The sequence below is a fragment of the Liquorilactobacillus capillatus DSM 19910 genome (assembly GCF_001434915.1).
GTDB lineage: Bacteria > Bacillota > Bacilli > Lactobacillales > Lactobacillaceae > Liquorilactobacillus > Liquorilactobacillus capillatus.
Window position 1 is genome coordinate 1 of the sequence record NZ_AZEF01000010.1, and the last position, 56,983, is coordinate 56,983.

The window sequence follows — 56,983 nt, forward strand, 5'->3', positions numbered from 1 at the left end:
AACGCCGATAGTAGTTGGGGGATCGCCCCCTGCGAGGGTAGGACGTTGCCGTGCACTTATTCCGGCATAGCTCAGTTGGTAGAGCACCTGACTGTTAATCAGGTTGTCGACGGTTCGAGCCCGCCTGCCGGAGTTTATGATGGAGAGTTGTCCGAGTTGGCCGAAGGAGCATGATTGGAAATCATGTAAACGGGTATTAACCTGTTTCAAGGGTTCGAATCCCTTACTCTCCGTTAGCAAAACGACCCGTTGGTCAAGTGGTTAAGACACCGCCCTTTCACGGCGGTAACATGGGTTCAAATCCCGTACGGGTCATGTTGGAGGATTAGCTCAGTTGGGAGAGCGTCTGCCTTACAAGCAGAGGGTCACAGGTTCGAGCCCTGTATCCTCCATACACATTTCGGTCCTATGGTGTAGGGGTTTATCACGCCTGCCTGTCACGCAGGAGATCGCCGGTTCAAATCCGGCTAGGACCGTTGTATTATATTTTTGATGGCTCGGTAGCTCAGTCGGTAGAGCAATGGATTGAAGCTCCATGTGTCGGCAGTTCGATTCTGTCCCGCGCCACCATGGAAGGGTAGCGAAGTCTGGCTAAACGCGGCGGACTGTAAATCCGCTCCTTCGGGTTCGGTGGTTCGAATCCACTCCCTTCCATTTTTATTATAATAGGGGTATAGTTTAAAGGTAGAACTACGGTCTCCAAAACCGTCAGTGTGGGTTCAATTCCTACTACCCCTGCCATTGATGGCGATAGTGGCGAAGTGGTTAACGCACCGGATTGTGGCTCCGGCACGCGTGGGTTCGATTCCCACCTATCGCCCTTAGTATTGGGTTATAGCCAAGCGGTAAGGCAAGGGACTTTGACTCCCTCATGCGCTGGTTCGAATCCAGCTAACCCAGTAGTGAGGATTTGTTCCTTTAGTATGGCGGTATAGCCAAGTGGTAAGGCAGAGGTCTGCAAAACCTTTATCACCGGTTCAAATCCGGTTACCGCCTTTAGTTGCTTTGAGGCGCTAACTAAACTAACTAAGTTATTTTATGCCGGTGTGGCGGAATTGGCAGACGCGCTGGACTCAAAATCCAGTGCCCGTTGAGGGCGTATCGGTTCGACCCCGATCACCGGTATTACTAATTATTCGATATATTTAAGCACTAACACATTTTGTGTTAGTGTTTTTTTATATTTTAAGTAAGGAAATGTTATCTTTTATAACTTTAAATAGATATTAAGCATGTTTTATAAATATATTGGTACTTATTTTTATTAATACCATGTTATCGTTAATTAAGATAGACGTAATTTATAATGTGATGTTATAATTTATGACATTAGCAATAGGAGGGATAGAGATGAATGGTTCAAACATGACTTTTTTAATTGTTTCTAGTGTTCTTGTTTTTTTTATGACACCTGGATTAGCTTTTTTTTATGGAGGATTAGTCTCGAGAAAAAATGTTGTTAATACAATGTTGTCAGTTTTCTTTATTTGTGGAATTGCGGTCTTACTATATGCAGCTGTTGGTTATGAATTATCTTTCAATGGAGATATAGGCGGAATAATTGGAAAAGTTAATCATTTTTTCCTAAGTGGTTTAGATCTTACCAAAATGCAATCAAAAGAATTAGGAATCAGTGTGGGTGGTTATTTGATTTTCCAAATGATGTTTGCAATTATCACACCTGCATTATTTGTCGGAGCAATTGTTGGTCGAATGCGTTTTAATTTTTTATTAGTTTTTATTGTCTTATGGTCAATTATTATTTACTATCCAATGGTGCATATTGTATGGAGTCCAACAGGTCTGCTTGCCTCTTTGGGTGTTTTAGATTTTGCAGGGGGGACAGTTGTACATATAAATGCGGGGATAACCGCACTTATGCTTTCAATTTTTGTTGGTAAAAGATTGAATTTTGGTAAGAGGCTAAAAGTTGAACATTATAATATGCCTTGGGTACTGCTGGGTACAGCTATTCTATGGATTGGTTGGTATGGCTTTAATGCTGGGTCTGCTTTGGGGATGAATGAAATTGCAATTCAAGCCTTTTTAACGACAACTATTGCAACAGGAGCAGCTATGATTACTTGGATGGTTGTAGATATGATCGTTGTTAAAAAGCCGACTTTAGAAGGTGTTTGTACCGGAACAATTTGCGGCCTAGTTGGAATAACGCCAGCAGCAGGTTTTGTAACGACAGTTGGAGCTTTTGGGATTGGTTTTCTAAGTGCTTTGGCTAGTTACGGGTTTATCACTTACATCAAACCCAAACTAAAATATGACGATCCGTTAGATGCTTTTGGGTGTCATGGCGTTTCAGGAATAGTTGGTTCAATTCTAACAGGGGCTTTTGCCAGTAAAGCAGCTAATAGTGCGATAACTGAAAATGGTTTATTCTATGGTGGGGGGTGGCACCAATTATTTATTCAGATTATTGGAACCTTCTTTACTATCGCTTTCGTAGTAGTAATTGTAGCAATAATTGTTATAATAATGAAAAGATTTATTAAGATTAGAGTCAATGAAGATGAAGAAATTGAAGGATTGGATAAAGGTGAGCATGGGGAATATGCTGATTATACGATAGCGGCGCAAACAAGTGATATTGAAAAGTATCGAAAAGAGTTTCAAGGTCAATTAGCGCGTTTTAATAAACCCAAGGAATGATTGAGGATCTCTAGTTAATACACATAAAAAAAAGAGTGTGAATAAGTGAACTGCCTTACAAAACTTGATTTACATGTCCAAGTTTTGTAAGGCAGTACAAAGTCGGAAAAATTTGAGTAATTCGAAGTTAGACGGAGAATTTTGACTTATGGAATACGTTTATACGGAACAAAAGAGGAGCTGTGCCAAAAGTTAACTTTTGGTACAGCTCCTTTTTAGGTAAGTATAAATTATTTGTGATATTTACAATGTTAAGTTAGTAAAACTTATTTAAAAGACTTAATGAATTTACTAATATCGGCAGCACCAAACTTCTGAAGTTGATATAATAAAATGTTAGCACAAGCTAAGCTATCGTCTAGTGCATTATGGTGATTGTGCAACTGAATCTTTAATTGGTCACAGACGGTGTTTAGTTTATGGTTTTCAAAATTCTTAAAATAAGAACGGCTAGTTTTTAGTGTATCTAAGACAAGAAATGTTGGATTAACGATATCGTAAGAAGATAACGTATTTTTTAAAACACTACAGTCGAAAGTCGCATTATGTGCAACGATTAATTTGTTGGGCGCGAATAAGGGTGAAATATGTGGCCAGAGTTCTGCAAAGGTTGGCGCGTTTGCCACATCTTCAGGCGTTATACCGTGAATCTGGATATTTCGACGTTTAAAAGGGGCTTGCGGATTTATTAACGAATAAAACTCATCCACTATTCGATTTTGACGTACAACAGTTAAGGCAATGGAACAGGCACTATTTCTTTTATAATTAGCAGTTTCGAAATCTAATGAAACAAAGTCCATAATTGACCTCCTTATAAAGCAGCTTCCAAAAGAATAGGACAGTGATCTGAACCGTAAATATGTGTTAAAATAGCAGCAGTTACTATTTTATCTTGCAGTATATTTGAAGTAATAAAATAATCTATCCGCCACCCAGCATTATTATCGCGAGCATGGAAACGGTAACTCCACCAAGAATAGATCCCAGTTTCATCAGGATGAAGATAACGAAATGAGTCTGTAAAACCGGCAGCTAAGAGAGTTGACATCTTTTGGCGTTCTTCGGCTGAAAAGCCCGCATTGTGCTGGTTTGTTCTCCAGTTCTTCAAATCAATTTTTTTATGGGCGACGTTTAAGTCACCACATAAAATAACGGGCTTTTGACTATCTAAAGCCTGAAGATATGCTAGAAAGGCTGTCTCCCATTCTAATCTGAAGGAAAGCCGTTTTAATTTAGTTTGTGAATTGGGTGTGTAACAAGTTACTAAGAAAAAAGTGGGGTACTCAAGTGTAATGACGCGACCTTCATGGTCCAATGTTTCGTTGTTGATACCGTATATTGCTCGTATTGCAGGTACTTTAGCAAAAATCGCTGTTCCTGAATAACCTTTTTTATCGGCATAATTCCAATATTGCACATAACCAGGTAGGTTAAGATTAACTTGACCTTCTTGCAACTTGGTTTCCTGAAGGCAGAAAAAGTCTGCATCTTGCTCAGCAAAAACAGACATAAAATCTTTTTTTAGAATAGCACGCAAACCATTAACATTCCATGAAATAAACTTCATTTATCTTTAACACCCTTCATAAATCGTCTAGAATTAATTTTAACAGCTGTAATAAAGAAAAACTAGTTGTAACTTTCGTTTATAAAATATTTAATGATTACTTTTTGATTGTGAGGACCTTGTAAAATGAATCAGGCAGATAAAAACTTTTATAATTTATTTGAAGAAAGTAAAATTCTTATCAATGAACCTTTATCAAAATATACCAATACTAAGACTGGCGGACAGGCAGATTTACTGGCTTTCCCTAGGAAGACTTCTGAGCTGAAACAGATGATAGTTGAGGCTAGAAGATTAGAAATTCCGGTTACAGTTGTAGGTAATGCCAGCAATCTAATCGTGCGGGATGGCGGAATCAGAGGGCTGGTACTGATTTTGATTGAATTAAATCAAATCAGAGTTGCGGGTGACCAAGTTACTGCACAAGCAGGGGCATCACTTATCGATACAACGGAGGCTGCATACAAAGCTGGATTGTCTGGGTTAGAATTTGCCGCAGGGATTCCAGGTAGTGTTGGGGGAGCAATTTTTATGAATGCAGGGGCTTATGGTGGTGAAATAAGTGAAGTAACAGCTGCAGTCGAAGTGTTAACCCGTGCAGGTGAGATACGTCTCTATCAAAATGGCGAGTTAGATTTTGGTTATCGTCATAGTCGGATTCAAGATGAGGATGATATTGTTCTTGAAGCTATTTTTGAGCTTACAGAAGCTAAAAAGAAGAAGATTCGTGCACAAATGGATGATTTTAACTTTTTACGAGCTTCTAAACAACCTCTTGAATATCCTTCGTGTGGGAGTGTCTTTAAGCGCCCACAAGGTCATTATACTGGTAAATTGATTCACGATGCTGGGTTGCAGGGATTTAGAATCGGTGGAGCACAAGTATCACTTAAGCATGCTGGCTTTATCGTTAATATTGGGTTTGCAACGGCGACAGATTACCTAGCTGTAATTAGACATATCCAAGAAACGATTTATGCTAAGTTTCAGGTCCGCTTAGAAACGGAAGTACGAATTATAGGTGAAGATAAATAGTTAGCGAAAGAGAAGTTCCTTGTAAAGATAAGCGAACTTCTTTTTTTTACTGCTAATTTTTGTCATAATAAATAACGAGGAGGTTAGTTGGATGACAGTCGTTGAAACAGTGATTTTGTTAGTAGCGTTGGTTTTAGTATCAAATTTAGTTAATCACTATTTTAAAACGATTCCAGTCAGTTTGATTCAGATTTTTATTGGTACAACTGTGGCGCTTGTCTTTAATCTAAAAATTGATTTGAATTCTAGCTGGTTTTTGTTACTTTTTATTGCACCGCTACTATACAACGATGGACGTAAATTTCCTAAACATGAGCTATGGAAGTTAAAGGGAGCCATTATTAATAATGCGATTATTTTAGTTTTCATTACAATTCTTGTGGGCGGGTATTTAATTTACTTAGTGATACCGTCGTTGCCTTTACCAGTTAGCTTTGCCCTAGCAGCTGTCTTAGCACCAACCGATCCTGTCGCGGTGCACTCTATTTCAAAACAGGTTAAACTTCCTGATAATATTTTACATTTGGTTAGTGGTGAAAGTTTAATTAATGATGCGAGTGGTTTGATTGGTTTCAAATATGCTTTGGGAGTTGCTGTGACAGGTTATTTTTCTTTTTCACAGGCAATTGGTGACTTCTTTTACATGGCTTCAATTGGTTTGCTTGCTGGAATTATTTTAATAAACTTAGTGATTTTTATAATCGAGTGGCTCGTAGTTAAGGGCTTTAATGATGTTATTTTTAATACAGTCTTACAGGTTTCGGTACCGTTCATTGTTTACTTACTGACGGAAAAATATCTACATGCTTCGGGTGTCATTGCAGTAGTTGTCGCAGGCGTTTTCTTTTCATCCAAACGAGCAACTTTTAATAGCGTCCAACCTGAAATTAATTTAGTCAGCGAGCGGATGTGGGATATTATTGTCTACTTACTTAATGGAACTATGTTCACTATTCTGGGAGTTGAGCTCCCTGTTGCGACAATGGGAACAATAAAGAATGAACGAATTAGTACACCAAGTGCAATTTTACTGGTTTTTATAGTTTGGTTTATCTTGTTAGCAATCCGAGTTATTTGGACGTATTGTTACCAGTTGTTTGATCATGAAAAGAGTGACAAATCTTTTCGGATAAGATTTAAGATAGCGATGTTGTCTGGTTTATCAGGTGTTCGTGGTGCAATTACAATGGCAGCCGCTTTGACAATTCCGTTGCACACTCTTTCAGGTGAAGTCTTTCCAGAGCGTGCGCTAGTCTTATTTATAGCTGCGGGAGTCATTATTCTAAGTATGATAATGGCAATCGTGACTCTGCCTATGATTGCGGGACATACACTTGAATTAGAAACGCGTGGGGGAGTCGTCGGACTTGAAGAACATGATGACAGTGATGAGGATGAAGACTCATTTATGCTGAACTTAAATCAAGCTAAGTTATATATCCTAAAAAGTGCGGTTCGTAGTTTAGAAGAACAACGGCGGATGAATAATCAACTTGCAGTTTACCATTTGATTTTGGAATATCAGCATATGATCAAGAGCATTGAAAATGATGAACGTGGTGAAGACGAAACCTTAGCCGCAACAACAGATGAAATTAAGTTGCGTAAGGTTGCATTGAAGGGACAACTAATGGAATTGCAACGGTTGTTTCGGACGAACCAGATTCACAAAAAGTCTTATTTAAAATCACGCAAAAACTTGCTTAAGCAACTAAAAAATGTGGACCATATCGCACGAATCAGACAAACATGGCTTTTTCCAACTTTTGGGCAATCATTAGGGAAGATACTTCGGAGGGTTAGTCTGTGGAACGGAGTAAGACAGGATGAAACGTATGGGGTAGAAATGCGTTTTATTGAACGAACACTTGCAAAAGCAGCAATTAAATCGTTGTCAGAATATTTAAAAAATCCTGATGTTAATGAAAAAGCTTTTAATCGTGAAGTGATTTATCATTTGATAATCGGCTACCGAAATATAGTTGAGAAGCAAAAGAGTAGTGATTTTTTAGGCAAAAAAGAATATCAAGATCAGATTCATAAGTTACGGTTTAGATCGGTCAGTGCTCAACGGCTTTCATTGCAGTATTTAGTTGAGCAGGGCTACATTACCCACCAGATTGCAATAAAACTACAACAGTATATTAACCACGAGGAGAGTTTGATTTTACGCTCAAGTGGGTTGCATAATATGGATCATTAGAGATGATGATAGCAAGATTGGACCTCTTGGATATGTTGGTAGAGACTAAATAAGAGAGTGTGACATAAGTCGGGAAAATTTGAGTACTAACTCAAAATTACGAACATAGCGAGTACTTTGCTATGAGTAATTCGAAGTTAGACGGAGAATTTTGACTTATGGAACACGTTTATACGGAATAAAAGAGGAGCTGTGCCAAAACTTAACTTTTGGCACAGCTCCTTTAATTTTAGCGGATAGACTGTAAATAATTAATCAATAAACATTAGTTAATGCTTACAGATCAAGTAATAGTTGTCTTCAAAGTGAGAAAGCTTTTTATTTTGATAATCACTACAGTAAATCTTCTTTCTGACTGTTTAAAGATAGACGTGCAATGTAAATAGTTCCCCAGAGAATCATCTGAATAATGAACATAAAACCAACAAAAACAAGCATTCGTGGGCTCCACATTATTACTAACTGATGAACGACCCATTCAGGATTGAAAAAGAGGTATGCCGTGTGTAACCGTAGAAAACGACCAACGTAAACACCAACAGATGAGACGATGGTCAGGATTAGAATGAGTAATGGTTTATATATTTTTTTCGTTAAGTGGAAGCGCGCTAAGAGCGAATTAGAAATATGTTCCAAACTCCAGATCCCCATAACAGAACAGGCAATAGCACTTGAAATTAAGTTAGTGAAGTTTAGCCATAGATGAAGGTTAAATTCCATTAATCCAGTCGTATGGTTGTATGGGTCCAGCATAGCCAGATGGAAAAGATCAGTTAAGACATATGGTGCATTAGGATAAAACAATATCCAAAGAATGAAGAAAGAATAAAAGAAAGCTTTTGACCTTCGGGGGGTGATATGCATTGCCAGTTCAATTGGGATATACCCGAGAAAAGTATTCAATAAGAGAAAACTGTAGACCCCATTTTCAGAATACACAGTTGCATAGATATAACACATGAATAAAATAAAACTTATTCGTACAATCCATTGGTACTTTTTTAACATAAAAATCACCCATTTCTTTTATGATTATATTGTAACAAATTGTATCTTGCAATCCGAGCTTTAACGTTAGATTTTGCCACTATCTTAATTTTTATTGATGTCCAAAGAGAATATAAAGATATCGTGCTATACTTAGATTATAATCTTTAGGAGGTAAAATGAATGTCCGTAAACTGGGCCGAGTTAGTTTCTTGGAAAAATGCAATTAACATTTTAGATGTTCTAGTTGTTTGGTATGTAGTATATAAATTAATGATGCTTTTAAAGGGAACTAAAGCTGTTCAGCTTTTTAAAGGTGTTGTTATGATTATCATCATCAAGTTTGTAAGTTGGTATGTGGGATTAGAGACCGTCTCGTGGATAATGAATCAAGTAATAAATTGGGGAATCATTGCAATTATAGTGATTTTTCAGCCAGAAATTAGACGTGGTTTGGAACATTTAGGCCGTGGCTCACTTTTTTTTCATAATAAAAAGCAAAATGAAGATGGAAAAAAGATGATTGCTGCATTGGATCAAGCGATCAAGTATATGTCCAAGCGGCGGATAGGTGCTTTGATTACTATTCAGATGAATACTGGTTTGGAAGATTATATTGAAACTGGTATTCGTCTTGGAGCTGATATCACAGGGGCATTGCTGATTAACATCTTCATTCCTAACACACCATTACATGATGGTGCAGTTATTATTAAGAACAATAAAATTGCTGTTGCGGCTGCTTACCTACCGTTATCTGAGAGTAATTTGATTCCTAAGGCTCTTGGAACGCGACATCGAGCAGCAGTGGGAATCAGTGAAGTGACAGACGCATTAACGATTGTTGTTTCTGAGGAAACTGGGGGTGTAACGATTACCAAGAATAATGAACTCCTACGTGATTTAACACGTGAAGACTATATGAAATTATTAGAAAAAGAGTTAATTATTACACCAGAACCAGGTAAAAATAATCGTTTTGTAGCACTCTTTGAAGAAATATTCAAAGGGGGGAAAAGGGGATGAATCTTAATAAACTATTGGATAACCGTATTGTCTACCAAGTTTTAGCTCTGGGCTTTGCTATTTTGTTGTTTGCTTATGTAAATTCTGATAAATTAAATACGACGCGTAATGATTCAAATAATTCAGATACGACGATGATGTCTTCAGATAGAAGTGAGACCTTAAGTGTTGATCTAAAGCTAAACGTAGATAGTAATAAATATTTTGTTACAGGATATCCTTCGAAAGTTAAGGTTAAGCTGAGCGGACCAGGAGCACTGGTAACAACAACTGCTAATACACGAAACTTTAGCGTATATGCAGATCTTTCTAAGTTAAAACCGGGCACACACACGGTTAGGCTAGAACAATCTGGGATTAACAAAGATTTAAGTTATGAACTTAAACCACAATCGATCAAGGTCACGATCAGCCAGCGGGAAACAGCGAACTTTCCAGTTCAGTTCAAATACGATACAAACAACTTGGCAAGTAATTATGATGTTGGGAAACCATCGGCTGATCAGCAGGTTGCAAGTGTAACGGGTGCTAAGAAAGATATCGATAATATTGCTGAAGTTATAGCAGCTGTCGACATTCCTCAAGGGACCAAGCAAACAATTACCCGACAGGTTTTGTTGCAAGCTGTCGATAATAGCGGTAAAATTCTCAACGTAGTCATAACACCACAGACTGTTAGAGTCAGATTACCTGTTCATAGTGCAAGTACAACAAAGAAAGTGACGCTTAACCTAGTTTCTAGTGGTGAAGGTGTTAGTGGGAAAAGGTATAGATTTTCAAGTGATACTAAGGAAGTTACTCTTCAAGGGACTAAGGTGGCTTTAGCCAAAATAGATAAACTTGATGTCCCAGTCTCAGTCGAAGGGGTCGATAATTCGACAGATAAGACTGTAACGCTAGAGAGTTCCGTAAGTGGAATAACTAGAATTACACCTAAGTCGGTCAAAGTCCATATTGATGTTACTGAGACTGAGAGTAGCGATTCCAATACGGCATCTGCTAGTGAAACAAGTACGGCATCGACTTCAAAAAGTGAGACTGTTATTTCTGACAGTTCAAGCCAAAAAGCGAGTAGTACGAGTCAAAGTTTATCCAGTACTTCAGATAGTACAAGTGATAGCAGTTCAAGCAGTTCAGAGACAACAAGTACTTCAAGTAGTGTAAGTAGCCATGCTGAAGAATAAACTAGTAAAAATGTATTAGAAATGAGGATTAGATAATGAAATATTTTGGAACTGATGGAGTTAGAGGAGTAGCAAATGAGGGTCTCAGTCCGGAACTCGCTTTTAAACTTGGGCGTTGTGGTGGGTATGTTTTAACAGAACATGCTAAAGATAGTGCTAAGCCACCGCGGGTTTTGGTGGCACGTGATACGCGAATTTCAGGACAGATGCTAGAACAAGCGTTGATTGCTGGGCTCTTGTCAGTAGGAATAGAGGTCTTTTCACTCGGAGTTGTCACTACTCCAGGAGTTGCTTATTTAATTCGTGTACAAGATGCTGATGCAGGGGTGATGATCTCTGCTTCACATAATCCTGTTCAAGATAATGGAATAAAATTCTTTGGTGGCGATGGTTACAAGCTATCGGATGAAAAAGAAGAAGAGATAGAACAGTTATTGGAAAGTGACAAAGATTCACTACCTCGTCCTTCAGCACAAGGCCTTGGGGTGTTAAATGGTTATCACGAGGGGATACTTAAATATACACAGTTTCTGGAACAAACTATCCCTGATGATTTAGAGGGGCTTCATATTGCAGTCGATGGTGCAAACGGTGCGACAAGTGGAATCGTAGCGCGGCTATTTGCTGATTTAGGTGCTGAATTTGACACGATGGCGATTAGTCCAGATGGGCTCAATATTAATAAAGAGGTCGGATCAACACATCCTGAAGGACTCTCACGTTTTGTGGTTGAGAAAGGAGCCCAGTTAGGTGTGGCTTTTGATGGAGATGGAGATAGGTGTATCGCTGTCGATGAGTTAGGAAATATTATTGATGGTGATAAGATAATGTTTATCTGCGGTAAGTATTTAAGCCAACGTGGGCGCTTGAAGAAAGATACGATCGTTACGACTGTTATGAGTAATATTGGACTTTACAAAGCGATGGAAGCAAGCGAACTCAAGTCGGTTAAAACACGAGTTGGAGATCGTTATGTTGTTGAAGAAATGAGAAAAAATGGTTATAACGTTGGTGGGGAACAATCTGGGCATGTTGTCTTTTTGGACTTTAACACAACTGGTGATGGGATGCTAACTGCTTTACAACTGATGAATGTTGTTAAGCAGACTGGGAAGAAACTCTCAGAATTGGCGGCTGAAGTAACAACATATCCACAAGAACTTGTTAACGTGGAGGTCAAAGACAAAAAGGCGGCTGCAGAAAACGAAGCAATCCAAGCAGCAATTAAAAATGTTGAAGCTAAAATGGGAACTGAAGGACGTGTTTTGGTTCGGCCGAGTGGGACAGAGAATCTTTTACGTGTAATGGCTGAAGCTCCAACAAAAGAACAGGTTCACGAGTATGTTATGGAAATAGTTAAGGTCGTTGAAGAAGAACTTGGAACAAAATAGCTATCAGTAAGTCATACAATAGTTATTGAATCATAAATCATCACATAGTGGCGGAAGCCAGGTCAAGAAATTTTTTGACCTGGTTTTTTTATGTGGGACTAGAAATAAAAGTTAATGATTAAAGAAACGAATAAGGAAATTTACGATCCGGAAAATAATATAAAGACTAAAGAAAACGAGAAGAAAGAAAGTGATTCCGAAGATGAAAGGAAGATACCAGTAAGATGTTTGTAATAATAAAAAAATAGTATCAATATTTTGCATAGTTGCTTGGTAGTGGCTGATAAACATAAAAAGAGGCATTAAAATACAAATAATAACACTCAAGAGAAAGCTTAAAATAAACTGTTTACTGTTAATCATTATAGTTAACCTCATTCCTTTATACTAACTTCATTATAGAGGAATTAAGGTTTAATTTAAATTAAAAGAAAAGTATTTCAATGATTGACAGCGCTAACTGAAAGCGTTATTATTAGTTGGTAAGGTAATTATCTTTTACCTTTTAATCAATTCTCTTTCTCTCTTATGCTAGAAAGTATTATGAGTAATTCCCATAATACTTTCTTTTTTTTGCTGAATTGACATGTGAAAGCGAAACTCTTTATACTGAGTAGTGTTGAAAAGGAGCGATTAATGTGGCTAAAAGCAATGAAAGATTAGATTTAATTGAAGAAATTGAACGAAATGATGGAACGCGTTATTTTGAGATATCAAATATGGTTCAAAATGGTCGGGCTGAATTAGCAGTTCAACGAGGTTTCATTAAGGGAGTTAGGATTTTACAATTAAACATCCCACGTTCAAGTAGTGTTATTGGATATGAAAAATATATAAATGAAAATTTTGAAATGCCGGCAGAAGATTTTGATCACTTTGAGGAATGGGAAAAAACAGATGAAACGGTACAGATGGTAAAGCAAATTTTACGTGAAAACCATATTGCTTAGTAAAAATAGATCAGGTATAAGTTGCCTAAAGGCGGAGAGGCACTTAGAGATTATTTTTAGAATATAATAGTAAGAAGACTGACTTAAAAGTTAACTTTTAAGTCAGTCTTCTTTGTCTGTTAGGTTACCGTTAAACAAGCTCTATTGAAAATAATATGTATGAAAATTATCTTTACAAAACCGTTACAAAAAAACGTATTTATTCTTTACAAACAAATATTAAAATACACATGTAGTAAGGAAAGGGAGAAATTAAATGAAAAATCTAACAAAAATTGCAGCATTAATTTTTGCAAGTTCAGCATTACTTGTGGGGTGTGGAAAATCAGCCTCAAATAATAGCGCTAACTCTTCTTCTGAAACATCTGGAAAAATAACGGTTGTTGGGTCAACGGCATTACAGCCATTAGTTGAAAAGGCGGCTGAAAATTATCAAGCGGATAATCCTAAAGTTAGTATTACTGTTCAAGGTGGTGGTTCGGGAACCGGTTTAAGCCAAGTACAATCAGGAGCAGTGACGATCGGTAATTCTGATATTTTTGCAGAACAGCAAAAGGGAATTAAAGCTTCTAAGTTAGTTGATCATAAAGTAGCTGTTGTAGGAATGGCACCTGTTGTTAATAAAGAGGCAGGCGTTAAAAATGTCACCATGAGTCAATTGCGTGATATCTTTACAGGTAAGATTACTAACTGGAAGGAAGTTGGCGGTAAGGATGAGAGCATCGTTCTAATCAACCGTCCAGAAGGAAGTGGAACCAGAGCTACTTTTGAAGCGGCTGTAATGAACGGGCAATCAGCTAAAAAGGCACAGGAACAAGATTCCAACGGAACAGTTCAAAAAATGGTTGCACAAACACCTGGTGCAGTAAGTTACTTAGCTTTCTCCTATGTTAAACCTTCGATTCAAGAATTATCGATTGATGGTGTAAAGCCGACTGATGAAAATGTTACTAACAACAAATGGAAAATCTGGTCTTACGAACATATGTATACCAAGGGTCAGCCAAATAAGGTAACAAAAAAATTCTTAAAATATATGACTTCTGATAAAGTTCAAAAAGGATTGGTCAAAGATCTTGGTTACATTTCAATTCATCAGATGAATGTTCAAAAAGATGCTAATAACAAAGTTACTTCAAAATAAGGTAGTAATAATATTTAAGCAGCACAGCTAGCGTTACAAAAGAAATTAAGAGTTCAGTCATAATAAAGTTTGATTAGCTTTAGAGTAACTTTCTGTTTAAGCTGAAGGGGACTTATTAAATATCGCTGGGAGTAACCTAATGGCTTAAGAGCTGTTGGGTATACTCCCAAGTTTTGATAGAAAGGTGTTTTTTTATGGATCCTATTAAGGAAAAAATCCAAAGCAGTTCAAGAGAAACACGGCAAGATTTTATTGGTAAACTTATTACTTATACGTGTATTGGGCTGATTGTTTTAGTCGTGTTGTCAATTTTTGTATTTGTCGCTTCGAAGGGCTTAGCAACCTTTTTTGTGAATAAAGCTAATTTTTGGGATTTCCTGACAGGGAAGAATTGGAACCCCTCGATGTTAGATGCCAAGGGAAAGCCAATGTTGGGTGCTTTACCAATGATAACTGGCTCATTTGGTGTCACTATTCTGGCGGCACTATTTGCAACCCCATTCGCGATTGGAACAGCCTTATACATGACAGAGATTTCTTCTAAAAAAGGTGAGCGAATTTTGCAAAGTGTTATTGAACTGCTAGTGGGTATTCCTTCAGTTGTTTATGGCTTTATCGGCTTATCTGTGATTGTTCCATTAGTGAGAAATCATATTGGCGGTTCAGGGTACGGGATATTATCAGGTTCTTTTGTATTGTTTGTAATGGTTTTACCAACAGTTACTTCAATGACGGTTGATAGTTTAAGAGCAGTCCCACGTTTTTATAAAGAAGCATCTTTAGCTTTAGGTGCAACTAAGTGGCAGACGATCTATAAGGTTATTTTGCGGTCTTCAACATCTGGGATCTTAACAGCAATTATTTTTGGAATGGCACGGGCCTTTGGGGAGGCATTGGCTGTTCAGATGGTAATTGGGAATGCTGCTGTTATGCCGACTAGTTTACTATCTTCAGCGTCAACCTTAACCAGTGTCCTAACGATGGGAATTGGAAATACAGTTATGGGGACAGTAGCTAACAATGCGTTGTGGTCACTCGCGCTGATTTTATTATTGATGTCCTTATTCTTTAATATTGTAGTTCGGTTGATCGGTCGAAAGGGGAGAATGTAGGATGAAAACAAAAATACAAAATAAGATTGCGATTAATATTATTCGTATAATCGCTGGACTAGTTGTTATTATCTTACTTTTCTTACTGGGAGATATTTTAATTGCTGGTGTTCCACATATTTCATGGCATTTCTTAACCGCAGCATCACAATCCTTTGAGAGTGGTGGAGGAATAGGTGTCCAATTATTTAACTCTATTTATTTATTAATTCTCACGTTAATTATTTCATTTCCGATTTCTTTAGGAGCAGGGATTTTCTTATCTGAATATGCACCTAAAAATATTGTAACCTCTATTGTCCGGATGGCGATCGAAGTCTTAAGTTCATTACCCTCGGTTGTAGTGGGTTTATTCGGTTTTTTGCTCTTTGTCGTTCAATTACAAATGGGTTTTTCCATTTTATCTGGTGCGATCGCACTGACATTCTTTAATTTACCGTTATTGACACGAAATATCGAAGAATCTTTACGAGCAGTACCGAATCTTCAACGGGAAGCGGGAATGTCACTAGGGTTGTCAAAATGGCGAACCGTAACTAGGATTGTTTTGCCCGAAGCTCTTCCGGGGATTGTTACAGGAGTTGTTTTAGGCGCAGGTCGTGTTTTTGGAGAAGCAGCTGCTTTAATCTATACAGCAGGTCAGAGCGCAACTAACATTAATTTTGGAAATTGGAATCCGTTTAATGCCGCAAGCCCATTGAATTTAATGCGTCCAGCAGAAACGTTAGCCGTGCACATCTGGAAAATTAATTCTGAAGGTGTGATGCCAGATGCTAGTGCTGTTTCAGCAGGAGCGTCTGCTGTTTTAATTATTGTTGTGCTATTATTCAATATTTTCGCGCGTATTATCGGTAATAGTTTATACCGTAAATTAACAGCAACAAAGTAGGGGGATAACTGATGGGCATGCAAAAGTATGATTTTAATGACAAAAATATCTTACGATTTAACCAAGATAAGCATCAACTAGCAATAACGACACAGAATCTACAAGTTTACTATGGAGAAAAGCATGCGCTGGTCGATGGTGATCTTGAATTTGAACGCTATAAAATAACTTCGTTGATAGGTGCATCTGGCTCAGGTAAGTCGACTTATTTGCGTTCATTGAATAGAATGAATGATAATGTAGCTAAGGTTGAAGGTAATATTTGGTATCGTGGATTAGACGTCAATTCTTCCAAGATCAATGTGTACGAGATGCGTAAGCATATTGGGATGGTTTTTCAGCGGCCTAATCCCTTTTCAAAGTCGATCAAGTCTAACATAACCTTTGCACTCCGAGAACAAGGCTTGAAGAATAAGCAGAAACTTGATGAAATTGTTGAAATGAGTCTGAAAGATGCGGCTTTGTGGGATGAGGTCAAAGATGATTTAAATAAAAGTGCTTGGTCATTATCTGGCGGGCAGCAGCAGCGGCTTTGTATTGCACGTACTATTGCCATGAAACCCGATATTTTGCTATTAGACGAGCCAGCTAGTGCGTTAGACCCGATTTCAACAAGTAAAATTGAAGAAACTTTGGTAGAATTAAAAAAACGTTATACTATTATAATTGTAACGCATAATATGCAGCAAGCCTCACGAATAAGTGACTATACAGCCTTCTTTCATATGGGTCATGTTTTAGAATATGGAAAGACTAAAAATGTCTTTACAACACCGCAAATTAATGCAACCAACGATTATATTTCTGGAAATTTTGGTTAGCAGGAGGAGCAAAAAAATGGATGATTTTATTACGACAAATGATGTACATCTCTATTATGGAAAAAAAGAAGCCTTAAAGGGGATCAATCTTTCGTTTCCAGCAAAAGGGATCAATGCATTGATTGGCCCCTCTGGCTGTGGCAAGTCAACCTACTTACGTGTATTGAATAGAATGAATGATTTAATCCCACAAGTAACAATGACTGGCAGTGTCAAAATTAATGGAATAGATGTCTATAGTCCTAAAACAGATACTGTTGACCTACGTAAAAAAGTTGGAATGGTTTTTCAACAACCTAATCCTTTTCCATTCTCAATCTATGAAAATGTAACCTATGGCTTACGAATTGCTGGTATCAAAGATAAACAGCTTCTGGATGAAAGAGTTGAGCGCAGTCTGAAACAAGCAGCTGTTTGGGATGAAGTTAAGGATGATTTGCATAGAAGTGCGTTATCATTGTCGGGCGGGCAGCAACAGCGAGTGTGTATTGCACGGGTCTTGGCTGTTCAGCCAGATGTGATTTTACTGGATGAACCTACAAGTGCGTTGGATCCAGTTTCAAGCGGATTAATTGAAGATATGCTGCTGACAATTCGTGATAGATACACAATTATTATTGTGACGCATAATTTGCAGCAGGCATCACGGATTTCAGATAGAACAGCTTTTTTCTTGAATGGTGAATTAATTGAAGCCGGAAAGACGAAGAGTTTGTTTTTAAACCCACAGCGTCAAGAAACAGATGACTATATTAGTGGCCGGTTTGGATAATAGGAGAGTGATTTCATGCGTAAAATTCTAGAAAAACAACTTAAAAACTTACATGAAGATTTTGCTAAAATGGGATTTGATGTTGCATCTGCAATTCAACAGGCAACAAATGCATTTGAAAACAATGATGAAGATCTTGCGCAAAAGGTAATCGATAATGATCAAAATATCAATGAACAAGAAATTTATTTAGAGAGAAAGGCAGCTCAGGTGATGGCCTTGCAGCAGCCGGTGGCAAGTGATCTGAGAATTCTAGTAACAATTTTAAAGGCAAGTTCTGATTTAGAGCGAATTGGTGATCATGCCGTCAGTGTTGCCCGTGCAGGATTGCGAATCAAAAAAGAGAAAAAGAATAAAATAATTGAAGAAGTAATTGGAGATATGAGTCGACATGCCTATGGGATGTTGAAACAAATAATCCATGCCTATGTTGAAAATGATGAGCACTTAGCACGTGATGTTGCTATTTCTGATCGAAAAACCGATGAATATTTAAAGAAAATTCGTAAAGAAGCTTTTAGGGCAATGCAAAATGACTCAGAGTTTATCAGCTCAGGAACGGAGTATATTGTAGCAGCAAGTCATATTGAGCGGATCGGTGATTACGTTACCAATGTCGCAGAGTGGATTGTGTACACTAACACAGGTCGGATTATCGAACTAGGATAAGTAGCTGTCGCGACAGCGATTTTTTAATCTTTTTATTAGCTAAATTAGAAATCAACAAGAAAACATTGTGCGCGAGGTTGTTGGCCTCAGCGCATTTTTTGTATTGAATTAATTAAAAAGATGTGATATTTTTAGTTAAATGAGACTCGTTCTCAACTAATATGAAAGTGATGTGAAAAATGGAATCTTTGGCTAAAGTTCGCAGTAAAGGACAATACATTATCGTTGACATCTTAGGGGAATATCGATTAGCAAGAAGACTGGCAGAAATGGGAGTTGCGCCCAATGGAGTGCTGACTGTCATTACTGTTTCAAGCGATGAAAGTGGTATGGTGATTTACCTGCGTGGTCAAAGACTGGCAGTAAGTTATGCTATGGCTCAAAATATTATGGTGAAGGGAGTGGATGAAAATGATAGTAAAGAGCTGGTTTCATTGTCACACATGGAGGTTGGAAAGACTGGTACGATTAATAAAATTCTTGGAGATAAAAAGCTACGTAAAAGATTAATGGATATGGGGCTTACCAAGAATACGGTTATTAAGGTCTATCAAGTAGCTCCTTTGGGAGATCCAATCGAGCTGATAGTTCGGAATTATAAGTTAAGTATTAGAAAAAATGAAGCTGATTTTATCTTAGTCAGCGAAGTGGAGGTAATGGAATGACAGTGATCGCACTTGCAGGAAATCCCAATAGTGGCAAAACAACTCTTTTCAATCGTTTAACCGGGTCTAACCAATATGTTGGTAACTGGCCAGGAGTAACTGTTGAGCGTAAAGAAGGTAAACTAAAAAGTGACAAAACGATCACAGTGCAAGACCTTCCAGGGGTCTATTCCCTTTCTCCGTATACATCTGAAGAAGTAGTTACACGGAAATATTTACTGGATGAAACACCGGATTTAGCTGTTGCAACGGTTGATGCAACTAATATCGAACGAAATCTTTACTTAACATTACAATTAATGGAGACGGGAGTTCCATTAGTTTTAGCATTGAATATGACGGATATTTTAAAGAAAAATGGACGTAAAGTCAATATAAAGAAACTTTCTTACATGCTTTCAATTCCGGTAGTGGGAATCAGTGCCTTAAAGAATGCAAATATTGATAAATTAGAAAGTGAAGTTAAGCATGCATTAAATAAAAAAGAAAAGTACCCGTTGCCAGAATATGATGAACGACTTGAATCTGCATTAAAGATGATCGAGAGTAATATTGTAGGGCTTGTTCCAGAAGATAGTACCCGCTGGTATGCAATTAAGTTTTTTGAACGTGATGAACGTGTGTGGGATGAAGTAAAACTTGATGCTACCCGTAAAAAAGATATTGAACATATTATTGAAACTGCTGAAAAGGTTTTTGAAGATAATAGCGATAGTGTTATCGTTAATGCTAGATATGAATATATTGCTCGGATTATTGAGATGTGTGTCATCGATGAAAAAGATTTCTCAATGAGTATGAGTGATAAAATTGATGAGGTTGTAACTAATCGGTGGTTGGCGCTACCGATTTTTGTTGGTGTTATGTGGGTCGTATATTATCTGTCTATTCAAACGATTGGTTCAATGGGAACCGACTGGATTAATGATGTTTTGTTTGGCGAATGGATACCTAACTTCACAGATAGTTTGCTTAAAAGTTGGGATGTTGCACCTTGGATGAATGGGTTAATTGTGGATGGTATTATAGGCGGAGTTGGGGCTGTTCTAGGCTTTGTTCCGCAGATAATGATGCTTTTTCTTTGTTTGGGTATTTTGGAGGATTGCGGGTATATGGCGCGGATCGCCTTTGTGATGGACCGGATCTTTCATCGTTTCAATCTTTCGGGTAAGTCTTTTATTCCTATGCTGATTTCAACTGGGTGCGGAGTTCCTGGAGTTATGTCGACTAGAACGATTGAGAATGATAAGGATCGGCGGATGACGATTATGCTAACGACCTTTATGCCATGTTCGGCTAAATTAGTTATTATTGCGATGATTACCGGTACTTTCTTCCGCGGTCAAAGCTGGGTTGCACCATCAGCTTATTTTCTGAGTATCCTAGCAGTTGTGTTCTCAGGGGTCTTTTTGAAAAAAACACGGTTATTTGCAGGACCACCGCTGCCATTCGTAATGGAATTACCGGCTTATCACTTCCCAAAAGCTGGTAACGTTTTGCGTCAGGTTGCGAGTCGAGCAAGAAGCTTTATTCAAAAAGCAGGGACGATTATCTTTGCTTCATGTGTTTTGATTTGGTTTTTGATGAGCTTTAACTTCAGATTACAAATGACGAGTCAAAATCAAAGTATGTTGCGCTATTTAGGTGAATTCGTCGCTCCCTTATTTGCCCCTTTAGGTTTTGGTGATTGGCATGCAGCTGTTGCTGTAATTGCAGGATTGATTGCCAAGGAAAACTGTGTAGGTACTTTACGAATATCATTTGGAGGTGCTAATTTTGCACAAGCTTTACATAGTACGTATAGTGCAATGGGAGCATATGCTTTCTTAGCTTTTAACTTGCTGTGTGCTCCATGTTTTGCAGCAATTGGAACGATGTATAAGGAATATGGGGATATTAGGTGGACTTTATATGCACTAGGTTATCAGACTGGTTTAGCTTACTTTGTTTCGATGTTGATTTATCAAGGTTCTCAGATAGTACAACTGCGTATCAATTTTGAAAGTGTATTTCTTAGTCTAGTCGTAGTTGCTATGATCGTGTATGCTTTATTTATCAAGAAGGATGAAAATGATAAATTATACAGTGTTGAAAAAGTACCAGTAGGGGGGAAGATATAATGCTAGCGACCACTATTTTGAGTATTATTATTTTTGGCTGTTTTTGTTATGTTATCTATAATAGGTTTATTAAACGGCATGGAGCTGATAGCTGTCATAATTGTGACGATATTGGCTGCCCATTAGTTGACCCTGCAAAAGTTAATCGAAAAAAAACTCGGAGTAAATGATAAATCGTTTTTATAAAAGTAATTTAGTATGTGGTACTGGTTTTTATAGAGTTTACTTTAGTGAAAAAACTTGCAAATATTAATGCGTTTTGCTTGGAAACTGTGTTAGAATATAAACGTACTCAAATGAGTAATATATTTTAGGAGGCTGTTTTATGTCAATCGTAAACGGTAACGAAATCTTTGCTGCTGCTCGCAAAGGTCATTATGCAGTTGGGGCATTCAATATTAATAATTTGGAATGGACTCGTTCTATTCTTGCTGCTGCTCAAGAAACTAACACACCAATTTTAGTTCAAACTTCAATGGGTGCTGGTAAGTATATGGGTGGTTATGAATTATGCCTTAACTTAGTTCAACAAACAGTTAAATCAATGGGAATCACAGTTCCAGTAGTTATGCATCTCGATCATGGTAACTACGAAGCTGCTAAGGAATGTATCGAAGTTGGATATACATCTGTTATGTTCGATGGTCATGATTTACCATTTGAAGAAAACTTAGAAAAGACAAAGGAAATTGTTGCATTAGCTCATGCTAAGAACATTTCTGTTGAAGCTGAAGTTGGTTCAATCGGTGGTGAAGAAGACGGAATCATCGGTGAAGGTGAATTAGCTGATGTTGAAGAAGCTAAGAAGATCGCTGCAACAGGCGTTGATTATTTAGCATGTGGTATTGGTAATATCCATGGTAAGTACCCAGCAAACTGGACAGGACTTCACTTCGATCGTTTGAAGGAACTTGCAGATGAAATCTCAACACCACTCGTATTACATGGTGGTTCAGGTATTCCTAAGGATCAAATCCAAAAGGCTATCTCAATGGGTGTTTCGAAGGTTAATGTTAATACTGAATGTCAATTAGCATTTGCTGATGCAACTCGTAAATATATTGAAGCTGGTAAGGATCTTGAAGGTAAGGGTTATGATCCTCGTAAATTGCTTGCACCTGGTGCAAAAGCAATTACAGATATCGTTAGAGAACGTATTGACTGGTTCGGTACACCATCAGTTAAATAATAGTTTTCTCGTTAAGAGATTAACTTACTAGTTCTTATAAATAAAGCAGTATAGTAGAGGTCAGTAATGATTTCTTACTATACTGCTTTATTAGTTTATAAAAAATAAAATTAGTTAGCTAAAGTGGTATTGTAATACTAGCTTTGAAGCTAGGTAAAAAAATAAATTCTTATTCAGCACTCTATTTATCAAGAATAAGCGTGTTCCATAAGTCAAAATTCTTCGGCTAGTTTCGAATTATTTATAACAAAATAATCGCTATGTTCGTAATTTCAAGTTAGTACTCAAATTATCCTGATTTTTTATCACGTTTTCAGTGGTGGAAACAAATTGCTTTTTATATATCATAATGATATCATTGTGATATATAAATTAGCGACAGGAGGAATTTAGTATGTTTAACGGAAATAGATGGTCAGGAGGGAGACAACTTTATTGGGGAATAATAATCTTCTTACTCTTCTTTTTTTTAACAATGTTTTTCTATGATGAAACGATTTTATTTAAAATAATAGTTAATTTAGTCATGGCTCTAGTTGCGTTAGCAATTACTGTCAGGGCAACCGGTTCGCTTAGAGGTATTCACGTCAAAATAACCTTTAGTTGCTGTATAATTGGTTGGGGATTATTAGCAATATGCTCGATAATTGTTATGGTGGTTTTAAGCAACTTACCGATAACTATTGGACAAGTCTTTAGGTCCAATCATTTTTTACTAGATACAACGGCTGCTCTAGCCGCTGCTATCCTAGAGGAGTCACTCTGCCGTGGGTTATTTTTAATAGGTTTTTTGAAAATTGGAGTATATAGAGGTTCTTCGTGTAACTTAACGAGGTCTGCCGTTTATTCCTCTTTTTTATTTGGAATATTACATATGATGAATATGCTTGCTGGTCATCCAACAATTGTTTTACAACAAATTTTTTATGCATTTGCTATGGGAGTCTTCTTAGCCGCTTTGTACATTACAACTAATAATTTATTTTGGCCGATTTTAGTGCACTTTATTTTAGATTGGGGACCGTTAGTTACATCTTCTGATAATGAAGTTAGCTCGTGGGGGATAATACTAGCAGTTTTTCTTCCTATTCTCATAATAAATGTTATTTATTTAATTTGTATTGATCGTCAATTAGCTGCAAAAGTTCTATGAGATAGATATAAAGGATTTATTTATCGATCATTTTTAGGTATAAGAAACACCCCTTAAAGTTTAATAGAGTGGTTTAAAAAGTACTTTGCAGAATATGACGTTTAGGTCAGTAACGTGCAAAGTATTTTTTACTTTTTTAACAAGTTTAATCTGTATCTTTTTCAGTATGTTGCAACTCAATTAATTTCTGACCAATAATTTTATAGATTACGGAATGAACAGAAAATTGCTCTGTTAATAAAATTAATTTATCATTCCGATTAAAACTGAAGGTTGAGTTATCTGCATTGACTTGCTTGAGGGTGGCATTAAAAAGATCTGCAAAATAACTGTAGGCCTGTTCAATAGTATTGTCTTTTAGAGATTGTTTGATGCCATCGCGAATTGTTTCAAGCGGATAGATTGACTTTAATAAACTGATAACAACTAGTTCAGCTAAATTAGAAGTTGTATATTTTTTTTTAGTGGGACGTACCATTAACCCTTTTTTTACGTAACTATTTATCATAGAAGGTGTTATCTCGCTTGCCAATAAAGGAGAGAGATACCGGTTCCCAAGGTTGACTAACTGATCCATGTAGAGTTCAAGATCGGGGAACTCGTTCCATAGTGGAAGCCTAAACTGGCTGAATTCTTCTAACCATAATTTGAATTGTCCATCATTCATTATAAGATCCTCACTCAGATATTTTTTATTGATATTAATTAAACACATATTATACTAGTCTATTATAACATATTAGTCGAGTATGAATATGTTAGTAATTTGTGATATCGAATTTAGCCCTTCGTCACCTAGACTTTAAAACTATATCATGTTGATTGTTAAGACACGATGTATTAGAATAGAGATATCGAATGGGGAAGGGCTTGAGAAAATGATGTTAAATAAGAAGGAACGGTTATTAAATGAAATATGGAGCGGGATAACACATGGAGTAGGACTAGCACTTAGCATCGCAGCTCTTGTTTTATTATTAATAAAGGCTGTTGCTAGCACGCAAACACTTTACTTAACAGCTTTTATCATTTATGGTGTTTCATTAATTGTTTTGTATGCAGCATCAATGTTTTTTCACTGCTTGTATTTTACTAGGGCACAAAAAATCTTTCGAATATTAGATCACTGTAGTATCTTTATGCTGATTGCTGGAACTTATACACCATACTGTCTGCTTGCAATAGGTGGAATCAAAGGGATGCTGTTATTGGGGTTAATCTGGTTCTTAACAATTAGCGGTATTTTATTTCATCTTTTTTCACATGGTAAACTACAAAAGATTGAGACCATAATCTATGTTATTATGGGTTGGCTTTGTTTACTAGGAATAAAGGACTTACTATCATCTTTAGGCTGGAATGGTTTTATGCTCTTATTAGCTGGTGGAATAATGTTTACGCTAGGCGCACTGGTTTACAGTATTAAAGGGGTTAAATATGCGCATGTCTATTGGCATCTTTTTGTAATGTTAGGTTCAGCAGCGATGTTTTTCTCGATTTACTTTTATATCTAGTTTTTTTGAGTAACGCTTTGTACCGTATAATGGGTATATATAATGTGCAGGAGGAGTGATGATTATCAGTTATCGATTTTATGCAGTTGCACGCGGAAGAAAAAAGGGAATATACACAGATTGGGCTACTTGTTTAAAACAAGTCAATGGTTTTAGCCAAGCACGTTATAAGGGCTTTCGGGACAAGTCAGAAGCTATGAAGTGGATTGAATTGATTAATAATAGCAAAGTACCGGCTCAAAGCAACACCAAGAATCTGCCGCAACCGCAAATGCAAGTACAAGCGGAAGTTAAAAATACTATGTTACTATGGACAGATGGTGGCTCACGCAATCATGGGAATGTACTAGGTGGGCATGTAAAACAGGATGATAAAGCAGCTTGGGCTTTTTTGCTTAAAATAGAGGGTAAGGAGATCGCACGCTCTGGTGGTGAGTACGGTGCGACTAATAATCGTATGGAAATAATGGCACTTTTACAGGCATTATCTTTTTTAAAAAAACAGGATCTTCAAAACAAAACAATTTTAGCAACACTTGATTCACGTTATGTTTTAGATGCGATTCAAAAAAAGTGGCTTTATAGTTGGAAAAAACGAGGATGGAAAACGGCATCTGGAACAGAAGTTGCTAATAAAGAGCTTTGGGTAAAAATGGCAGAGCTCTTACCCCATTTTAAACAGCTAATTTTTCAATGGACAAAAGGTCATCAGAAGAATAAAGGAAATATTTTTGTCGACCAGCTTTTGAATAAAACGATGGATAAAATGAATTAAATAGGAGAATGAATCAATGAAAACAATAGTGGTGGTGGCACACCCGCAACTTAGAGATTCAGGGACACAACAGTTTTTGAAAGATGGCGCTGCTGTACTGGAAAATGTTACTTGGCACGAATTAAAAGTAAATGCTACAGGTCATTTTGATATTATGGCCGAGAAAAAATTGCTACGGTCGCATGAGCGCGTCGTCTTCCAGTTCCCCTTATATTGGTATGCTGCGCCAGCTGTTTTGAAGCAGTGGGTGGATGAGGTTTTGGCAGTTTCAGATAAACGTTGGCTACAGGAAAAGGAATTAGGACTGGTTGTTTCAGTAGGGCAGCCGCTCAAAGAATATCGGTTAGGAGGGCGTGAGGCAATACCACTCTCAGAACTACTTAGTCCCTTTAAAGCCTTGGCACAGCGGTTAAAAATGCAATTGATGCCTTTGTTTATTGTTGAACAATTTTCTTACCAATCTGAAAAGCAACGGCAGAAACTGTTAATTGATTATCAGCAATTACTTGAGCTCCCGCGCGATTTTAGCTTTAAACAGCGGCAAGACTGGTTTGAAGATAAACTAAAAAAAATGATCGCAGTAAGTAATATTAAGAATAAAAAAGAATTGGAATTGGTACTTAATACATTTACAGCGCGGCGTGAACAATTAAATGACTTAAAGGATGATCTAAGCTTTACAAAAAAGGAGAATGAGTTTGACTGAAAATAATGATGATTGGTTAATAAAAAAGCTGGATAAGTTAGCAGAAAGCGCTAGAGATTATGAGGAACGCGCCTTTTTTTATAGTATGTCTCTAACAGCTTTACAACAAGCTAAAAGAATTGAACAGGCACAAGGAGAGTTAGACGGCCGTCTCTGGAATCCCAGCCAATGGTAAGCAGCTGGGGTTATTTTGTTTAGAAATATAGAAGATCTTCTTTAAAAGGCGAACTAAACTAAGATGATATTTAAAACATTTATTTTTAATAAAACTAAAATAATTCGTTTTTTTATCAAAAAACAAATTAAAAATTCATCATTTTAATCTTTTTTAACTTGAAAGCCGAATTATATTTGCTATAATTGAAATATTTAAAAAGAAGGGGAGTCTACTAATTATGAAAAAGTTCTTCAAGCTTAAGGAGAACAAAACTAACGTGACAACAGAGGTTTTGGCGGGGCTGACTACGTTTTTTGCAATGTCATACATATTATTTGTGGCACCCAATATTCTAGGATTAACAGGGATGCCGACACAAGCTATTTTCCTAGCAACAATTATTTCTTCGGCTGTCAGCACACTGATTATGGCCTTATTTGCTAATGTGCCATATGTTCAGGCACCAGGGCTAGGTTTGGCGACTTTTTTCACGTATACAGTCGTTTTGCAGTTAGGTTTTTCTTGGCAACAAGCTTTAGCACTTGTTTTTCTATGTGGGATAATTAATGTTATTGTTACAGTAACAAAAATTAGACGACTAATTATTAAGTCAATCCCAGATGTTTTACAGCATGCTATTGGTGGAGGAATTGGGATCTTCGTTGCTTATATTGGGGTGAAAAATGCTGGCTTTCTTAAATTTATCACTGATAAAGAAGGAATCCTTTCGATCAATGGTGCAGCTTATAATGCAAGTACAACCCATTTCAAGGGTGGTATCTCCGATATTGTTTCTAACAGCAGTGTAACGCCATCGTTGATTAATTTTAACCAAGCGGCGCCTTTATTGGCTTTACTGGGGCTTCTGATTATGATCTTTCTAGTGGTTAGGGGGTTCCGTGGAGCGATCTTAATCGGAATTATCGTAACAACGATCATTGGTATTCCGATGAGAGTAACACATACGGAATTAATAGGCGGCAGTTCATTAGGAGAATCTTTTAGCCAACTTGGGACAACCGTTGGGGCGGCCTTTGGCGCTAAGGGAATGGGATCACTTTTTGCTGAACCTGGACGTGTACTCTTAGCAGTAATGACTATTTTTGCTTTTAGTTTAACTGATATCTTTGATACGATCGGAACTTTTATTGGAACCGGAAAAAGAACTGGGATTTTCTCAGCTAAAGACGAAAAAGAGTTCTTTAATGGACATGGTTTTAAATCTAAGATGGATCGTTCGTTGTTCTCAGATGCGATCGGTTCTGTTATCTCTGCGATTTTTGGGACATCAAATGTAACAACCTTTGTTGAAAGTGCCTCGGGGATCGGAGTAGGTGGACGAACAGGTTTAACAAGTCTAGTAGCTGCTGTTATGTTTTTACTCAGTAGTTTGCTAGCACCAATTATTGCAATTATTCCTAGTGCAGCGACTGCCCCTGCGTTGATCGTAGTTGGTATTATGATGATGGCTTCATTTAGAAATATAAACTGGAGTAATCTGGAGGATGCGATTCCAGCGTTCTTCGCATCAGTTTTTATGGCAATCTGTTATAGTATCTCTTATGGAATTGCGGCTGGTTTTATTTTCTATATTGCAGTTAAACTTGCTAAAAACAAATTTAAAGAAGTGCATCCAATGATGATCATTTGTACATTACTCTTTATCTTAAATTTTGTTGTCTTGGCAATAATTGAGTAATTAATAAAATATTAATAATCTTTAATTCAAGGGTTTAAGCATAGCCCTTGAATTTTTTTGTGATTAGGCTTATTTTAGTGTAGGCAAACGGAGCAAGATATTAAAATTATTTTAATTTGATAAGGATAATAATTTATTTTAATTAGAATGATTAATCTTTATTTCAAATGTGATATGCTAAGATCTATAATTAAGGTGCGACTTTTATGAGGTGATTAAAATTAAGCACAAAAAATTATTAATTTTATTGGCAATAGGTATATTAGGAATTATCGTAGGTAGTAGTTACACATATTATCGTATGACACATTTTAATCAAAATGTTAAGATCAATGGGGTAAATGTGGGTGGTTTGAATAGAACACAGGCACTCAAGAAATTAAAGGGTGAGAATGTTAGAAATGATGTTTATCTGGATGGTAAGCTTTTTTACCGGGGAGAAAAAACTAATTCAGGCTTTTTAAGTCAGGATCAACCGAAAGTTCAGAAATTATTGAAACAGCAGTGGACGTTTTGGCCCTCAAGTAAAAAAGTTAGTTACAGAGCTATTCCCAGTAAGATGGGGCATTACCGGCAGGAAAAGGTTCGGCAAGCTGTAGCGGAAAGACTAGAAGCCGAAAACGGTAAGCGGAAAAAGGCTGTTGACGCAAAGGCCATTCTGAAATATGGTAAAACTGAGATTACTAAGGCTCAAAAGGGAAAGCAATATGATGTCCCAGTTATTTTAAAATCATTCGATAAGCAGAAGTATGAACAAGATGTTTATCTGAAGGGCAAAATAAAGCAGCCTTTAAGTGCATCGAGTGCGACGGTTAAAAATGAGGTAAGCAAGTTGAAAAACTTGGCTACTAAAAAGATTGAATATAAAGTTCAGAATACTAAGTATGATTTTAGTGCAAAGCAGGTTTTGAATGAAGTAACCTATGAGAATGACAATTACAGAATTGACCGCACGGGTATCTCTAAAAAGATTGATGAGATAAATAAAAAACAGGCAACTCTTGGTAAAGCAATTAATTTTAAAACGCATGATGGTAAAAATGTCAATATTGCCAGCGGCGGAACTTACGGATGGGCAATCAAAAACAGTGAAGCTACTGCGCGTATTAGTAACTTATTTATGAAGAACGAACAGGTGGGGCAGCTAGATGCCAAACCAGATATTTATGGGACAGGTTATTTAACTTATGGAACTGGGTATGACCATGTTGATAATAGCGGTATTGGCAATACTTATGCTGAAGTTTCAATTGCAGATCAGCATGTCTGGCTTTACAAAGATGGTAAGGAAGTTGCTTCAACTAATGTCGTCACAGGTAAGGCTAGTACTCAGGAAGATACTCCAAAGGGCTTGTGGTACATCATGTATAAACAGTCTCCATCGACTTTGAAGGGAACTGAATCTGGAAGCGGAGAGTATTCGGTCAAAGTTAGCTATTGGGCACAATTTACAGATAGCGGCTGTGGTTTTCATGATGCTAGTTGGCGTAAAAACTGGGCGAGTGATGCTTACCTAAATGATGGATCTGGAGGGTGCGTTAATACACCAGTTGCCCAGATGCCGAATATCTACAATAACTTAGAACAAGCTGAAGCTGTAGTTGTATATTAAGATATATTTTGTTTTAAGCAGTCTAGATTAAAAACTTTCATGTTAGATTGGTTTATGGTAGAATCATGGCATGGGGATGTTTTGGATTCGACAGGTATAGGTCGAGCTTGAATTGCGCCTCGTAGTTGCGCGACGTAAAGACGCTCAGTTAAATATAACTGCAAAAAATAATAACAATTCTTACGCTTTAGCTGCGTAATAGTAGCTTAGCGTAGATCCGCCTAACATCGTCCATGTGTTGGTCACGGGTCTTAAACTAAGTGGACTCACGCCAAAAGCTCCCACCTGAAGCTGCTGGAAGAGAGTAATCAGGTTAGTTGTCAATGCTGGCCATGCCATTCGGCGTAGTTGACAATGAACTCTAAATAGAATGACTATGGGCGTAGAGGTTTAAGTGACGATATGCTTGGACGCGGGTTCGAGTCCCGCCATCTCCATTACATTTACGATAAAGCAAAATAAAAGGAGTTCGGGATAAAAATCCCGAACTCTTTTTTATGACCGTTATTCCTAAATATCCAGTGCTGAAATGTGCGTAAAAAGTAATTGGCTGCACTTAACCTTATAAGATAGATGATCTGCCTCGGAGTTAACTACTGTATTAGTTAGCTGTACTTGTGGAAGAAGATGTTGATTGTTTATTTGTATCGATTGATGATGAAACACTCTCTTCATTTTCTTTGTTTGAATCAGTTGTATTTAGTTCAGGCGCATCAGAGACATAATCATCAATTGTTGTTTTATTGCCATTACGTGACCAAAGACTAGTTGAATTTGAACCAAGTTGTTGTTGTAACTGCGTAATTTGACCAAACCCATTTTTATAGTTGTAATTCTGCGGATTAACCGGAATAAATCCATTTGGAATATAGAAACGCAGAAGATTCTTATTATTTAATGAATCAGAAAGTGATAATTCATTATTAACTTTATTACCTTCAGCTTTTAATTTAGCAGCTAGAGCCGATGTTGGATGTGTTATCTGGAGTCCAGTTTTATTATCGTAAATATTGCCATCAACGACGGTATAGTTTGGAGTTACAAAATTCTCGTTCCGGAAAGCAACTACTTGATCATGTTTTTTAGAAAAAAGATCGGTCCCGAATTGAATGTATGAACTTGTATCTACACCAGCAAGATGCAGTATGGTAGGCAAAACATCTATTTCACCGCCGTATTGCTGTTGAATACCGCCATTTTTTTGTCCGGGAATGTGAATCATAAAAGGAACACGTTGTAGCTGAGCGTTATCAAAGTCAGTCCAAGTAGAAGCTGATTTTCCTAGAAGGGGTGCTAACTTCAAATTACGTGAATTGGATATCCCGTAGTGGTCACCATAAAGAACGATCATTGAGTTATCATATAGACCACTCTTTTTTAAGTAGTCAAAGAACTCTTTAACAGCTTGATCAAGATAATGTGCTGTAACAAAATAATTATCAACAGAACTATCACCGGTATCAGCAGCTTTAAAATCGGTATTTTTTTGATCTATTGTGTAAGGAAAATGATTTGAGACAGTGATAAATTTTGCATAAAAGGGCTGTTGTAAACGTTCTAGGTACTTCACTGAGTCATGAAACAAAAGTTTATCTTTAAGACCATACTCAGTAAGATTATTGGAAGCCGTATTAAAGTAGCTTGCATCGAAGAAATTTTGGTAACCTAGATTCTTATAGACACTATTGCGATTCCAGAATGATCCCTTATTTCCATGAAAAACAGCACTAGTATAATTTTTTTGCTGATTCAAAATAGCAGGTGCACCTTGGAAAGTATTGTCGGTACCCAAAGCAGAAAACAGTGATCCTTGCGGTAGACCATAAATACTTGTTTCTAGCATGTTTTCAGCATCTGACGTTTTTCCTTGACCAACCTGATTGAAAAAATTAGCAAAGCTGTAAGTCGATTTATCATTATAAAGACTATTCAAAAAGGGAGTAACTTCCTTGCCGTCAAGTCGGTAGTTAATTAGAAACTGCTGAAAACTTTCGAGATGGATAACGATAATGTTCTTACCTTTAGCGATACCGTACATTTGAGGATTAGGCTTAGCATAGTGTTTTTGAGTGAAAGTTAAGACCTTATTCAGGTCAGCACTACTGGCCTCACTGCGGACATGGTTATTCTTCGCTGTTTTAATGCCATCGTAAAAGGTAAAAGAATCAATCCCTAAGTATTTAACTAAATAGTTACGGTCAAAAGTCCGCGAAAGAAGTTGCGGGCGATTGATCTCACCTAAAGTAAGGTTTAGAAAAACTAAAAGAAGGGCAAATGAGGAGATCGCAACGGCTTGCTGTGGCGGGACTGGTTTTTTATCTAACTTAATAAAACGTGTTGCAACCGCAACTACGATGAAAATAATATCGACAATCATGATCAGATCCTGCGGTTTTAGCAGTGCGAAAGAACTAGAGCTTAATCCCTCTGAGACTGATGAATAACCAAAGATAACATTGATGGTCATAAAATCAGTAAATTCACGGTAATAGATGATATTGAAGAGCAGTAGAGCTGAATTGGCGATATAGAGCAGAGATAAAACTAGGTAGGCGGGAATAGGGCGCTTAATATATAAAGCAGCGCTAAAAAGCAGCAGCGTTGTCGCTACTGGATTAAAAAATAAGATAGTATATTGATAAAGTCCTTCGACTCCAAGGCGAAAGTCGATAAGGTACACTAAAATAGTTTTTAACCAAAAAAGAAAAACGAGTAATGAAAAAAAGCCCCAGCGGGTACTTAAATAATCTCTTGTTTTTGATAGGAACACGGCATAAACCGTCCTTTCCAGTAAATTCAATTAATGCTTAATTTTAAACCATTGGTTAAAATGAAGTCAATTTACCTACAGCATATTATAAAAGTTTTACAAAGTTATTTGTAGAAATATCCTAACAATATAGTTAAAATAAGCGGATTTAAAGATAATGGGCAGGCAAGTCTGTTATGATAAAACGTAGTTGGAAAATTTTTTAGACGTGAATAGGAGAACAAAACGTGAAATCAATCGAAATAACAAATGAAGCAGCTCGTAAGTATAAAGATGGTTATCCTAAATTAGATACTAAGGATTTTATTGCACCATACCAAGGTAATAACGGGGAATTATTACGGTTAGTTGCCAGAAATCAGTTCGTGGCGTATGCATATTTAGCTAAACAACGAAACAGTGATGGTTGGATTTTGACAGTAGAAGAGAAGAATATTGATGAAGAGTTCTTCAGAAAATTATTTACAATGGCACAGATTAAACGAGCAAATTTCTATTATGCCGAAGAAACAAATGTTTTTCGTTTCTTCAATGGAGTAGGTGATGGTTTAGGCGGACTGACGATTGATTATTATGCTGGCTATTACGTATTTACTTTTGACAATCAAGGCTTGTATCAGCATCGTGAAACATTGTACAGAGCATTTGATGCAGCAGTCAAAGATTATAAGGGAATTTATGAGAAGCTGCAGTTTAATGTCCAAAAGAATGCCTTGAAGAACAGACATGTTAAGGGTGACAAAGCACCTGAGATATTAACAGTGGTCCAAAATAATGTTAAATACTTAGTGTATTTAAATACCGAACTCAATAACTTTGCTTTAGATAAACGTGAGTTATTAGCAGATCTAAAGGAAAAATACGCAGCTGAAAAAATTGTTTTCTCAGGTTTTAGCCGAAATGGAGCTGTTGGTGCAAGTGCAATGCTCGGTGGTGCATTCAAAACAGTGAATATAGATTTAACCGCTAAAGCAAATGAACGCTTACAGAAACAATTTTTAGCTAACGGGATTGACCCGGAAAAACAAGAAATTCGCACTATGGACGTACAAGGCTATCTTGATTATGCATTTAACCATCATATTGAGTTTGATGTTACTTTTATAGATCCACCAGTCTTTGTTCGTTCTAAGAAGAGGACCTTTAATTTAAGTAAAGATTATCCGGACTTGATTAAAGCTGCACTAAAAGCAACTAAAAAGACTGGATTATTAATCTTGACTGCTAACACGGCTAGTCTGTCATTAAAGAAGTTAAAGGCACAACTTAACGATGTCTTTACTCAAAATGGTAGCAGTTTCGAAATTATCAAAACTTATCATTCACCCCGAGATTTTGCCACGTTGAAAGAGTACCGTCAGAGTGATTATTTTAAAGCATTAGTTTTGCAAATTAAACGCTAAAGGTTTTGTCTAAGTCTTAGACTAAAGTTATAAAAGAGGCTATATCTAACCACAGAGAGAAAATGAGAAATGAGGTCTTTTAAATATGTTAATCGCACTTATCCCTGCTATTACCTGGGGAAGTATCGGTTTGGTCAGTGGAAAAATAGGTGGAAATGCCAATCAACAGACATTAGGGATGACTATGGGTGCTTTAGTCTTTAGTCTTTTGACAACGTTTATTTTTTGGAGTCATATTCAGGCGCATTTGTCATTCAAAGTAGGACTTGTAGGGCTTATCTCAGGACTATTCTGGAGTCTGGGTCAAAACCAGCAATTTCATTCAATGAAAGCAATAGGAATATCGAAAACAGTGCCGTTATCAACGGGCTTACAGTTGTTATTTAATGCTCTAGCTGGAGTCGTTCTTTTCCATGAATGGCGGACAAGGGATCAGATAGCCATTGGCTCAACTGCTCTAGTAATTTTAATTATTGGTGCGACTTTGACTTCTTTACGTGATAAAAAGGCAGCCGCAATCGTAAAAAAAGATGAACAGATTACTGCCGGGATCAGGGCATTGGCATTGTCAACGGTCGGTTATGTCGGTTATACAGTTGTTGTCAACTGGGCGGGGGTTGATGCTAAAGCGATGGTCTTGCCGCAAGCGTTAGGGATGGTTGTTGGCGCGAGTCTTTTTGCTTATGGAAAAGATGCCTTTCAAAAAGAAACTTTCAAAAATATTGTAACGGGTTTGGTTTGGGGAACGGGGAATATTTTCATGTTCTTGGCTATCCCAGCTGTTGGTTTGGCTATTAGTTATTCTTTTTCACAGATGGGGATTATTATTTCAACTTTCGGTAGTATCTTATTATTGGGCGAAAAGAAAACGAAGAAGGAACTTATTTATATTACGATTGGATCATTGATGATTATTAGTGGCGGAGTTTTGCTATCTCGTCTCTAAATCATACTTAATTTAGAGTTAAATGAGTTTTTAAACGTATTTTTTAAGCTTTTATCCAGTTTTAATAAGTGATTTTAAGTGTAAATCATAATTTATCGTCAAAAAGTGCTTACAAGTTGGTTAAATTATTGTATAATGATAGCGGTTAGATAAAACGCTAAAAGGGGAGATACTGATGGCACATATAGCTTTTGACAGTTCAAATTTAACAAAATTTGTCCATGATAACGAATTAGGTGAAATGCAGGCACTCGTTACAGCAGCTGATACTGAATTGCGCGAAGGGACAGGTGCTGGTAATGATTTTCGTGGTTTCTTAAATTTACCAGTTGACTACAATAAGGAAGAATTTGCACGAATTAAAACAGCAGCTAAGAAAATCCAGTCTGATTCAGATGTTCTCGTTGTAATCGGGATAGGTGGTTCGTACTTAGGGGCACGTGCAGCAATTGAGTTCTTGCATCATGGGTTCTTCAATATGTTACCAGCCGAAAAGAGAAATGCACCGCAAGTCTTCTTTGCTGGTAATTCAATCAGCTCATCGTATGTCCATGATTTAATTGAACTAATTGGTGACCGTGATTTTTCAGTTAACGTTATTTCTAAGTCAGGGACAACGACTGAACCGTCAATTGCTTTCCGTGTTTTCAAACAGAAATTGATTGAAAAATACGGAAAACAAGGAGCTAAAGAACGTATTTACGCTACAACTGATAAAGCACGAGGGGCTTTGAAGAAAGAATCTAGTGCAGAAGGTTATGAAACCTTTGTCATTCCAGATGATGTCGGCGGCCGTTTCTCAGTGCTATCTCCAGTAGGATTGCTGCCAATTGCAGCTTCAGGTGCGAATATTGATGATTTAATGAAGGGTGCTGCTGATGCACGTGATGCATACAACAACGCTGATTTAAAGGAAAATGAAGCATATCAATATGCTGCTTTAAGAAATATTCTCTACCGCAAAGGTTATACAACTGAAATTCTTGAGAATTATGAACCATCATTGCAGTACTTCTCTGAATGGTGGAAACAATTGATGGGTGAGTCTGAAGGTAAAGATCAAAAGGGTATTTACCCTTCATCAGCTAACTTTTCAACAGATCTGCATTCTCTAGGTCAGTATATTCAAGAAGGCCGTCGGAATTTAATGGAAACAGTCGTTAAGGTGGGTAAGCCGAATCATGATGTTGAAATTCCCAAGGAAGAAGAAAACCTTGATGGATTAGGTTATCTAGAAGGCAAATCAATGGATTTTGTTAATACAAAAGCTTTCCAAGGTGTTGTTTTGGCTCATACTGATGGAGACGTTCCTAATATGGTTGTTAATATCCCTGATCAAACGGCTTATACATTAGGTTATACAATCTACTTCTTTGAAATCGCAGTTGCTATTTCTGGCTATTTGAACGGAATCAACCCATTTAACCAACCAGGTGTAGAAGCATACAAGCATAATATGTTTGCTCTTTTGAACCGTCCTGGTTTTGAAGAATTAAGCAAAGAGTTAAATAAACGATTAAAGTAAAAAAGCAGACTAAGCTGCTAGTAGCAAAAAATTTTTAAATAAGGCAAAGAGAGTTTGGGACAAAAGTCTCACACTCTTTTTTTATTTGATAAATTAAATTGGGGGGGGACTGGTATATAATGAATTTAATCTTATGATAGTTATGGTAAAAATAAAAGCATAATTAGTTGTTTAAAATTAATCTTTTCTTAAAGGCGGGATGAGTAAATGAAAATAGAGGGGCATACACATACGGAATTATGTCCGCATGGAAGTGGAGAACCAGTTGAAAAAATGATTCGAAAGGCAATCAGTTTAGGGTTTGATCAGTATTGTATAACTGAACATGCACCTTTACCACAAGGTTTTAGCCGTAAGTATGGTGGAAGTAAAGAAGGACTAACCACGGCATCATTGGCTTGGGATGATCTAGAAGCTTATTTTGCATTAACGGAAAAGTTAAAGCAAAAGTATGCTAGTCAAATTCAGATCAGTATTGGTTTTGAAGTTGATTATTTACCTGACTTTGAGGCTGAAACACGAGCTTTTTTGAATGAGTATGGCAAACGGACCCAGCAAAATATCTTATCAGTACATTTTATGGCAGGAAAAGATGAAAAACTATGGTGTTTGGATTATACGACTAAGGATTTTGCAGAAGGGTTCAAAAATCTTTTGGCTCAACCGTACCAATTATATCAAGCTTATTTAGAACTTGTATCCCAATCCATTATGGCAGATTTAGGTAAATATCAGCCCCAACGAATCGGACATATGAGTTTGATAAAAAAATATCAAGACTATTTTAAACTACCAGAAGAATTTAATGCAGCTAATATTGAATTAATTAAAAAAATATTAGATCTTATTAAACAACAGGGTAGAGAACTGGATTTTAACACAGCAGGCTTATACAAAGAGTTTTGCAATGATTTTTATCCAGGGAAGCAAATAGCAGAATTGGCCCTGCAGAAAAAGGTCCCATTAATTTTTGGCTCTGATGCACATAGTATCATAGAGGTTGGTCATGGATATCATCTGAAAAATATTTTTAATTAGTACTTGACAGTTATTTAAAATGAAGTTAGAATGAGTTTAATTAAATTTGGATAAACTTTTTTTAATATAATATAATATATAGTGATTAGAAGAGTAATTGTTAGCCGCTCCTGAAGAGAGCCCTTGCTGCTGAGAAAAGGGTGGATGCTGATAATGAAACACATCTATGAATTAATAAGCTGAACGAGTAATTTAATTACTTTACTAAGGTTATTCGACTAGGATCGTTATCCTGTTGATTAATTCAACATGAGATTTATTTTGTGAAAAATAAATAAATTGAGGTGGAACCACGATAATTCGTCCTCTTAGCATTTTGCTAAGAGGACTTTTTTTACTTTAAGGAGGGAAAATAAGATGCACAAGATAAACTTACCTTTAGGGACACGTGCCGAATTTGGTGAACGAGCTGTTAAAAAGCAACTGTTGATAACGAAATTACAACAGTACCTTCAAAAAAGAAATTTCATGAAAGTTAATACACCATTACTAGAGTATCAAGAGGTTTTTACCAATTTTGATTTAAAACAAATGCGAACATATCAGTTGCTTGATAAAAATAATAAGACCGTTGTTTTGCGACCAGATCTGACACTGCCGATTGCACGATTGTTAACGACAACTAATATTAAATTACCACAAAAATTTTATTATGTAGGTGATCTATTTAAAATCGCCAAAGAGTTGTCAGGGAGAAATAATCAGATGACACAGGCGGGAATTGAATTAGTTGGTTATTCATCTTTAAAAGCGGAACTGGAATGTTTACTTTTAATTAACCGGATAAGTCAGAAATGGTTGAACGGTCAGGTCAAACTTGAAATTAGCCATGCGTATTTTACAGATAGTATCTTAGATAGTTTAACTGCAGATACAGCACTTAAAGAAAAAATAAAAAATGAACTTTATCGAAAAAGAATCCCTGAGTATCAACGACTGATTAAACGTTTTGAGAAAACGACAAGTTATGTGTTTCTTCAAAAGTGGCCGCGTCTTTTTGGAGAAACTAGTGCTATTAAAAAAATGCTTATAGGTATTAAGCTACCAAAAGAAGCGGCTCATTTCTTAAACGAAACGTTAGCGATTGCCAAGTTAGCTACGAAGCTCCCCAATCAAAAGGTAATCGTTGATTTAAGTATTGCACCACCGCAACCGTATTATACAGGCATAACTTTCAAGGGATTTGTAGATGAAATCCCTGAGTATCTTTTTAGCGGAGGACGTTACGATCAACTATTAGAAAGCTTTCAAGCGCAACCGGAACCTGCCGTGGGGATGGGGATTGATATCGATCTTTTGGCTGAAGTAATTACGGTTAAGAGTACCCAGAGAGAAAAGAAATACTTATTTTTTGAACCTGATCAAATAAAAGAGGTTGCGGAACAGCTTTTGCAAGACATAAGTTATGAACTACTTTTAGAAGATGATCTCGAAAAAGCTAAGAAAAAAGTTCGTTTAGAAAATGCTGCATTATTTAAAATAAGTGAGCGAGGTGAAGTTGAAAATGTCATTAAAAATAGCTCTAACTAAGGGGCGGGTCGAAAAGAAGGTTATACCGTTATTAGAACATGCGGGAATCAATTGTGTACCTTTAAAAAATAAAAAAAGAAAACTGATCATTCAGTGTAATAACGGTGAGTTTGAATTTATCTTAGCAAAGGGACCAGACGTTACAACTTATTTGAATGCAGGTGTAGCTGATATTGGGATCGTTGGCAGTGATATTCTTGAAGAGCAGCAAAATGAACAGTATGAGCTATTAGATCTAGAAACTGGTAAGTGTCAATTTGTCTTAGCTTCAACGGCAGACTTTGACGTTGATAGCCCTGAACGTAAAATAATTGGGACAAAATACCCACTGATAACTAAGCGGTATTTTGAATCATTGGGGCAAGATGTTGAAATTATAAAAATCGAAGGCTCAGTGGAACTAGCACCGTTAATAGGTTTAGCAGATGCTATTGTTGATATTACTGAAACAGGCACGACATTAAAAGAGAATAATTTAAAAATATTTGATTATTTGAATAAGATTTCGACTCATTTGGTTGTCAATCGAATGTCACTTAAGCAGCATTCCCGAGAGATATTTAATTTGACAGATCAGTTGGAGAAAGCCGTTTTAGAAGAAAAAAGTAAAGGGGAATTAAGTACAGATGAAAATTTATAATGAATCATTAACTGAAATGAAAAAGATCGTTCGTCGTTATACAATACAGACGACAGATTTAGAGATAGAAAAACAAGTTGCACAGATTATTGAAAAAGTTAGAACAAAGGGTGATGAAGCACTTAAATCTTATGAAAAACAATTTGATAAAGTTGAGCTTGATGGCTTGCGTATCTCGAGCAGCCAATTAGATGAAGCTTACCAAAATATTTCACCTGATTTAAAAGATGCCCTCCAGCTAGCTAAGCATAATATTATTGCCTATCATAAGATGGAATTAGAACATGGCTTTATTGATGCTAAACTGCCGGGGATCATTCGTGGTCAAAAAGTTACCCCATTACAGCGTGTTGGCTTATATGTTCCAGGCGGAACTGCAGCATATCCCTCAACTATTTTGATGAATGCTTTACCAGCTAAAATAGCTGGTGTGGATGAGATTATCATGGTAACTCCACCACAAAAAGATGGGGTAGCACCGGCTGTTTTAGCGGCTGCTAAAGTTGCTGGCGTAACGGCTGTTTATCAAATAGGCGGAGCACAAGCCATTGCGGCATTGGCTTATGGAACTGAATCAATTCCACGTGTTAATAAAATAGTTGGCCCGGGAAATATTTTTGTGGCAACAGCTAAGAAGCAAGTTTTTGGGCAAGTTGCGATTGATATGGTAGCCGGGCCTTCAGAGATTGGAATTTTGGCTGATCAAACAGCTGATGCTAAACAACTGGCAGCAGACTTGTTATCACAGGCAGAACATGATAAGCGTGCACGTGCGATTTTAATTACAAATAGTCAGACATTAGCTACTGCAGTTAGCGGTGAAGTTGAAAAACAGCTTATGACACTACCACGTAAGGCAATAGCTGAAGTTGCCATCAAGGAACGGAGCTTTATTGCAATCATGGATTCAGTTGCAGAGATGTTTACATTAATGAATGATGTGGCCCCTGAGCACTTAGAGGTGCAATTAGCCGATCCAATGCAATACCTCAGTTCGATCCGTAATGCGGGCTCAGTTTTCTTGGGTAAGTACGCTTCGGAGCCTTTAGGTGATTATGTGGCCGGACCTAATCATGTATTACCAACTGGTGGAACAGCTAAGTTTTCATCACCTTTAGGAGTCTATGATTTTATCAAAAAAACATCTTTTATCCAATTTTCAAAAGAGGCTTTGCGTAAAGATCTCAAGGCAATTACAACTTTAGCCCGAACGGAAGGACTTGAAGCACATGCACGAGCAGTTGAGTCTAGATTTAAAGGAGATGATGATCAATGAGAAAAGCTACGATAACACGTAAAACAGCTGAAACACAGATTAGTATCAGCCTTGACCTCGACCAACAAACAGGTATTGAGATTGAAACAGGTGTTGGTTTTTTTGATCATATGCTGACTTTGTTTGCTAAGCACGGACGATTTGGACTAAAAGTTAAGGCGACCGGGGACTTGAATGTTGATGCACATCATACGGTAGAGGACACGGGAATTGTTTTAGGAGAATGTTTTAAACAAGCGCTGGGTAAAAAAGAACAAATTGAACGTTATGGAACAGCATTTGTTCCGATGGATGAGACATTAGGGCGTGTTTGTGTTGACTTGAGCGGTCGTTCTTACCTTATCTTTAATGCTGAATTAACGAATCCACGTCTAGGAAGCTTTGAAACAGAAATTGTTGAAGACTTTTTTCAAGCGGTAGCCTTTAGCACTGAAATGAATTTACATGCTGAAGTTTTATATGGTCGCAATACGCACCATAAGATAGAAAGTTTATTTAAGGCTTTTGGAAGAGCCATGCGGCAGGCAGTTACGCTTAATCCTGAAATTCAAGGAGTTAATTCAACAAAGGGTGTGATCTAAATGATAACGCTAGTGGATTACGATGCAGGAAATACCTATAATTTACAAAAGGCTTTTGCTTATATTGGAGTTGAAACAAAATTAACCGACGATCCTGCTGAATTACTCGCGAGCGAGGCCATTATTCTACCAGGGGTCGGAGCATTTCAAAAAGCAATGAGCATCTTGGAAACTAAAAAACTGGATGTTACTCTGCGTAAAGCAGTGGGGAAGGGAATTCCTTTATTAGGAATATGCTTAGGGATGCAGCTGCTTTTTGATTCTTCTAGCGAATATGGCGTTACTGAAGGGTTGCATTTAATTCCAGGAACAGTCAGGGGACTACCAGAGAAAAAAGGTTTTAAAATACCACAAATGGGCTGGAATAAAAATAGGCTTTGTCAGCCTCATTCTGAATTCAAGATATTAGAGAACAAATATACTTATTTTGTGCATTCTTACTATGCAAAGTGTGCGTCAAAATATGTTATCTCAGAAGTGGAATATTCAGTTGCTGTTCCAGCAGTTGTTCAAAAGGAAAATGTTTTTGGGATGCAATTTCATCCTGAAAAAAGTGGGCAAGTAGGGCTTGACCTGCTGAAAACATTCGTTGAAAGGATAGTGATTAAATGATTTTTCCAGCGATTGATCTGCAAGGAGGAAAAAGTGTCCGTTTATTTCAAGGGGACTTTACAAGAAAAATATTAATTAATGAAGATCCTGTTGAACAAGCCCAGAAAATTAATGAGAGCGGACTATCCCAGCTTCATTTAGTTGATTTAGATGGTGCTAAAGCGGGGAAACCGCAGAATTTAAATGTAATTAAGCATATCAGAGAAAAATTTGAAGGGCTAATAGAACTTGGCGGTGGAATCCGAAACTTTGAACAGTTAAGATCCTATTTAGGATTAGGTTTGAATCGCATTATTATTGGCTCAGCAGCTTTAAAGGATCCTAATTTTGTAAAAAAAGCACTTGCCCAATACGGAGCTGAAAAAATAGTTATTGGTGTCGACGGAACGAATGGTAAAGTTGCGATCAATGGTTGGTTAGAGCAATCTGAAACAACGATGATGGACTTAATCGCTGCGATGCGCCAAGTAGGTGCACGACATTTTATTGTAACTGATGTTGCTCGTGATGGAACGATGCAAGGAGCTAACGTTGAACTTCTTTTAGGTTTAAAAAGGTCTTTTCAAGATTGCAATATTATCGCCTCAGGTGGCGTGCGCAACTTAGAGGATATTAAAAATCTAAGAAAGAATGGTATTGATGACATAATTGTTGGAAAGGCACTTTACGAAGGCGAGTTAACCTTAAAACAGATTGCTGAGGTGGAATGAAATGCTGGCTAAAAGGATAATTCCGTGTCTGGATATTGACAATAATAGGGTAAAAAAAGGTATAAATTTCGTTAACTTAGCAGATGTTGGTGACCCGGCAACGATTGCTGCAGAGTATGAACGTCAAGGGGCCGATGAGCTGGTTTTCCTTGATATTACCGCAACTAATCAAAAAAGGGCAACAATGATAGATGTTGTTGAGAATGTTTCACGTCAAGTGTTTATGCCGCTAACGGTTGGCGGTGGGGTCAAGGATTTAATTGATATGCAAAAACTACTTAAAGCAGGTGCCGATAAAATAGCCTTGAATTCAGCTGCAGTTGCCAATCCACAGTTAATCCAGGCGGGAGCTAAAAAATTTGGCAATCAATGTATTGTAGTTGCGATTGATGTGAAAAAAGACCCAGGTACCGCACACCGGCGAGTTTATACACATGGTGGCAAACAAGCAACAGAAATGGATGCGATTGAGTGGGCTAAGCAAGCTGTGGCTTTAGGTGCTGGGGAGCTCCTTGTTACAAGTATGGACAAGGATGGGACTAAAACCGGTTTTGATGTTGAATTATATCGGGAAATAGCTGCGGTTGTGGATGTTCCGTTGATTGCATCGGGTGGAGCAGGTAAGATAGCCGATTTTACTAAAATCTTTACAGAAGCACCAGTTGATGGTGCACTAGCTGCATCAGTTTTTCACTTTGGAGAATTGACAATTCCACAAGTTAAACAAGCTTTAACTGCTGCGGGGGTGAACGTCAGATGAATTATCCTAATTTTAAAAAGGGACTTTTAACGACGGTTGTTATTGACTCAAGTTCACGGGAAGTCTTGATGGTAGCTTGGATGAATGAAGAAAGTTATCGTAAAACACTTAGTACTGAGCAGACCTGGTTTTGGTCAAGGTCACGGCAAAAACTATGGCATAAAGGAGAGGAAAGTGGGCATACACAAAAGGTTAATAAAATGACGCTGGATTGTGATAAAGATACACTACTTGTTGAAGTTACACCCAATGGACCGGCATGTCACACTGGGCAGACAAGTTGTTTTTTTAATAAAGTTGATTTAAAAAATAGGAGGAACTAATTATGCAAGACTTAGAAGAATTATACAAACTAGTTTTAGAAAGAAAGAACAATCCTAAAAAAGGATCATATACCGATTACCTTTATACTAAAGGGTTAGATAAAATTTTAAAGAAAGTAGGAGAAGAAGCAACTGAAGTAGTTGTAGCAGCAAAAAACCCTGACCGCAATGAATTGATTTATGAAACGGCAGATTTGCTTTATCACGTAATGGTTTTATTAGCTGAACAAAAAGTTTCATACGATGAAATAAAAAAAGAACTTGCAAAACGTGAAGGATTAATGAGTAAAACGAAAGATCGCCCAGAAATCACAGACTTGTAAAAGAGAAAAGAGGTAGCTTAGATGAAAAAGCAAATCCAAGCAATTCAAAGCTATACGCCAGAGGAATCGCTAAGTGATGTTAAACAACGATATGGTTTAAAAAAGCTTGTTAGGCTTTCAGCCAATGAAAATCCGTATGGAACGTCGCCTCACGTGAAGGAAGCAGTTTTAAAGTGGAGTTTTGGAGAAGAAAACCGTTACCCAGACAGCTATGCTTTAAAACTAAGAACAGCAGTGGCAAGTAAATTAAAGGTTGATGCCCAAAGACTCGTTTTTGGTGTTGGGCTTGATGAAATAATTGCGATGTTTTCACGGATTTTTCTTGAGTCAGGTGATGAGGTTCTAGTAACTGATCCAACTTTTTCAGAATATGCTTTGCATGCTGAGATTGAAGATGCTCAGGTTATTAAAATCGCTTGCAACAAACAAACTGGTAAATATTCTTTTGCTACTTTCTTAGATAAAATTACACCCAAAACGAAAATGATTTGGTTATGCAATCCGAATAACCCAACCGGAACTTATGAAGAAGTCAGTGATATTGAGAAGTTCATTCAAAAGGTTCCGAGTTCAGTTTTGATATTAATTGATGAGGCTTATATTAATTATGTTACTGATAATGAGGAACCTAGCTCATTAAGGTTAATTGAAAAATTTGAGAATATTGCAGTTTTAAGGACTTTTTCTAAAGTGTATGGGTTAGCTAATTATCGTGTTGGGTACGCAGTGGTTTCAGCTAGAATCGCTGCCTATATGGAGGCGGCACGGTTACCGTATAATCTGAGTTCAATTGCGCAGGTCGCTGCACTTGCTGGCTTGAACGATCAGAGCTTCGTTGATCAGTCGGTTGCTAAAAACAAAATTGAACGCGAACGTTGGGAAGAATTTCTGACGGTTAATAACATTAAGTTTTATCATAGTCAAGCTAACTTTATCTTTTTGCAGTACCCGACAGCTGATGCTTTAGCGGAAGAATTGTTAGCACATGGGTATCAGGTGCGGCGTGGCTTAAAACCTAATTGGTTGCGGATCACGATTGGTGAGCCTGAAGATAATCGTAAGATCCAAAGTATGATTGTCAAAAAGAAAAATAGTTAATTAATATTATTACTGCGAGTATCTCAATTTATTTGATACAATAGAAATGAGTATTTATATTGTTTTCTATTTTAGATGAGGTGAGATTATATGGCAGATAAAATTCGTTATGGGATTATTGGTGCGACAACACAGGCAGCCAAGTTTGTAAGGGCACTAGAAATTAGTGATAGTAGTATTGTTGTCGGAGTAGCGGATGCTGAACCAGCACAAAGCAAACAATTTGCCCTTGAATTAGGGATACCAACTGTTTATGAAAATTATACACAGTTATGCCAGTCTGGCGAGGTCGATATTATTTACATTCCAGTGAAAAACAAAGAGCGCTACGATTGTGCAAAAGAAGCGCTGGAGAATAATAAGAATGTTTTGCTGGAGCATCCCTTTACACGACATAAAGTTGGAGCAAACGAGCTTTTCCAGCTTGCAGCTAAGAAAAAGCGGTTTATAATGGAAGCCCAAAGCGCCCTTTTTCTGCCAATCATGAACAAGGTGAGAGAACTACTTGAAGATAAAACAATTGGTGAAGTAAAGTTCATTGATGTTAAGGAAAAGCATCCTATTACTGATAAAGATGAATGGTTTTCGCAACTCGATGCAGGTGGTGGTGCTTTATTCAATGGCGGATCAAATCTACTAAGTGTTATCCAGTTTTTATTAAATAAACCGATAAATGAATGGTCTGGCTTAGAATATAATCAGGTTGGTGAGGCAGATACAAGCTGTATCTTAGCTCTGAAATGCGGTGAGATACTTATTAACAGTCTGATAACAACTGATTTTGATGTTGAAAATGAACTGGTAATCTACGGAACAAAAGGCAAGTTAAAGATCCCGAATTATTGGAGGGGAGCTGCCGCAATTTTAGAAAATGCCCAGGGAACGAAACGCTTTGCTCTTGAGAATCAGAAAAATGAATTAGTGTACGAAGTTGACCATGTCGCAGAGTGCTTGAATAGTGGAGTGTCTACAAGCCCGATTGTGACCCCAGAACTAACTATGCATACGATGAGTATTATCCAAAATCTATACCAGAAATGGTACAGTGATCCTTTGAACTAGTAACCAATCACTAAGTTTTTTTTAAGTAAGACCGGCTCAATTACGACCGGTCTTTTTTGATAGCTTGATAGATTAATTTTAAGATAGTGTTTAAATATTATAATGTAGATAAGTAAATAACTAACATACTGTTTGATTATTAATAACTGTAATATAAAAAGTGTTGGCAATTAATGCACCAACACTTACAGGTATTATGTTTGTTGCTTAAGCTAGTTTATAAAAAGATAACTTTGAATAGTGCAACTGCACAGATTCCGGCTAAAAGTGGAGCTGCAACGGGGACCCAGCTATAGTCCCATTGCGACGATCCCTTATGTTTTAAAGGTAATATTTGGTGTAAGATACGCGGGCCTAAGTCACGTGCAGGGTTTAAAGCAGGTCCAGTTGGTCCACCGAAGGACGCAACGATAACCATCACCAGTAAGCCTACTCCAATAAAGCCGGATAATTGGTTACCTTTGGCAAATGTTGGCGCGTTAGTAATACCTAGTGCACCGAAGACTAAGGTAAAAGTACCAAAAAATTCGTTAATGAAACCATTAAGCTTGCTCTTGGTAGCGTCTGTAGTTGAAAAAGTTCCTAAAACACGATTGGTGTCGGCTGTTAAATCATAATGAGGCTTAAAGCAAGCGTAGATAACTAATTGCCCCACAATAGCACCCAGTAGCTGTACAACTATGTATGGAATAACTTCTTTCCAAGGGAAAAGGCCGGAGACGGCTAAACCAACAGTAAAAGCTGGGTTAATATGATTGCCTGAAATACTGCCGAACATCAATGCTGGAATCATAACGGCAAAACCATACCCAACCGAAATAACGATCCAGCCGCTGTTACTTCCTTTGGTACGTTCTAAATCGACGGTAGCAACGGAACCGTTACCCAGAATAATCATAATTGCTGTTCCGAAAAATTCAGCTGCTAGCCGTGTTGTTAGTGAATAATCCATGATAACCTCCTTAAAATAATACTTTTTAATCTTATCATAAAATAACTTAAAGTAAATGTCGGTAAGCGTTTAATTTTAGATGTTATAGTTGGTTTTTGACGAAAAATACCCTAGAATATAAATAGTGACCGAAGGAGGTTAATGATGTGATAGCAAAACCGGTTGAACATATGTTAAATGAACGCCAAGATCATTTTCTGATTCCAGCAGAAATTGTCGCAAACGTTCAGGAGACTAATCACTTAGACCACGCATTTTTGGTTTTGACAAAGGTTCGTTATTCAAAAATCCCGGTCCTAGATAATGAACAACATTTTAAGGGACTATTATCTTTATCGATGATCACTGAAACAATGCTGGGGATGAATGGTATTGACGCTACCAAGTTGAGTCGTAAGACAGTGGGTGATGTTATGGAGAAAGATACGCCAACGATTACATTGCCATACGATTTTGAAGAAATATTACACTTGTTGGTTAACCAGCCGTTTTTAGTTGTAGTTAATCAAGATGGAATCTTTACTGGAATTGTAACTAGACGTGAAGTTATGAAAAGTTTTAATTATGTTGCACATGATCTTGACAAGGACTATAATGTCTCCGAAAAAGATGAAAGTACAACGTAAGTCACTAAAATGCGATATTGATGTGAATTACAACTAGAGTTACGGTCCTTTTTGCTGTAATTTAGAGTTAAGTGGATAAGTCTGACTTATAATGTTTGTGTATAAGAAATAAAGAAGAGGACTGAATCAAATGTTCTTTTGAGCAGGCTTACTTATCTAACTGAAAAATGATTAAAAGTATTGGAGGAGTTTTTGTGGTTAAATTAGATGCAAATGACATTATCCGTACCATTGCTGAATCTCAAAAGAAAACGCCGGTTAAAGTTTATATTAAGGGTGAGATGGCTAAAATCGTGATCCCTACTAAAGTAGACGCATATCTAGAAGAAAAAACAGGTATTTTATTTGGAGATTGGAAAGATATCCAGCCATTGTTAGAAGATCATACTAAAATCAAGGGATATCATGTCGAAAATGACGGACGGAATACTGGCGTCGCGCTTTTGGATAAAAAGAAGTTTAATGCACGGATTGAACCAGGAGCAGTCATTCGTGATCAAGTTGAAATTGGTGATAATGCTGTTGTAATGATGGGAGCAGTTATTAATATTGGAGCCGAGATCGGCGCTAATTCAATGATTGATATGGGAGCTATTTTAGGCGGCCGTGCAATTGTGGGTCAGCACTGTCATATTGGTGCCGGCACAGTCTTAGCGGGTGTTGTTGAGCCTCCTTCCGCGCAACCGGTAGTAATTGAGGATGATGTTCTAATTGGTGCTAATGCAGTTGTGCTAGAAGGAGTTCGTATCGGTAAAGGGGCTGTTGTTGGGGCTGGCTCTGTGGTAACAAAAGATGTTGCTCCAGGAACAGTTGTAGTTGGAATGCCAGCTAAAAAGATTAAAAATGTTACGGATGTAGCTGCTGGTAAAACAGAAATTGTTGACGATTTGCGTAAGCTGTAAATAGTAAGTTGCTATAAAGTAATGTGGCTGGGACAAAAGGTAACTTTTGACCTAGTCACTTTATTTTAATCTTGCTTATATGTGTTAGCTTATTTTTATATGTTTGTGAGAATTTACCTATGTTTTTAAAAATATAAGCTAAGCTAGAAGTTAAAATACTTTAAAATAAGGACTGATAAAATGGTACTTGACGAAAAAAAGCTAATTAAAATTAGAAGAGAGTTACATAAAATACCAGAAATTGGAATGAAAGAATTTAAAACACAAGCCAAGTTACTCGAAATTATTAAGTCACTGCCGCAAAAGTATTTAGAAATAAAAACTTGGCAGACAGCTATTTTAGTAAAAGTTATAGGAAAGGATCCGACATATACAATTGGTTACCGAACGGATATTGACGGACTGCCAGTAGTTGAACAGACAAGATTACCTTTTTCCTCTGAAAACCCAGCAACAATGCATGCTTGTGGACATGATATTCATATGACGGTGGCCTTAGGAATTCTGAGCTTCTTTGCAGACAATCAGCCAGCAGTTAATATGACCTTTATTTTCCAACCTGCAGAGGAGAATGCAAGCGGCGGTAAACAGCTTTATGAGAGTGGAGCTCTTGATGAATGGATGCCTGATGAAATCTATGCTTTTCACGATAATCCACAACTTCCAATGGGAGTAATTGGTTGTCGGCAAGGCACTTTGTTTGCTGGAACGTGCGAGATCCATGCACGTTTTATTGGTGAAAGTGGCCATGCAGCTTTTCCACAATTCGCTAATGATATGGTCGTTGCAGGGGCGCAGTTTGTTAATCAGATCCAGACAATTGTTAGCCGCAATGTTGACCCAATTCAAGCAGGGGTGGTAACCTTAGGTCACTTTGAGGCAGGAAAGACTGGTAATGTTATTGCAGGTAAAGCTCAAATCGATGGGACGATTCGTGCTTTAACACAAGATATGAATCTTTTAATCCAAAATCGTGTGCGGAAAATTGCAGAAGGAGTAGCAGCCACATATGATTGCCAATTAGAATTAGATTTGCATCAAGGTGGATACTATCCTGTTGAGAATAATGTACAAACGACAGCTGCCTTTATTAAATATATGAAATCAGCAGCCAATGTCGATTTCATTGAAACTAGGCCAGCAATGACGGGAGAGGACTTTGGCTTTCTACTTTCCAAAATTCCGGGAACGATGTTCTGGCTCGGTGTTGAAAGTAAGTATTCATTACATTCTGAATTCTTTGCGCCCAAAGAAGGTGCAATTATCAAGGGTGTTGAGGCGATGACTGGGTTCCTGAGAGTTAGACAACATGAAGTAGCAACTGATAAATAATAAAGCGGATTAGATTTTAGCTAATTAAAAAATAAACAAGGTGTAAAGTCAATTTGCTTTTTGACTTTACACCTTGTTTTATAAATATCGTTCAGCTTTACTTTGACTATTGCGCATTGGCCAAATTAAGTGGTGAGTTATTAATTTTAAAACCGGCTTTAGTAAGTTCCTCTAGATAAGCCGCTAGAAAAGTTCTTTGGATTTCGTACTGAGCTCCATTTTTGGTGTAGATAACAACACGTAGGGCTAAAGAACCTTTACCGCTGTCAACAGTACCTAATAAAGTTGGTTTCTTTGTTATATCAGGAAAATGAGGTGTTAGTTTTTCATTGACCTTTTTAATAATAAGGGACATATCTTTAATGTTTTCAGTAGGATCAAAATAAATATCGATTAATGCACGCATATCATTACGAGAGAGATTGCTGACGATCGTAATATTACGATTGGGAATAAAATGCAGTGTTCCATCATAGCCAATAATTTGAGTTGTTCGTAGCCCGATAGCATGGATACTTCCCTCAATTAGTCCGATCTTAACTTCATCGCCAACATCGAACTGTTGCTCTAAAAGGATAAAAAAGCCAGTTACGACGTCAGTTACGAATCCCTGAGCTCCTAAACCTAAAGCAACACTCATAATCCCAGCACCAGCAATTAATGTTCCTACAGGAATTCCTAGAACAGATAAAACAGCGTAGAAATAGAAAAAGAGAACAGAGTAGTGAAAGATATTTAGAGATAAAGTATAAATAGTGTTGATTCGATTAACAGTTAGGTGTTCATTCTTACGAGTTGTTTTAAAACTACGCGAGATAATTCTTTTACCCACCCAGTTGACTAGAATGAAGAAAAGTGAAAGCAAAAGCAGTGATAGAAAAATAGTCACTATTTTACTGATTATCTGATTCCAGTTAATACTTGCAAAGTAACTGGTAAAAAAATTGGTTTGGCGGCTAACTTGATGAGAAACATCTGCAGTTAGGGATGAATTCTTAGCACCTAAGATAAAATATTGCATATAACGACTCTCCTTTAACTATATTATTATAATAGCAAAAAAAAGGGGCTAGAGTAGGATTGTTTTTTAAAAGATTTGGTTAAGCCGTTAATTTGTCTTTTAATTGAAGTTTTAGAAAGGCAATGCTATTCTAAGGATAAGTAGTAAAAATGAGGAGGCGGTTATATGACACTATCTTTGGGACAACTAGCGGGTTTGATCGCTGCACTGGCATTCTTGTTACTTGTCATTTTTATGTGTGTTGTTTTAATTAAAGTTGCAAAAACAATGAATGAAGTTAACCAAAGTGTTAAAATATTGCGCAATGATGCTGACGCAATTTCAAAAGAGGTTGAAGCTATCTTATCTAAATCAAATGTGCTATTAGAGGATGTCAATGGTAAGTCCAAAAAAATTGACCCACTTTTCCAAACAGTAGCAGATTTGAGTGAGAGTGTCTCTGATTTAAACAATGCAAGTCGTAATTTAGTTGGGAGCTTTTCATCTTCAACTAAAAGTGTTGGCAAAGTAACCATGACAGCTGGAGTGTTGAAAAAAGTTTATAGTATGTGGCATAAAAAAAGTAAGCGGTAAGTAAGATAATTTAAGGGGATGGTTTGATGGGGAAGAAAACAGCAATTGCAATCACATTAACAACAGGTGTTGCTGCATATTTTGCAACACGATATTTATTAAAGGATAAGCATCGCGAGGAAATGATCGCTAAAGCTAATAATTTAGCTGACGAAGGATCTGAGAAAGCATTAAAATATTATCGCTATGCAAAAGACTATTTTGAAGATAAAAATGAATTTGGCTGTGAATTTGAGAACCTAAAGCAAAAGTTTTCTAAGAAAGCCCAAGATTTAAAGGACAACGATAATGTTAATAAAGCATTTGACTCTTTGAAAGATGCAACGTCTGATTTAAAAAAACAATTTGAAAAAGCAAAAGTTGATTATGATGACTTAGCTCCAGAGACTGACATTGTAATTGATGGTCGTTCCGCTTTTGGTCAGGCTAAGCAAGCTGCTGAGACTGAAGGAGATCAACCAACAGAAGTTTTTTATCCACAACAAGATTAACTATAAGATAAAGTCAGTTTATTTGGCTAAAGGGACCGGTTCATTTTTGAATCAGGTCTTTTTAAATATAATAAAAACAGCTGAATCAAAGTTTTTTCTTGATCCAGCTGTTTTATTGATAATTAATATTAAGCTATTTTTTAGCTAGTTAGTGCCAATTAAGTGAAACTATTTACTGACTCCATACGATATTCGTACGGAAATATCTGGTAGTTGGCGGAAATTTATTTAGCGAATAGGAATAACTTGGAGTTCTTTAGGTGTGTGTGTAAAAGGAAGACAGCCATCAGCAGTAATATGGACGCAGTCCTCAATCCGAACACCAGCAACGCCGGGAATATAAATACCAGGTTCGATCGAGAAACACATTCCGGGTTGTAATTCCATTTTATTGCCGGCCATAATTGAAGGAAATTCGTGTTCACTTTGGCCCATCCCGTGGCCTAGACGATGGATAAAGTACTCACCATAACCGGCCTTGGTAATAATATCACGAGCTATTTTATCTAAGTCTTCCGCTATCATACCGGGTTTAGCAGCTGCTTGAGCGGTTAATTGTGCTTCAAGGCAAACATCGTAAATGTCTTTAGCTTTAGCGTTGACCTCGCCAAAAGCAACTGTCCGACTGGCATCGGAAATATATCCTTGGTAAATAACGCCGAGATCAAAGAGAACCAAGGCGTTTTCGTTAATATAATCTGTTTTAGGAAAGCCGTGTGGTTCAGCTGCATTTGTACCACTTTGGACAATGGTGTCAAAACTGGTATGTGTGATACCTTTCTTTTTCAAAGCATATTCAATCTCTGCAACAACATCTTGTTCTGTACGTGTTTTTTGCAAAGAATCAAAACCGACTTGGAAAGCAAAGTCAGCCCATTTACCAGCAATCTCTAGTTTCTTGATTTCATCAGCTGTCTTAAGTAGCTGTTCCTTTTGGATGAAGGGGGTAAGATCACCGGTAAATTCTGCTTGAGGAAATAATTTATTTAATTCCTCATACCGACTGACATTTAAATTACCTTTTTCTAACGCCCACCGTTTGGGGGCAGTAATTCTGTTACGGATTTTAGCGGCGATAATCGCAAAAGGATCTTCATGATCTAGGTAACCATAGACAGGGTACTTCCAACCAGTATCTTTAATGGCCTCAACTTCTAGTGCTGGGGCAAATAAAAAGGGATCTTTATCGGGAAAAACAAAAAGTGCAAGTACACGTTCAACAGGATCACTGTAAAAATTAGTGAAATATTGAATGTTTTTAGGACCACTGATGTAACCAACTTGATAGTTATTAGCAGCAAGCCATTTTTGCACAGCTTCAATATGTGACATATAATCGCTCCTTTGATTTAATAGTTAAATTATACCATAGCCACTGTTCACGAGATTATAGAAAATGAAAAGAGTATGAAAAGACGACAATTAAGCTATGAAACGCTTGCATTTACTCTTTTTTTTTGATAAGTTAGATAACGTTAATGAAAATGAATGAAAACAAGAAAGGGCCAATCATGGAAAAACAAACAATTACAATTTATGATGTTGCACGTGAAGCAGCAGTTTCAATGGCTACGGTTTCTAGAGTTGTTAATGGAAATCCGAATGTTAAGCCAGCGACACGCAAAAAGGTTTTAGAGGTAATCGATCGCTTGGATTACCGACCTAATGCGGTTGCTCGCGGACTTGCAAGTAAAAAAACGACAACGGTGGGAGTAATTATTCCTGATGTAACAAATGTTTATTTCTCATCACTTGCACGTGGGATCGATGATGTTGCAACGATGTATAAATATAATATTATCCTTGCAAACTCAGATGGGAATGCTCAAAAGGAGATTCAAGTTTTAAATACATTGTTGGCTAAACAAGTAGACGGTATTATCTACATGGGTAATAAAATTAGTGACGAATTGCGGGTTCAGTTTGACCGCAGTAAGACACCGATTATTTTAGCTGGTTCAGTGGATAACAAGGAAGAATTAGGTAGTGTGCATATTGATTATGTTGCTGCTGTTGAAGAAGCTATTTCAGATTTGATCAATCATGGCAATAAGAAGATTGCTTTTATTTCTGGACCGTTAGATGAACCAATCAATAGTGAGTATCGATTAAAGGGTTATAAAAATGTCCTTGCTAAAAATGGAATTGAATTTGATGAAGAACTGGTATTTGAGACAGATTATAGTTACCGTGCTGGTGAAATTTTATGGCCAGCAATTGTTTCAGCAGGAGCAACGGCAGCTTATGTAGGGGACGATGAGTTAGCAGCAGGCGTTTTAAACGGTGCACAGGATGCAGGTGTAGAGGTTCCAGAAGAATTTGAAGTTATAACAAGTAATAATTCTAAAATAACAGAAATTGTTCGCCCTAAGCTCTCCTCGATAACACAGCCGCTCTATGATATTGGAGCAGTTTCGATGCGCTTTTTGACGAAGCTAATGAATAAAGAAGAAGTAACTGAAAAAACAGTTGAATTACCTTATGGCTATATCAAACGTTCGTCGACTAAATAATTAGCTGCGATAAAACGCTGAAAAGATAATTGTTAAGCTGACTTAGAGAGTTAATTATTTTTTTCTTGATCAAGCAGTGTTTTTTTATAAATTTATTTTGAGGTGTTTTTGATGCGAATTAATAAGCCAAGTTCGAATACTTATCTCTTACTGGCATTGCTAATTATGGTCATCTTATTTATCAGTTCTTCAATGACATATCGCCAACAGACGTCAGTACCTTTTTTGGAAAGGTTTTTGACAAACAAACCGTTTGAAGTATTTTTGAGTCAATGGTCATTTCATTATGCAAATGAAACGATCAGCGTTAGTCAAGTGGGCTATTTTAAGTTTCTTGAGTTTTTTATCAGAAAAGGCGCTCATTTTTCAATCTACTTACTGCTGGGTGCTTCCTTGGCAGCTGGGTTAGGTCCACGTCTTAAAAATAAATTGTTAACAATTGCAATTGGTACTTTATCTGCTATTGGCTATGCCGCATTAGATGAATTTCATCAGATGATTACTGGTGACCGAACACCTTTATTTCAAGATGTTATCTTAGATGGAATAGGTGCTCTTGTTGGGGTAAGTTGTGTGGTTCTTTTTTTACTGAGACATAAAAAGGGACGCTAGCTTTGATAAGTTGTTGCGTTAAGTGTTATGATTTGTTACTATGAAAAGCGACTGTAACGTCAATTTTTCAAGAAATTATCGGAAAGAGGTATTAGAAATGTCAGGACATTCTAAATGGAATAACATCCAAGGACGCAAAAATGCCCAAGATGCTAAACGTGGAAAAATTTTCCAGAAATTATCACGAGAGATCTATATGGCTGCAAAGAGTGGTGGTCCTGATCCGGATTCTAACCCACAACTTCGTTTAATGATTGATAAAGCACGTGCGGCAAATATGCCTAAAGATAACATTAAACGTGCTGTTGATAAGTCTACTGGAGCTGATGGCGCAAACTACGAAGAAATTACGTATGAAGGTTACGGCCCAGGTGGCGTTGCAGTGCTTGTTCATGCACTGACAGATAACCGTAATCGTACTGCGTCAGCCGTTCGAGCTGATTTTACACGAAATGGCGGAAATTTAGGTGAGTCAGGATCGGTTAGCTTTATGTTTGATCGTCAGGGATACATCGCAATTGCACGTGAAGATCTTGATGTAGATGAAGATCAGATGTTTGAAGATGTAATCAATGCGGGTGCTGAGGATTTACAAACGGAAGATGATGTTTTTGAAATTTACACTGATTCTAAGGACTTTGCTGCTGTTCGTGATCAATTACAAAAGAAGTATGATCTTGATACAGCCGAATTGACCATGGTTCCCCAGAACTATGTTCCTGTTCCAGCAGACAAGGTTGAACAATTTGAAAAAATGATTGATCGTTTGGAAGATGAAGATGATGTTTCAGCAGTGTATCATGCTGGAGAGCTTCCAGAAGAATAACTTTATTTTCATTAAGAATTGTGATCTGGATTAACAATAAATTACAAGGGTAGGGAGTAGCGCATATTACTTCTACCCTTTTTTGTTGGAATGAAAAATAAAGAGTAAAATAATTGAGCTGATATTACTTTTGTGATACGGTAAATAGAAAAAGAAAGAAGGAAGAAGGACGATGCAAAAAAGAAAAAAGATTGTTATTTTAGGAAGTATTAATATGGATATCATTTTGCAGCTTACGCGTCTTCCTAAACCGGGAGAAACCATGAAGGTTCAAAAATTTGAAACTGCAGGTGGAGGTAAGGGCGCCAACCAGGCTGTAGCAGCAGCACGTAGTAACGCTGAAGTTCATTTTATCGGTCGAGTTGGAGACGACCAGTATGGCAAACAGATGTGTGCGTTGTTAAAAGAAAATAGCATTAATGTTGAACACATCAAAATTGATCCAAGCCATGCAACGGGGCAAGCATACATCTTACTGCAACAGTCAGGTGAAAATAGCATTCTGGTTAACAGTGGAGCTAATGCTTCTAT

The 56,983-nt window shown here is 37.2% G+C and carries 56 protein-coding genes, 12 tRNA genes, 1 other RNA gene and 1 other annotated feature (1 of these 70 cut by a window edge); of the genes, 60 read left to right on the plus strand and 9 right to left on the minus strand.

Features of this window, described 5'->3' with window-relative positions; all coding sequences use genetic code 11:
- Positions 1 to 60 precede the first annotated feature (60 nt).
- The 13 genes from FC81_RS02200 (at position 61) to FC81_RS02260 (ending at position 2,664) form a co-directional block, all read left to right on the plus strand.
- Positions 61 to 133, plus strand: a tRNA-Asn gene (locus FC81_RS02200).
- A gap of 8 nt (positions 134 to 141) precedes the next feature.
- Positions 142 to 233 (plus strand) — tRNA-Ser (locus tag FC81_RS02205).
- Between the two features lie 10 nt (positions 234 to 243).
- Positions 244 to 315, plus strand: a tRNA-Glu gene (locus FC81_RS02210).
- 4 nt (positions 316 to 319) lie between these two features.
- A tRNA-Val gene (locus tag FC81_RS02215) sits at positions 320 to 392 on the plus strand.
- Between the two features lie 10 nt (positions 393 to 402).
- Positions 403 to 476 (plus strand) — tRNA-Asp (locus FC81_RS02220).
- Positions 477 to 494: 18 nt separating this feature from the next.
- A tRNA-Phe gene (locus FC81_RS02225) sits at positions 495 to 570 on the plus strand.
- Position 571: 1 nt separating this feature from the next.
- A tRNA-Tyr gene (locus FC81_RS02230) sits at positions 572 to 654 on the plus strand.
- Between the two features lie 13 nt (positions 655 to 667).
- Positions 668 to 741 (plus strand) — tRNA-Trp (locus tag FC81_RS02235).
- Between the two features lie 6 nt (positions 742 to 747).
- Positions 748 to 820, plus strand: a tRNA-His gene (locus tag FC81_RS02240).
- An 8-nt stretch (positions 821 to 828) separates the two neighbouring features.
- Positions 829 to 900 (plus strand) — tRNA-Gln (locus tag FC81_RS02245).
- A gap of 25 nt (positions 901 to 925) precedes the next feature.
- Positions 926 to 996, plus strand: a tRNA-Cys gene (locus FC81_RS02250).
- Positions 997 to 1,040: 44 nt separating this feature from the next.
- Positions 1,041 to 1,125 (plus strand) — tRNA-Leu (locus FC81_RS02255).
- Between the two features lie 225 nt (positions 1,126 to 1,350).
- Entirely contained in the window at positions 1,351 to 2,664 is a 1,314-nt protein-coding gene (locus FC81_RS02260; RefSeq protein ID WP_057742630.1) for an ammonium transporter, read from the plus strand.
- Positions 2,665 to 2,930: 266 nt separating this feature from the next.
- Here FC81_RS02260 and FC81_RS02265 read toward each other — a convergent pair whose 3' ends face one another.
- A complete protein-coding gene (locus FC81_RS02265; protein WP_057742632.1) occupies positions 2,931 to 3,467 on the minus strand; it encodes a 3'-5' exonuclease in 537 nt (178 codons plus the stop codon).
- An 11-nt stretch (positions 3,468 to 3,478) separates the two neighbouring features.
- Positions 3,479 to 4,234: an exodeoxyribonuclease III gene (locus FC81_RS02270; RefSeq protein ID WP_057742633.1), complete on the minus strand. Its 756-nt coding sequence runs from the start codon at positions 4,232 to 4,234 to the stop codon at positions 3,479 to 3,481.
- A 126-nt stretch (positions 4,235 to 4,360) separates the two neighbouring features.
- On the opposite strand from FC81_RS02270, the gene murB reads away from it, so the two are divergent.
- Together murB and FC81_RS02280 are read left to right on the plus strand one after the other, a co-directional pair.
- Positions 4,361 to 5,269 (plus strand): UDP-N-acetylmuramate dehydrogenase, encoded by a 909-nt coding sequence (gene murB, locus FC81_RS02275; RefSeq protein ID WP_057742635.1) that lies wholly within the window; start codon positions 4,361 to 4,363, stop codon positions 5,267 to 5,269.
- 91 nt (positions 5,270 to 5,360) lie between these two features.
- On the plus strand, positions 5,361 to 7,472 hold the full coding sequence (locus FC81_RS02280; RefSeq protein ID WP_057742637.1) for a cation:proton antiporter: 2,112 nt from the start codon (positions 5,361 to 5,363) through the stop codon (positions 7,470 to 7,472).
- A 333-nt stretch (positions 7,473 to 7,805) separates the two neighbouring features.
- Here the strand turns inward: FC81_RS02280 and FC81_RS02285 are convergent, their stop codons facing one another.
- Positions 7,806 to 8,480, minus strand: coding sequence for a DUF1361 domain-containing protein (locus FC81_RS02285; protein ID WP_057742639.1), 675 nt, complete (start codon positions 8,478 to 8,480; stop codon positions 7,806 to 7,808).
- Positions 8,481 to 8,642: 162 nt separating this feature from the next.
- On the opposite strand from FC81_RS02285, the gene cdaA reads away from it, so the two are divergent.
- Genes cdaA through glmM form a run of 3 tightly spaced genes read left to right on the plus strand, consistent with a single transcriptional unit; the run spans position 8,643 to position 12,060 of the window.
- The gene (cdaA, locus tag FC81_RS02290; RefSeq protein ID WP_057742641.1) at positions 8,643 to 9,485 is read left to right on the plus strand and encodes a diadenylate cyclase CdaA; all 843 of its coding nucleotides are present in this window, start codon (positions 8,643 to 8,645) and stop codon (positions 9,483 to 9,485) included.
- Positions 9,482 to 10,669 (plus strand): CdaR family protein, encoded by a 1,188-nt coding sequence (locus FC81_RS02295; protein WP_057742643.1) that lies wholly within the window; start codon positions 9,482 to 9,484, stop codon positions 10,667 to 10,669. Before cdaA ends, FC81_RS02295 begins: the two co-directional genes overlap by 4 nt.
- Positions 10,670 to 10,704: 35 nt before the next feature.
- Positions 10,705 to 12,060 carry a phosphoglucosamine mutase gene (gene glmM / locus FC81_RS02300; RefSeq protein ID WP_057742644.1) on the plus strand — a complete coding sequence of 452 codons (1,356 nt, stop codon included), beginning with the start codon at positions 10,705 to 10,707 and terminating at the stop codon, positions 12,058 to 12,060.
- Positions 12,061 to 12,171: 111 nt separating this feature from the next.
- On the opposite strand, the gene FC81_RS02305 is transcribed toward glmM, so the two are convergent.
- Complete coding sequence (locus tag FC81_RS02305; RefSeq protein ID WP_057742646.1) at positions 12,172 to 12,423, minus strand: hypothetical protein; 252 nt, start codon at positions 12,421 to 12,423, stop codon at positions 12,172 to 12,174.
- A 275-nt stretch (positions 12,424 to 12,698) separates the two neighbouring features.
- Here FC81_RS02305 and FC81_RS02310 point away from each other — a divergent pair, with 275 nt between their 5' ends.
- From FC81_RS02310 to FC81_RS02360, 11 genes are all read left to right on the plus strand, one after another.
- Positions 12,699 to 13,010 (plus strand): hypothetical protein, encoded by a 312-nt coding sequence (locus FC81_RS02310; protein WP_057742647.1) that lies wholly within the window; start codon positions 12,699 to 12,701, stop codon positions 13,008 to 13,010.
- A 256-nt stretch (positions 13,011 to 13,266) separates the two neighbouring features.
- Positions 13,267 to 14,154 carry a phosphate ABC transporter substrate-binding protein gene (locus FC81_RS02315; protein WP_057742649.1) on the plus strand — a complete coding sequence of 296 codons (888 nt, stop codon included), beginning with the start codon at positions 13,267 to 13,269 and terminating at the stop codon, positions 14,152 to 14,154.
- 194 nt (positions 14,155 to 14,348) lie between these two features.
- Complete coding sequence (pstC, locus tag FC81_RS02320; protein WP_057742650.1) at positions 14,349 to 15,266, plus strand: phosphate ABC transporter permease subunit PstC; 918 nt, start codon at positions 14,349 to 14,351, stop codon at positions 15,264 to 15,266.
- 1 nt (position 15,267) lies between these two features.
- Positions 15,268 to 16,155 (plus strand): phosphate ABC transporter permease PstA, encoded by an 888-nt coding sequence (gene pstA / locus FC81_RS02325; RefSeq protein ID WP_057742652.1) that lies wholly within the window; start codon positions 15,268 to 15,270, stop codon positions 16,153 to 16,155.
- 11 nt (positions 16,156 to 16,166) lie between these two features.
- On the plus strand, positions 16,167 to 16,976 hold the full coding sequence (gene pstB / locus FC81_RS02330; protein ID WP_057742654.1) for a phosphate ABC transporter ATP-binding protein PstB: 810 nt from the start codon (positions 16,167 to 16,169) through the stop codon (positions 16,974 to 16,976).
- A gap of 16 nt (positions 16,977 to 16,992) precedes the next feature.
- Positions 16,993 to 17,748 carry a phosphate ABC transporter ATP-binding protein PstB gene (gene pstB, locus FC81_RS02335; protein WP_057742655.1) on the plus strand — a complete coding sequence of 252 codons (756 nt, stop codon included), beginning with the start codon at positions 16,993 to 16,995 and terminating at the stop codon, positions 17,746 to 17,748.
- A gap of 15 nt (positions 17,749 to 17,763) precedes the next feature.
- Complete coding sequence (gene phoU / locus FC81_RS02340; protein WP_057742657.1) at positions 17,764 to 18,417, plus strand: phosphate signaling complex protein PhoU; 654 nt, start codon at positions 17,764 to 17,766, stop codon at positions 18,415 to 18,417.
- 179 nt (positions 18,418 to 18,596) lie between these two features.
- On the plus strand, positions 18,597 to 19,082 hold the full coding sequence (locus FC81_RS02345) for a FeoA family protein (RefSeq protein WP_057742658.1): 486 nt from the start codon (positions 18,597 to 18,599) through the stop codon (positions 19,080 to 19,082).
- Complete coding sequence (gene feoB, locus FC81_RS02350; protein ID WP_057742660.1) at positions 19,079 to 21,202, plus strand: ferrous iron transport protein B; 2,124 nt, start codon at positions 19,079 to 19,081, stop codon at positions 21,200 to 21,202. Before FC81_RS02345 ends, feoB begins: the two co-directional genes overlap by 4 nt.
- Before the next feature lie 325 nt (positions 21,203 to 21,527).
- Positions 21,528 to 22,391 (plus strand): class II fructose-bisphosphate aldolase, encoded by an 864-nt coding sequence (locus FC81_RS02355; protein WP_057742662.1) that lies wholly within the window; start codon positions 21,528 to 21,530, stop codon positions 22,389 to 22,391.
- Positions 22,392 to 22,785: 394 nt separating this feature from the next.
- Positions 22,786 to 23,544 (plus strand): CPBP family intramembrane glutamic endopeptidase, encoded by a 759-nt coding sequence (locus FC81_RS02360; RefSeq protein ID WP_057742664.1) that lies wholly within the window; start codon positions 22,786 to 22,788, stop codon positions 23,542 to 23,544.
- 145 nt (positions 23,545 to 23,689) lie between these two features.
- On the opposite strand, the gene FC81_RS02365 is transcribed toward FC81_RS02360, so the two are convergent.
- Complete coding sequence (locus tag FC81_RS02365) at positions 23,690 to 24,211, minus strand: DUF1836 domain-containing protein (protein WP_057742666.1); 522 nt, start codon at positions 24,209 to 24,211, stop codon at positions 23,690 to 23,692.
- A gap of 214 nt (positions 24,212 to 24,425) precedes the next feature.
- Here FC81_RS02365 and trhA point away from each other — a divergent pair, with 214 nt between their 5' ends.
- From trhA to ssrA, 7 genes are all read left to right on the plus strand, one after another.
- The gene (trhA, locus tag FC81_RS02370; RefSeq protein ID WP_083478720.1) at positions 24,426 to 25,058 is read left to right on the plus strand and encodes a PAQR family membrane homeostasis protein TrhA; all 633 of its coding nucleotides are present in this window, start codon (positions 24,426 to 24,428) and stop codon (positions 25,056 to 25,058) included.
- Positions 25,059 to 25,116: 58 nt separating this feature from the next.
- On the plus strand, positions 25,117 to 25,833 hold the full coding sequence (locus FC81_RS02375; protein WP_057742669.1) for a ribonuclease H family protein: 717 nt from the start codon (positions 25,117 to 25,119) through the stop codon (positions 25,831 to 25,833).
- Between the two features lie 16 nt (positions 25,834 to 25,849).
- On the plus strand, positions 25,850 to 26,539 hold the full coding sequence (locus FC81_RS02380; protein ID WP_057742671.1) for an NAD(P)H-dependent oxidoreductase: 690 nt from the start codon (positions 25,850 to 25,852) through the stop codon (positions 26,537 to 26,539).
- A complete protein-coding gene (locus FC81_RS02385; protein WP_057742673.1) occupies positions 26,526 to 26,714 on the plus strand; it encodes a hypothetical protein in 189 nt (62 codons plus the stop codon). Before FC81_RS02380 ends, FC81_RS02385 begins: the two co-directional genes overlap by 14 nt.
- 220 nt (positions 26,715 to 26,934) lie before the next feature.
- Positions 26,935 to 28,395 carry an NCS2 family permease gene (locus FC81_RS02390; protein WP_057742675.1) on the plus strand — a complete coding sequence of 487 codons (1,461 nt, stop codon included), beginning with the start codon at positions 26,935 to 26,937 and terminating at the stop codon, positions 28,393 to 28,395.
- Positions 28,396 to 28,606: 211 nt separating this feature from the next.
- Entirely contained in the window at positions 28,607 to 30,007 is a 1,401-nt protein-coding gene (locus FC81_RS02395) for a L,D-transpeptidase (RefSeq protein ID WP_235804617.1), read from the plus strand.
- A gap of 72 nt (positions 30,008 to 30,079) precedes the next feature.
- Positions 30,080 to 30,447, plus strand: a transfer-messenger RNA (tmRNA) gene (gene ssrA, locus FC81_RS10720).
- A 161-nt stretch (positions 30,448 to 30,608) separates the two neighbouring features.
- Here the strand turns inward: ssrA and FC81_RS02400 are convergent.
- A complete protein-coding gene (locus FC81_RS02400; protein ID WP_057742677.1) occupies positions 30,609 to 32,777 on the minus strand; it encodes an LTA synthase family protein in 2,169 nt (722 codons plus the stop codon).
- Positions 32,778 to 33,004: 227 nt separating this feature from the next.
- Here FC81_RS02400 and FC81_RS02405 point away from each other — a divergent pair, with 227 nt between their 5' ends.
- From FC81_RS02405 to FC81_RS02475, 15 genes are all read left to right on the plus strand, one after another.
- Positions 33,005 to 34,180, plus strand: a complete 1,176-nt coding sequence (locus tag FC81_RS02405) for a class I SAM-dependent rRNA methyltransferase (protein WP_057742679.1) — start codon at positions 33,005 to 33,007, stop codon at positions 34,178 to 34,180.
- Between the two features lie 85 nt (positions 34,181 to 34,265).
- A complete protein-coding gene (locus FC81_RS02410) occupies positions 34,266 to 35,126 on the plus strand; it encodes a GRP family sugar transporter (protein ID WP_057742680.1) in 861 nt (286 codons plus the stop codon).
- A gap of 175 nt (positions 35,127 to 35,301) precedes the next feature.
- The gene (locus tag FC81_RS02415; RefSeq protein WP_057742682.1) at positions 35,302 to 36,651 is read left to right on the plus strand and encodes a glucose-6-phosphate isomerase; all 1,350 of its coding nucleotides are present in this window, start codon (positions 35,302 to 35,304) and stop codon (positions 36,649 to 36,651) included.
- Positions 36,652 to 36,858: 207 nt separating this feature from the next.
- Positions 36,859 to 37,689: a histidinol-phosphatase HisJ gene (gene hisJ / locus FC81_RS02420; RefSeq protein WP_057742683.1), complete on the plus strand. Its 831-nt coding sequence runs from the start codon at positions 36,859 to 36,861 to the stop codon at positions 37,687 to 37,689.
- A gap of 72 nt (positions 37,690 to 37,761) precedes the next feature.
- Positions 37,762 to 38,000 (plus strand) — a binding site (T-box leader).
- A 46-nt stretch (positions 38,001 to 38,046) separates the two neighbouring features.
- Positions 38,047 to 39,219, plus strand: a complete 1,173-nt coding sequence (locus tag FC81_RS02425; RefSeq protein WP_057742685.1) for an ATP phosphoribosyltransferase regulatory subunit — start codon at positions 38,047 to 38,049, stop codon at positions 39,217 to 39,219.
- Positions 39,194 to 39,859, plus strand: a complete 666-nt coding sequence (gene hisG / locus FC81_RS02430; protein ID WP_057742688.1) for an ATP phosphoribosyltransferase — start codon at positions 39,194 to 39,196, stop codon at positions 39,857 to 39,859. Before FC81_RS02425 ends, hisG begins: the two co-directional genes overlap by 26 nt.
- Complete coding sequence (gene hisD, locus FC81_RS02435; protein ID WP_057742689.1) at positions 39,846 to 41,135, plus strand: histidinol dehydrogenase; 1,290 nt, start codon at positions 39,846 to 39,848, stop codon at positions 41,133 to 41,135. Before hisG ends, hisD begins: the two co-directional genes overlap by 14 nt.
- On the plus strand, positions 41,132 to 41,716 hold the full coding sequence (gene hisB / locus FC81_RS02440) for an imidazoleglycerol-phosphate dehydratase HisB (RefSeq protein ID WP_057742691.1): 585 nt from the start codon (positions 41,132 to 41,134) through the stop codon (positions 41,714 to 41,716). The genes hisD and hisB overlap by 4 nt, the downstream gene beginning before the upstream one ends.
- Complete coding sequence (gene hisH / locus FC81_RS02445; RefSeq protein WP_057742692.1) at positions 41,717 to 42,328, plus strand: imidazole glycerol phosphate synthase subunit HisH; 612 nt, start codon at positions 41,717 to 41,719, stop codon at positions 42,326 to 42,328.
- The gene (hisA, locus tag FC81_RS02450) at positions 42,325 to 43,038 is read left to right on the plus strand and encodes a 1-(5-phosphoribosyl)-5-[(5-phosphoribosylamino)methylideneamino]imidazole-4-carboxamide isomerase (RefSeq protein ID WP_057742694.1); all 714 of its coding nucleotides are present in this window, start codon (positions 42,325 to 42,327) and stop codon (positions 43,036 to 43,038) included. The genes hisH and hisA overlap by 4 nt, the downstream gene beginning before the upstream one ends.
- 1 nt (position 43,039) lies before the next feature.
- Positions 43,040 to 43,798 carry an imidazole glycerol phosphate synthase subunit HisF gene (gene hisF / locus FC81_RS02455; protein WP_057742695.1) on the plus strand — a complete coding sequence of 253 codons (759 nt, stop codon included), beginning with the start codon at positions 43,040 to 43,042 and terminating at the stop codon, positions 43,796 to 43,798.
- A complete protein-coding gene (gene hisI, locus FC81_RS02460; protein WP_057742697.1) occupies positions 43,795 to 44,121 on the plus strand; it encodes a phosphoribosyl-AMP cyclohydrolase in 327 nt (108 codons plus the stop codon). The genes hisF and hisI overlap by 4 nt, the downstream gene beginning before the upstream one ends.
- A gap of 2 nt (positions 44,122 to 44,123) precedes the next feature.
- Positions 44,124 to 44,444 (plus strand): phosphoribosyl-ATP diphosphatase, encoded by a 321-nt coding sequence (gene hisE / locus FC81_RS02465; RefSeq protein ID WP_057742698.1) that lies wholly within the window; start codon positions 44,124 to 44,126, stop codon positions 44,442 to 44,444.
- A 21-nt stretch (positions 44,445 to 44,465) separates the two neighbouring features.
- Positions 44,466 to 45,542 (plus strand): histidinol-phosphate transaminase, encoded by a 1,077-nt coding sequence (gene hisC, locus FC81_RS02470; RefSeq protein ID WP_057742699.1) that lies wholly within the window; start codon positions 44,466 to 44,468, stop codon positions 45,540 to 45,542.
- 90 nt (positions 45,543 to 45,632) lie between these two features.
- Positions 45,633 to 46,604, plus strand: coding sequence for a Gfo/Idh/MocA family protein (locus FC81_RS02475; RefSeq protein WP_057742701.1), 972 nt, complete (start codon positions 45,633 to 45,635; stop codon positions 46,602 to 46,604).
- Between the two features lie 217 nt (positions 46,605 to 46,821).
- On the opposite strand, the gene FC81_RS02480 is transcribed toward FC81_RS02475, so the two are convergent.
- Complete coding sequence (locus FC81_RS02480) at positions 46,822 to 47,556, minus strand: MIP/aquaporin family protein (protein WP_057742703.1); 735 nt, start codon at positions 47,554 to 47,556, stop codon at positions 46,822 to 46,824.
- Between the two features lie 146 nt (positions 47,557 to 47,702).
- Here FC81_RS02480 and cbpB point away from each other — a divergent pair, with 146 nt between their 5' ends.
- The 3 genes from cbpB (at position 47,703) to FC81_RS02495 (ending at position 50,416) form a co-directional block, all read left to right on the plus strand.
- On the plus strand, positions 47,703 to 48,182 hold the full coding sequence (cbpB, locus tag FC81_RS02485; protein WP_057742705.1) for a cyclic-di-AMP-binding protein CbpB: 480 nt from the start codon (positions 47,703 to 47,705) through the stop codon (positions 48,180 to 48,182).
- Between the two features lie 194 nt (positions 48,183 to 48,376).
- Positions 48,377 to 49,084, plus strand: a complete 708-nt coding sequence (gene dapD, locus FC81_RS02490; protein WP_057742706.1) for a 2,3,4,5-tetrahydropyridine-2,6-dicarboxylate N-acetyltransferase — start codon at positions 48,377 to 48,379, stop codon at positions 49,082 to 49,084.
- A gap of 180 nt (positions 49,085 to 49,264) precedes the next feature.
- Positions 49,265 to 50,416, plus strand: a complete 1,152-nt coding sequence (locus FC81_RS02495) for an N-acetyldiaminopimelate deacetylase (RefSeq protein WP_057742708.1) — start codon at positions 49,265 to 49,267, stop codon at positions 50,414 to 50,416.
- A gap of 106 nt (positions 50,417 to 50,522) precedes the next feature.
- Here the strand turns inward: FC81_RS02495 and FC81_RS02500 are convergent, their stop codons facing one another.
- Positions 50,523 to 51,437 carry a mechanosensitive ion channel family protein gene (locus FC81_RS02500; RefSeq protein ID WP_057742709.1) on the minus strand — a complete coding sequence of 305 codons (915 nt, stop codon included), beginning with the start codon at positions 51,435 to 51,437 and terminating at the stop codon, positions 50,523 to 50,525.
- Positions 51,438 to 51,602: 165 nt separating this feature from the next.
- On the opposite strand from FC81_RS02500, the gene FC81_RS02505 reads away from it, so the two are divergent.
- Positions 51,603 to 52,010, plus strand: a complete 408-nt coding sequence (locus FC81_RS02505; protein WP_057742711.1) for a DUF948 domain-containing protein — start codon at positions 51,603 to 51,605, stop codon at positions 52,008 to 52,010.
- 26 nt (positions 52,011 to 52,036) lie between these two features.
- A complete protein-coding gene (locus FC81_RS02510; protein ID WP_057742713.1) occupies positions 52,037 to 52,501 on the plus strand; it encodes a hypothetical protein in 465 nt (154 codons plus the stop codon).
- 228 nt (positions 52,502 to 52,729) lie between these two features.
- On the opposite strand, the gene FC81_RS02515 is transcribed toward FC81_RS02510, so the two are convergent.
- A complete protein-coding gene (locus FC81_RS02515) occupies positions 52,730 to 53,833 on the minus strand; it encodes an aminopeptidase P family protein (protein ID WP_057742715.1) in 1,104 nt (367 codons plus the stop codon).
- Between the two features lie 179 nt (positions 53,834 to 54,012).
- On the opposite strand from FC81_RS02515, the gene ccpA reads away from it, so the two are divergent.
- From ccpA to rbsK, 4 genes are all read left to right on the plus strand, one after another.
- Positions 54,013 to 55,014: a catabolite control protein A gene (ccpA, locus tag FC81_RS02520; protein WP_057742717.1), complete on the plus strand. Its 1,002-nt coding sequence runs from the start codon at positions 54,013 to 54,015 to the stop codon at positions 55,012 to 55,014.
- Positions 55,015 to 55,125: 111 nt separating this feature from the next.
- Positions 55,126 to 55,626, plus strand: a complete 501-nt coding sequence (locus tag FC81_RS02525; RefSeq protein ID WP_057742719.1) for a VanZ family protein — start codon at positions 55,126 to 55,128, stop codon at positions 55,624 to 55,626.
- 97 nt (positions 55,627 to 55,723) lie between these two features.
- The gene (locus tag FC81_RS02530; RefSeq protein ID WP_057742721.1) at positions 55,724 to 56,452 is read left to right on the plus strand and encodes a YebC/PmpR family DNA-binding transcriptional regulator; all 729 of its coding nucleotides are present in this window, start codon (positions 55,724 to 55,726) and stop codon (positions 56,450 to 56,452) included.
- Positions 56,453 to 56,624: 172 nt separating this feature from the next.
- Positions 56,625 to 56,983, plus strand: partial view of a ribokinase gene (gene rbsK, locus FC81_RS02535; RefSeq protein ID WP_057742723.1) — the start only. It continues 562 nt past the right edge of the window; the window shows 359 of its 921 coding nt (coding positions 1-359); its start codon is at positions 56,625 to 56,627; its stop codon lies beyond the right edge, outside the window.

What these genes read in the sequence shown, in the direction of transcription:
- hisF (WP_057742695.1), top strand. Translation starts at nt 43,040, where the DNA reads ATGCTGGCTAAAAGGATAATTCCGTGTCTGGATATTGACAATAATAGG.
- feoB (WP_057742660.1), top strand. Translation starts at nt 19,079, where the DNA reads ATGACAGTGATCGCACTTGCAGGAAATCCCAATAGTGGCAAAACAACT.
- FC81_RS02305 (WP_057742646.1), bottom strand. Translation starts at nt 12,423, where the DNA reads ATGATTAACAGTAAACAGTTTATTTTAAGCTTTCTCTTGAGTGTTATT.
- FC81_RS02500 (WP_057742709.1), bottom strand. Translation starts at nt 51,437, where the DNA reads ATGCAATATTTTATCTTAGGTGCTAAGAATTCATCCCTAACTGCAGAT.
- ccpA (WP_057742717.1), top strand. Translation starts at nt 54,013, where the DNA reads ATGGAAAAACAAACAATTACAATTTATGATGTTGCACGTGAAGCAGCA.
- cdaA (WP_057742641.1), top strand. Translation starts at nt 8,643, where the DNA reads ATGTCCGTAAACTGGGCCGAGTTAGTTTCTTGGAAAAATGCAATTAAC.
- FC81_RS02505 (WP_057742711.1), top strand. Translation starts at nt 51,603, where the DNA reads ATGACACTATCTTTGGGACAACTAGCGGGTTTGATCGCTGCACTGGCA.
- FC81_RS02510 (WP_057742713.1), top strand. Translation starts at nt 52,037, where the DNA reads ATGGGGAAGAAAACAGCAATTGCAATCACATTAACAACAGGTGTTGCT.
- FC81_RS02390 (WP_057742675.1), top strand. Translation starts at nt 26,935, where the DNA reads ATGAAAAAGTTCTTCAAGCTTAAGGAGAACAAAACTAACGTGACAACA.
- FC81_RS02415 (WP_057742682.1), top strand. Translation starts at nt 35,302, where the DNA reads ATGGCACATATAGCTTTTGACAGTTCAAATTTAACAAAATTTGTCCAT.
- pstB (WP_057742654.1), top strand. Translation starts at nt 16,167, where the DNA reads ATGGGCATGCAAAAGTATGATTTTAATGACAAAAATATCTTACGATTT.
- FC81_RS02295 (WP_057742643.1), top strand. Translation starts at nt 9,482, where the DNA reads ATGAATCTTAATAAACTATTGGATAACCGTATTGTCTACCAAGTTTTA.
- FC81_RS02315 (WP_057742649.1), top strand. Translation starts at nt 13,267, where the DNA reads ATGAAAAATCTAACAAAAATTGCAGCATTAATTTTTGCAAGTTCAGCA.
- trhA (WP_083478720.1), top strand. Translation starts at nt 24,426, where the DNA reads ATGTTAAATAAGAAGGAACGGTTATTAAATGAAATATGGAGCGGGATA.
- hisD (WP_057742689.1), top strand. Translation starts at nt 39,846, where the DNA reads ATGAAAATTTATAATGAATCATTAACTGAAATGAAAAAGATCGTTCGT.
- hisC (WP_057742699.1), top strand. Translation starts at nt 44,466, where the DNA reads ATGAAAAAGCAAATCCAAGCAATTCAAAGCTATACGCCAGAGGAATCG.
- hisG (WP_057742688.1), top strand. Translation starts at nt 39,194, where the DNA reads ATGTCATTAAAAATAGCTCTAACTAAGGGGCGGGTCGAAAAGAAGGTT.
- hisH (WP_057742692.1), top strand. Translation starts at nt 41,717, where the DNA reads ATGATAACGCTAGTGGATTACGATGCAGGAAATACCTATAATTTACAA.
- FC81_RS02360 (WP_057742664.1), top strand. Translation starts at nt 22,786, where the DNA reads ATGTTTAACGGAAATAGATGGTCAGGAGGGAGACAACTTTATTGGGGA.
- FC81_RS02410 (WP_057742680.1), top strand. Translation starts at nt 34,266, where the DNA reads ATGTTAATCGCACTTATCCCTGCTATTACCTGGGGAAGTATCGGTTTG.
- pstC (WP_057742650.1), top strand. Translation starts at nt 14,349, where the DNA reads ATGGATCCTATTAAGGAAAAAATCCAAAGCAGTTCAAGAGAAACACGG.
- FC81_RS02425 (WP_057742685.1), top strand. Translation starts at nt 38,047, where the DNA reads ATGCACAAGATAAACTTACCTTTAGGGACACGTGCCGAATTTGGTGAA.
- murB (WP_057742635.1), top strand. Translation starts at nt 4,361, where the DNA reads ATGAATCAGGCAGATAAAAACTTTTATAATTTATTTGAAGAAAGTAAA.
- FC81_RS02260 (WP_057742630.1), top strand. Translation starts at nt 1,351, where the DNA reads ATGAATGGTTCAAACATGACTTTTTTAATTGTTTCTAGTGTTCTTGTT.
- FC81_RS02345 (WP_057742658.1), top strand. Translation starts at nt 18,597, where the DNA reads ATGGAATCTTTGGCTAAAGTTCGCAGTAAAGGACAATACATTATCGTT.
- pstA (WP_057742652.1), top strand. Translation starts at nt 15,268, where the DNA reads ATGAAAACAAAAATACAAAATAAGATTGCGATTAATATTATTCGTATA.
- FC81_RS02365 (WP_057742666.1), bottom strand. Translation starts at nt 24,211, where the DNA reads ATGAATGATGGACAATTCAAATTATGGTTAGAAGAATTCAGCCAGTTT.
- FC81_RS02265 (WP_057742632.1), bottom strand. Translation starts at nt 3,467, where the DNA reads ATGGACTTTGTTTCATTAGATTTCGAAACTGCTAATTATAAAAGAAAT.
- FC81_RS02375 (WP_057742669.1), top strand. Translation starts at nt 25,117, where the DNA reads ATGATTATCAGTTATCGATTTTATGCAGTTGCACGCGGAAGAAAAAAG.
- pstB (WP_057742655.1), top strand. Translation starts at nt 16,993, where the DNA reads ATGGATGATTTTATTACGACAAATGATGTACATCTCTATTATGGAAAA.
- FC81_RS02525 (WP_057742719.1), top strand. Translation starts at nt 55,126, where the DNA reads ATGCGAATTAATAAGCCAAGTTCGAATACTTATCTCTTACTGGCATTG.
- hisE (WP_057742698.1), top strand. Translation starts at nt 44,124, where the DNA reads ATGCAAGACTTAGAAGAATTATACAAACTAGTTTTAGAAAGAAAGAAC.
- FC81_RS02495 (WP_057742708.1), top strand. Translation starts at nt 49,265, where the DNA reads ATGGTACTTGACGAAAAAAAGCTAATTAAAATTAGAAGAGAGTTACAT.
- FC81_RS02385 (WP_057742673.1), top strand. Translation starts at nt 26,526, where the DNA reads ATGAGTTTGACTGAAAATAATGATGATTGGTTAATAAAAAAGCTGGAT.
- FC81_RS02530 (WP_057742721.1), top strand. Translation starts at nt 55,724, where the DNA reads ATGTCAGGACATTCTAAATGGAATAACATCCAAGGACGCAAAAATGCC.
- FC81_RS02480 (WP_057742703.1), bottom strand. Translation starts at nt 47,556, where the DNA reads ATGGATTATTCACTAACAACACGGCTAGCAGCTGAATTTTTCGGAACA.
- glmM (WP_057742644.1), top strand. Translation starts at nt 10,705, where the DNA reads ATGAAATATTTTGGAACTGATGGAGTTAGAGGAGTAGCAAATGAGGGT.
- FC81_RS02515 (WP_057742715.1), bottom strand. Translation starts at nt 53,833, where the DNA reads ATGTCACATATTGAAGCTGTGCAAAAATGGCTTGCTGCTAATAACTAT.
- hisJ (WP_057742683.1), top strand. Translation starts at nt 36,859, where the DNA reads ATGAAAATAGAGGGGCATACACATACGGAATTATGTCCGCATGGAAGT.
- FC81_RS02380 (WP_057742671.1), top strand. Translation starts at nt 25,850, where the DNA reads ATGAAAACAATAGTGGTGGTGGCACACCCGCAACTTAGAGATTCAGGG.
- hisA (WP_057742694.1), top strand. Translation starts at nt 42,325, where the DNA reads ATGATTTTTCCAGCGATTGATCTGCAAGGAGGAAAAAGTGTCCGTTTA.
- hisI (WP_057742697.1), top strand. Translation starts at nt 43,795, where the DNA reads ATGAATTATCCTAATTTTAAAAAGGGACTTTTAACGACGGTTGTTATT.
- FC81_RS02475 (WP_057742701.1), top strand. Translation starts at nt 45,633, where the DNA reads ATGGCAGATAAAATTCGTTATGGGATTATTGGTGCGACAACACAGGCA.
- FC81_RS02280 (WP_057742637.1), top strand. Translation starts at nt 5,361, where the DNA reads ATGACAGTCGTTGAAACAGTGATTTTGTTAGTAGCGTTGGTTTTAGTA.
- hisB (WP_057742691.1), top strand. Translation starts at nt 41,132, where the DNA reads ATGAGAAAAGCTACGATAACACGTAAAACAGCTGAAACACAGATTAGT.
- FC81_RS02270 (WP_057742633.1), bottom strand. Translation starts at nt 4,234, where the DNA reads ATGAAGTTTATTTCATGGAATGTTAATGGTTTGCGTGCTATTCTAAAA.
- FC81_RS02355 (WP_057742662.1), top strand. Translation starts at nt 21,528, where the DNA reads ATGTCAATCGTAAACGGTAACGAAATCTTTGCTGCTGCTCGCAAAGGT.
- FC81_RS02285 (WP_057742639.1), bottom strand. Translation starts at nt 8,480, where the DNA reads ATGTTAAAAAAGTACCAATGGATTGTACGAATAAGTTTTATTTTATTC.
- phoU (WP_057742657.1), top strand. Translation starts at nt 17,764, where the DNA reads ATGCGTAAAATTCTAGAAAAACAACTTAAAAACTTACATGAAGATTTT.